The organism is Sphingobium sp. (assembly GCF_033795625.1).
Taxonomy (GTDB): domain Bacteria; phylum Pseudomonadota; class Alphaproteobacteria; order Sphingomonadales; family Sphingomonadaceae; genus Sphingobium.
Window position 1 is genome coordinate 1 of the sequence record NZ_JARYGI010000029.1, and the last position, 43,695, is coordinate 43,695.

General features: G+C 61.7%; 45 protein-coding genes, 2 tRNA genes and 1 pseudogene. 23 read left to right on the top strand and 25 right to left on the bottom strand.

The window, feature by feature from the left end; genetic code table 11:
- On the bottom strand, nt 1-548 hold a 548-nt coding region (locus QHC67_RS13635; RefSeq protein ID WP_319295251.1), incomplete at its 3' end, for an IS110 family transposase.
- Nucleotides 549-723: 175 nt separating this feature from the next.
- On the opposite strand from QHC67_RS13635, the gene QHC67_RS13640 reads away from it, so the two are divergent.
- The 6 genes from QHC67_RS13640 to QHC67_RS13665 all read left to right on the top strand — a co-directional run bounded on the left by QHC67_RS13640 (nt 724) and on the right by QHC67_RS13665 (nt 5,936).
- A complete protein-coding gene (locus tag QHC67_RS13640; RefSeq protein ID WP_319295196.1) occupies nt 724-1,023 on the top strand; it encodes a hypothetical protein in 300 nt (99 codons plus the stop codon).
- Nucleotides 1,024-1,271: 248 nt separating this feature from the next.
- Nucleotides 1,272-3,362 (top strand): TonB-dependent siderophore receptor, encoded by a 2,091-nt coding sequence (locus tag QHC67_RS13645; protein WP_319295198.1) that lies wholly within the window; start codon nt 1,272-1,274, stop codon nt 3,360-3,362.
- 104 nt (nt 3,363-3,466) lie between these two features.
- Nucleotides 3,467-3,769, top strand: a complete 303-nt coding sequence (locus QHC67_RS13650) for a hypothetical protein (RefSeq protein WP_319295199.1) — start codon at nt 3,467-3,469, stop codon at nt 3,767-3,769.
- Nucleotides 3,770-3,843: 74 nt separating this feature from the next.
- The gene (gene modA / locus QHC67_RS13655; RefSeq protein ID WP_319295201.1) at nt 3,844-4,608 is read left to right on the top strand and encodes a molybdate ABC transporter substrate-binding protein; all 765 of its coding nucleotides are present in this window, start codon (nt 3,844-3,846) and stop codon (nt 4,606-4,608) included.
- A 7-nt stretch (nt 4,609-4,615) separates the two neighbouring features.
- Complete coding sequence (gene modB, locus QHC67_RS13660) at nt 4,616-5,314, top strand: molybdate ABC transporter permease subunit (protein WP_319295203.1); 699 nt, start codon at nt 4,616-4,618, stop codon at nt 5,312-5,314.
- Entirely contained in the window at nt 5,304-5,936 is a 633-nt protein-coding gene (locus QHC67_RS13665) for an ATP-binding cassette domain-containing protein (RefSeq protein WP_319295205.1), read from the top strand. Before modB ends, QHC67_RS13665 begins: the two co-directional genes overlap by 11 nt.
- Here the strand turns inward: QHC67_RS13665 and QHC67_RS13670 are convergent.
- From QHC67_RS13670 to QHC67_RS13695, 7 genes and pseudogenes are all read right to left on the bottom strand, one after another.
- Nucleotides 5,920-6,321: a LysR family transcriptional regulator gene (locus tag QHC67_RS13670; RefSeq protein WP_319295207.1), complete on the bottom strand. Its 402-nt coding sequence runs from the start codon at nt 6,319-6,321 to the stop codon at nt 5,920-5,922. The two genes, QHC67_RS13665 and QHC67_RS13670, sit on opposite strands and share 17 nt — an antisense overlap.
- Before the next feature lie 354 nt (nt 6,322-6,675).
- Nucleotides 6,676-6,899, bottom strand: a pseudogene (locus tag QHC67_RS13675) (IS66 family transposase); the annotation flags it as partial.
- Between the two features lie 91 nt (nt 6,900-6,990).
- A complete protein-coding gene (locus QHC67_RS19230; protein ID WP_413818545.1) occupies nt 6,991-7,215 on the bottom strand; it encodes a transposase in 225 nt (74 codons plus the stop codon).
- 284 nt (nt 7,216-7,499) lie between these two features.
- Complete coding sequence (locus tag QHC67_RS13680) at nt 7,500-8,042, bottom strand: nuclear transport factor 2 family protein (RefSeq protein ID WP_319295209.1); 543 nt, start codon at nt 8,040-8,042, stop codon at nt 7,500-7,502.
- Nucleotides 8,043-8,227: 185 nt separating this feature from the next.
- The gene (locus QHC67_RS13685) at nt 8,228-8,833 is read right to left on the bottom strand and encodes a 3-phenylpropionate/cinnamic acid dioxygenase subunit beta (protein WP_319295211.1); all 606 of its coding nucleotides are present in this window, start codon (nt 8,831-8,833) and stop codon (nt 8,228-8,230) included.
- Nucleotides 8,778-10,010 carry an aromatic ring-hydroxylating oxygenase subunit alpha gene (locus tag QHC67_RS13690; protein ID WP_319295213.1) on the bottom strand — a complete coding sequence of 411 codons (1,233 nt, stop codon included), beginning with the start codon at nt 10,008-10,010 and terminating at the stop codon, nt 8,778-8,780. The genes QHC67_RS13685 and QHC67_RS13690 overlap by 56 nt, the downstream gene beginning before the upstream one ends.
- Before the next feature lie 179 nt (nt 10,011-10,189).
- A complete protein-coding gene (locus tag QHC67_RS13695; RefSeq protein WP_319295215.1) occupies nt 10,190-12,361 on the bottom strand; it encodes a TonB-dependent receptor in 2,172 nt (723 codons plus the stop codon).
- A gap of 406 nt (nt 12,362-12,767) precedes the next feature.
- Here QHC67_RS13695 and QHC67_RS13700 point away from each other — a divergent pair, with 406 nt between their 5' ends.
- Nucleotides 12,768-12,962: a hypothetical protein gene (locus tag QHC67_RS13700; RefSeq protein WP_319295217.1), complete on the top strand. Its 195-nt coding sequence runs from the start codon at nt 12,768-12,770 to the stop codon at nt 12,960-12,962.
- An 83-nt stretch (nt 12,963-13,045) separates the two neighbouring features.
- Here QHC67_RS13700 and QHC67_RS13705 read toward each other — a convergent pair whose 3' ends face one another.
- Nucleotides 13,046-13,672: a TetR/AcrR family transcriptional regulator gene (locus tag QHC67_RS13705; RefSeq protein WP_319295219.1), complete on the bottom strand. Its 627-nt coding sequence runs from the start codon at nt 13,670-13,672 to the stop codon at nt 13,046-13,048.
- Between the two features lie 384 nt (nt 13,673-14,056).
- Between QHC67_RS13705 and QHC67_RS13710 the strand changes: the two genes are divergently transcribed.
- Nucleotides 14,057-14,704, top strand: coding sequence for a hypothetical protein (locus QHC67_RS13710; protein WP_319295220.1), 648 nt, complete (start codon nt 14,057-14,059; stop codon nt 14,702-14,704).
- A gap of 356 nt (nt 14,705-15,060) precedes the next feature.
- Here the strand turns inward: QHC67_RS13710 and QHC67_RS13715 are convergent.
- Nucleotides 15,061-15,135 (bottom strand) — tRNA-Gly (locus QHC67_RS13715).
- Between the two features lie 205 nt (nt 15,136-15,340).
- On the opposite strand from QHC67_RS13715, the gene QHC67_RS13720 reads away from it, so the two are divergent.
- From QHC67_RS13720 to QHC67_RS13730, 3 genes are read left to right on the top strand one after another with little or no spacing between them, the layout of a single operon-like run.
- Nucleotides 15,341-16,252 (top strand): tetratricopeptide repeat protein, encoded by a 912-nt coding sequence (locus QHC67_RS13720; RefSeq protein ID WP_319295221.1) that lies wholly within the window; start codon nt 15,341-15,343, stop codon nt 16,250-16,252.
- Nucleotide 16,253: 1 nt separating this feature from the next.
- Nucleotides 16,254-16,880 carry an LON peptidase substrate-binding domain-containing protein gene (locus tag QHC67_RS13725; protein ID WP_319295223.1) on the top strand — a complete coding sequence of 209 codons (627 nt, stop codon included), beginning with the start codon at nt 16,254-16,256 and terminating at the stop codon, nt 16,878-16,880.
- Nucleotides 16,880-17,050 (top strand): Trm112 family protein, encoded by a 171-nt coding sequence (locus QHC67_RS13730; protein ID WP_319295253.1) that lies wholly within the window; start codon nt 16,880-16,882, stop codon nt 17,048-17,050. Before QHC67_RS13725 ends, QHC67_RS13730 begins: the two co-directional genes overlap by 1 nt.
- Here the strand turns inward: QHC67_RS13730 and QHC67_RS13735 are convergent.
- Both QHC67_RS13735 and QHC67_RS13740 read right to left on the bottom strand, forming a co-directional pair.
- Entirely contained in the window at nt 17,047-18,255 is a 1,209-nt protein-coding gene (locus QHC67_RS13735) for a UbiH/UbiF/VisC/COQ6 family ubiquinone biosynthesis hydroxylase (RefSeq protein WP_319295225.1), read from the bottom strand. The genes QHC67_RS13730 and QHC67_RS13735 overlap by 4 nt on opposite strands.
- A 61-nt stretch (nt 18,256-18,316) precedes the next feature.
- On the bottom strand, nt 18,317-19,903 hold the full coding sequence (locus QHC67_RS13740) for an MFS transporter (RefSeq protein WP_319295254.1): 1,587 nt from the start codon (nt 19,901-19,903) through the stop codon (nt 18,317-18,319).
- On the opposite strand from QHC67_RS13740, the gene QHC67_RS13745 reads away from it, so the two are divergent.
- On the top strand, nt 19,785-20,048 hold the full coding sequence (locus QHC67_RS13745) for a hypothetical protein (RefSeq protein ID WP_319295257.1): 264 nt from the start codon (nt 19,785-19,787) through the stop codon (nt 20,046-20,048). The genes QHC67_RS13740 and QHC67_RS13745 overlap by 119 nt on opposite strands.
- Nucleotides 20,049-20,330: 282 nt before the next feature.
- On the opposite strand, the gene QHC67_RS13750 is transcribed toward QHC67_RS13745, so the two are convergent.
- Nucleotides 20,331-20,405 (bottom strand) — tRNA-Thr (locus QHC67_RS13750).
- Nucleotides 20,406-20,549: 144 nt separating this feature from the next.
- On the opposite strand from QHC67_RS13750, the gene QHC67_RS13755 reads away from it, so the two are divergent.
- The gene (locus QHC67_RS13755) at nt 20,550-20,687 is read left to right on the top strand and encodes a hypothetical protein (protein ID WP_319295227.1); all 138 of its coding nucleotides are present in this window, start codon (nt 20,550-20,552) and stop codon (nt 20,685-20,687) included.
- On the opposite strand, the gene QHC67_RS13760 is transcribed toward QHC67_RS13755, so the two are convergent.
- Nucleotides 20,682-22,463: an aminopeptidase P family protein gene (locus tag QHC67_RS13760; RefSeq protein WP_319295228.1), complete on the bottom strand. Its 1,782-nt coding sequence runs from the start codon at nt 22,461-22,463 to the stop codon at nt 20,682-20,684. The genes QHC67_RS13755 and QHC67_RS13760 overlap by 6 nt on opposite strands.
- Before the next feature lie 100 nt (nt 22,464-22,563).
- Between QHC67_RS13760 and QHC67_RS13765 the strand changes: the two genes are divergently transcribed.
- Nucleotides 22,564-24,627, top strand: a complete 2,064-nt coding sequence (locus tag QHC67_RS13765) for a S9 family peptidase (RefSeq protein ID WP_319295230.1) — start codon at nt 22,564-22,566, stop codon at nt 24,625-24,627.
- Between the two features lie 4 nt (nt 24,628-24,631).
- On the top strand, nt 24,632-25,027 hold the full coding sequence (locus QHC67_RS13770) for an acyl-CoA thioesterase (protein WP_319295232.1): 396 nt from the start codon (nt 24,632-24,634) through the stop codon (nt 25,025-25,027).
- Here QHC67_RS13770 and QHC67_RS13775 read toward each other — a convergent pair whose 3' ends face one another.
- The 4 genes from QHC67_RS13775 to hemC form a co-directional block, all read right to left on the bottom strand.
- Nucleotides 25,028-25,738, bottom strand: coding sequence for an esterase/lipase family protein (locus tag QHC67_RS13775; RefSeq protein ID WP_319295234.1), 711 nt, complete (start codon nt 25,736-25,738; stop codon nt 25,028-25,030).
- A 103-nt stretch (nt 25,739-25,841) separates the two neighbouring features.
- Nucleotides 25,842-26,750, bottom strand: coding sequence for a hypothetical protein (locus QHC67_RS13780; protein ID WP_319295235.1), 909 nt, complete (start codon nt 26,748-26,750; stop codon nt 25,842-25,844).
- Nucleotides 26,751-26,790: 40 nt separating this feature from the next.
- On the bottom strand, nt 26,791-27,447 hold the full coding sequence (locus tag QHC67_RS13785; protein WP_319295236.1) for a uroporphyrinogen-III synthase: 657 nt from the start codon (nt 27,445-27,447) through the stop codon (nt 26,791-26,793).
- Nucleotides 27,448-27,467: 20 nt separating this feature from the next.
- On the bottom strand, nt 27,468-28,424 hold the full coding sequence (gene hemC / locus QHC67_RS13790) for a hydroxymethylbilane synthase (RefSeq protein ID WP_319295237.1): 957 nt from the start codon (nt 28,422-28,424) through the stop codon (nt 27,468-27,470).
- A 44-nt stretch (nt 28,425-28,468) separates the two neighbouring features.
- On the opposite strand from hemC, the gene tsaD reads away from it, so the two are divergent.
- The 3 genes from tsaD to QHC67_RS13805 all read left to right on the top strand — a co-directional run bounded on the left by tsaD (nt 28,469) and on the right by QHC67_RS13805 (nt 32,110).
- Nucleotides 28,469-29,503: a tRNA (adenosine(37)-N6)-threonylcarbamoyltransferase complex transferase subunit TsaD gene (tsaD, locus tag QHC67_RS13795; protein ID WP_319295238.1), complete on the top strand. Its 1,035-nt coding sequence runs from the start codon at nt 28,469-28,471 to the stop codon at nt 29,501-29,503.
- Nucleotides 29,500-30,486 (top strand): NAD(P)H-dependent glycerol-3-phosphate dehydrogenase, encoded by a 987-nt coding sequence (locus QHC67_RS13800; protein WP_319295239.1) that lies wholly within the window; start codon nt 29,500-29,502, stop codon nt 30,484-30,486. Before tsaD ends, QHC67_RS13800 begins: the two co-directional genes overlap by 4 nt.
- Nucleotides 30,487-30,592: 106 nt before the next feature.
- Nucleotides 30,593-32,110, top strand: a complete 1,518-nt coding sequence (locus QHC67_RS13805) for a lipopolysaccharide biosynthesis protein (RefSeq protein WP_319295255.1) — start codon at nt 30,593-30,595, stop codon at nt 32,108-32,110.
- Between the two features lie 104 nt (nt 32,111-32,214).
- On the opposite strand, the gene QHC67_RS13810 is transcribed toward QHC67_RS13805, so the two are convergent.
- Entirely contained in the window at nt 32,215-33,216 is a 1,002-nt protein-coding gene (locus QHC67_RS13810; RefSeq protein ID WP_319295240.1) for an adenosine kinase, read from the bottom strand.
- 102 nt (nt 33,217-33,318) lie between these two features.
- Between QHC67_RS13810 and QHC67_RS13815 the strand changes: the two genes are divergently transcribed.
- Both QHC67_RS13815 and QHC67_RS13820 read left to right on the top strand, forming a co-directional pair.
- Entirely contained in the window at nt 33,319-33,996 is a 678-nt protein-coding gene (locus QHC67_RS13815) for an EI24 domain-containing protein (protein ID WP_319295241.1), read from the top strand.
- On the top strand, nt 33,989-34,360 hold the full coding sequence (locus QHC67_RS13820) for a hypothetical protein (protein ID WP_319295242.1): 372 nt from the start codon (nt 33,989-33,991) through the stop codon (nt 34,358-34,360). Before QHC67_RS13815 ends, QHC67_RS13820 begins: the two co-directional genes overlap by 8 nt.
- Before the next feature lie 9 nt (nt 34,361-34,369).
- Here QHC67_RS13820 and QHC67_RS13825 read toward each other — a convergent pair whose 3' ends face one another.
- Complete coding sequence (locus tag QHC67_RS13825; protein WP_319295243.1) at nt 34,370-35,728, bottom strand: alginate export family protein; 1,359 nt, start codon at nt 35,726-35,728, stop codon at nt 34,370-34,372.
- A 99-nt stretch (nt 35,729-35,827) separates the two neighbouring features.
- Nucleotides 35,828-36,895, bottom strand: coding sequence for a tRNA epoxyqueuosine(34) reductase QueG (gene queG, locus QHC67_RS13830; protein ID WP_319295244.1), 1,068 nt, complete (start codon nt 36,893-36,895; stop codon nt 35,828-35,830).
- A 23-nt stretch (nt 36,896-36,918) separates the two neighbouring features.
- On the opposite strand from queG, the gene QHC67_RS13835 reads away from it, so the two are divergent.
- From QHC67_RS13835 to msrB, 3 genes are read left to right on the top strand one after another with little or no spacing between them, the layout of a single operon-like run.
- The gene (locus tag QHC67_RS13835; RefSeq protein WP_319295245.1) at nt 36,919-37,878 is read left to right on the top strand and encodes an ABC transporter ATP-binding protein; all 960 of its coding nucleotides are present in this window, start codon (nt 36,919-36,921) and stop codon (nt 37,876-37,878) included.
- Nucleotides 37,875-39,089, top strand: coding sequence for an ABC transporter permease (locus tag QHC67_RS13840; RefSeq protein WP_319295246.1), 1,215 nt, complete (start codon nt 37,875-37,877; stop codon nt 39,087-39,089). The genes QHC67_RS13835 and QHC67_RS13840 overlap by 4 nt, the downstream gene beginning before the upstream one ends.
- A 27-nt stretch (nt 39,090-39,116) precedes the next feature.
- The gene (gene msrB / locus QHC67_RS13845; RefSeq protein WP_413818544.1) at nt 39,117-39,623 is read left to right on the top strand and encodes a peptide-methionine (R)-S-oxide reductase MsrB; all 507 of its coding nucleotides are present in this window, start codon (nt 39,117-39,119) and stop codon (nt 39,621-39,623) included.
- Here the strand turns inward: msrB and QHC67_RS13850 are convergent.
- The 4 genes from QHC67_RS13850 to QHC67_RS13865 form a co-directional block, all read right to left on the bottom strand.
- A complete protein-coding gene (locus QHC67_RS13850; RefSeq protein ID WP_319295247.1) occupies nt 39,620-41,431 on the bottom strand; it encodes a hypothetical protein in 1,812 nt (603 codons plus the stop codon). The genes msrB and QHC67_RS13850 overlap by 4 nt on opposite strands.
- Nucleotides 41,431-41,829: a GtrA family protein gene (locus QHC67_RS13855; protein ID WP_319295248.1), complete on the bottom strand. Its 399-nt coding sequence runs from the start codon at nt 41,827-41,829 to the stop codon at nt 41,431-41,433. The genes QHC67_RS13850 and QHC67_RS13855 overlap by 1 nt, the downstream gene beginning before the upstream one ends.
- Nucleotides 41,830-41,832: 3 nt before the next feature.
- Nucleotides 41,833-43,356, bottom strand: coding sequence for an NAD(P)/FAD-dependent oxidoreductase (locus QHC67_RS13860; protein WP_319295249.1), 1,524 nt, complete (start codon nt 43,354-43,356; stop codon nt 41,833-41,835).
- Nucleotides 43,357-43,482: 126 nt separating this feature from the next.
- A partial coding sequence (locus tag QHC67_RS13865; protein ID WP_319295250.1) for a hypothetical protein occupies nt 43,483-43,695 on the bottom strand: 213 nt, incomplete at its 5' end.

Genomic DNA, 43,695 nt, shown 5'->3' on the forward strand with positions numbered 1-43,695 from the left:
ATCTGCTCCAGCAAATCGCGGCATTCAATCCGGGCAATCTCAGGCAGGTCGCTGTTGGGCTCGGTGATGATCGCGGCGATCTGGGGCACGTTATTGATGCCTTGCGGTACCACATGACCGAGCTCGTAAAGAAAAGCGCGCAGCATGTTGACCAGTTCTGTGCGCTGCTGGACTAGCCGGGTCCGCGCTCGGAACAGCATTGCTCGACCTTGCTGCTCGGCTGATTTTGGCTCGACGAAGCGCATTTCCGGTCTCTGGGCGGCGATCACGATCGCCTCGGCGTCTGCCGCATCATTCTTCTGCCGCTTCACAAACGGCTTCACGTATTGCGGCGCAATCAGCTTCACCTCGTGACCCAGGCTGGCCATCTCGCGGGCCCAGTAATGCGCGCTGCCACAGGCCTCCATCACGACCACCGCACGAGGCTGCTCGGCCATAAACTTGAGGAAGCTCTGCCGCGACAGCTTTTTACAAAACCGAAGCTGACCTGTCATCGACGCAGCATGCAGTTGAAAAACAGTTTTTGCCAAATCCACCCCGATCATCATATCCTTTGTCACGGTTGCCGTCCTTTCCGCTCAGTGGCCTTTCAACACCACTATCTTGGCACATTGCGATGCCGTCTGGGGAGGGCGGCAACCACCCCATCTGTGTCGACAGATCATCGAGGAGCATGGTGGCGAAATTCCGAGTGACCGTGAGAGCCTGTTGAAGCTACGAGGCGTGGGTCGCAAGGTAGCCGACCTGATGATGAATCACTTGTTCTCGGAAGACAGTATTGCTGTCGATACTCACGTTCTGCGCGTTCTACGCCGCCTGGAAATCGTCGATGACGCCACCGCCGAGCAAGCCGCGGACACGATCAACGCCATCACGCCTGCGGAATATAAGCGACATGCGCACGAATGGCTGATCCAACTCGGTATGCAAGTGTGCCACGCCAGAACGCCGGATTGCCAATCCTGTGTCGTGTTCAAGTTTTGCCCGAGCGGAGCGAAGTTCTCCAAGTCAAGGCCGCTGTAAGCCGCACTGCCGCGGCGCGCATAGTCACTGACATAGCTGCTTCTAACCTTATCCATCGCAACGCCAGTCTAGGTTTTGGTTGCCTGTGCCGAAATCCTGACGAGCTTCGATAGCCGCGTCTGACGATGCTAGCAGCCGGGATGGAGGATGCGGCCCCGAACGACATTACTGTGAACTATTGCTAATCAGTCTTAATAGCTATAATCGCCCCGCTCATTAGAAGTCGTTTAAACGGGGGAAACTCTCTTATGTCCGTCAGTCGCTCGATATCGCTGTGCAGCGTTGCGCTTATCGCCCTTTCTACCATGCCCGCCTACGCCGCCGACCGTGCGCCCGAAGCCGCGAACCAAACGGCTCCCGCAGAGGATGAAAACCAGATCGTGGTCACGGCCGCCAGCACGGGCACGAAGACCGAAACTGCGCTCATCGAGCTACCCCAGCCGATCAAGGTGATCACCGCCGAACAATATCTTTCGCAAGGCGCAATCAGCATCAGCGACACCGTGAAATATGCCGCAGGCGTCCTCGCCAACCCATATGGCCGAGACACGCGCGTGGATGGCTTCAACGTGCGCGGTCTCAACGCGCTCCAGTTCCGCGATGGCATGCGCGATGTCTTCTCCTATTATGCCAGCATCACTTCGGACCCGTACAACTTCTCCCGCGTGGAGATCGTGCGTGGCCCGGCCTCGGTGCTTTTTGGCCAAGGGTCCATCGGCGGCCTCGTCAACCTGGTGTCCAAGACCCCGGAATTCGAGACCCGCGGCGAAATCAGCCTGGTTTACGGCAGCTTCGATCGGAAGGAGGCACTGGGTGACGTCAACCTCGCGCTGGCCGACAATCTCGCGATCCGCGCCGTAGGCCGGGTTCGCGACGCCGACACCTATGTCGATCACGTCCCCGATGACCGGGTAATGTTCGCGCCATCGATCCGCTGGCAACCGACCCCCGACACCGACATTGTGCTGACCGGCCTCTATCAGGAAGACGACACCGGCTCGACCTCGCAGTTCCTGCCGATCGTTGGCACCTTCCTGCCGAACACTCGCAATCCGTCGGGCAGGCTGGACAAATATACGTTCGTCGGCAAGGCTGGCTGGGACCGCTATGCCGGGCGCTTGCTGCAGGGCGGCGGCTTCATCACCCACAGCTTCTCCGACCACATCAAGCTGAGCCTAAAGGCCCGGTATATCGACAGCGATCTCGAATATAACACGCACTATGCTGACAGCTACAGCAATCCGACCGATCCGTTCTCGGTATACGGAACCGACGGGCGCACGATAGGGCTCACCGCCGACACCAGTGACGCGCGGATGAATGTGTTTTCCACCGACAATAATCTTCAATTCAACTTCAACACCGGCTCGAATGTCGAACACAAGCTGCTGGTTGGAATCGATTACAGCTGGAACAAGGTGGCCAAGCGTTATGGCGCCGGACGCGAGATCGTGGATCTCTACGACATCGACTATGACGCGCTGCAGACCTACGAGCCTATCGGCCCCTTCATCCCGGAATCGCAGAAGCAGCTGGGCATCTATGTACAGGATCAGATCCGCTTCTATGACCGCGTTTCGGTCGTTCTGGGCGCGCGCCGCGACCGCGTCACCGGCTCCTCAGGGCAGAAGGACAACGCCACCACCTTTCGCGCCGGTATCATCGGCGAGGTTGGCGCCGGTTTCTCGCCTTTCTTCAGCTATACAGAAAGCTTCCTGCCGGTCGCCGGGTCAATCGATAACGGCGACAACACCTTCGGCGCGCCCTACCGCCCACAGACCGGTACGCAGTACGAGGCCGGCGTAAAGTGGCAGGCCGGCGTCAGCACGCTGGTCACGGCCACTGCCTTCAAGATCAAGGAGCGCAATCGCGTCCTCTATCTTGCCGGCGGCGGCACGACCCAGTCGGGTGAACTCAAAACGAAGGGTTTCGAGATCGAGGCCAGCCACACTCTTCCCGGCCACTTCGAACTGCTGGCCAATTATGGCTATTCCAAGCTCAAGTCCGAAACCAACACCAGCCTCGACTATATGCCCCGCCACACAGCCTCGCTCTGGTCGACCAAGACCTTCGGCCTGGCGGACGCCGCGCAGCTGCGGCTAGGCGGCGGCGTCGTCTACAGTGGCAAGAGCATCTCGACCAGCTCGATCTGGTCGATCGTTACGCCTTCGCGCACCACGGTCGACGCGCTGGCGGAAATCAACTGGAATAGCTGGCGCTTGGCTCTCAACGCCACCAACCTCCTCAACAAAAAACAGTTCGCCTCCTGCCTGGCGCGCGGCGACTGCTTCATCGGCGCACCTCGCAATGTCATGGCGACCGTGGGCGTACGCTTCTGATCTCGCGCCGCACTACATCCTTTCCACCTGCGAAAATACGGCGCTCACTCCATGTGTGTTTTAGATCTGTGATGAGGCGATCATAAACATTGCCGATTGGGCGCGTGGCGCAACCAGCTTTTTGGACGACGCAGGCTGCGCGGCTTGTCACAGCGGGCGTATCTTCACCGACGCAGGATGACAGCAAATTTCGCACGCCGCCGCTGCGGAATGTGGCCGTCACCGGACCCTGGCTGCACGATGGCAGCGCGATCACGTTGGAAGATGCCCTGGACCGACATCCGACGCCTGTCTCGCCCACGCAGGCGTCGGACCTGATCGCCTTTCTGGAGAGCCTGACTGACACGGGCTTTGTGTCGAACAAACGGCTGGGGTTTCCCAGTCACGTCTGTGGGCAGAAGATGTGAAGCCCGAAAAATTGAACGTCGCCAAATGCGCTTAGCTCTGTATACGGCTATATATCGCTTTGAGGGAGAGTCCGATGCGCCGCTGGTTTGCTGTCCTTTGTTTTATGCTGGCGACGTTGTTGCCCGCGCCTTTGGCCGCACAGGAAAAAGGGCCGCTCGTCCTCGCCGCGGCCAGCCTGCAAGAGTCGCTCACGGCAGCCGCTGACGCCTGGACCCGGCAACGCCATTTACGCCCAATCCTTTCGTTCGCCGCTTCTTCGGCATTGGCACGCCAGATCGAAGCGGGCGCACCGGCTGACCTGTTTCTATCGGCGGACGAGCCATGGATGGACGCCGTCGAAGGCAAAGGTCTGGTCAAGCGCGGCACTCGCACCTCGTTTCTCACCAACCGCCTCGTGCTGGTCGCTCCGGCTGGAAGGGGCCAGCGGCTGGCCATCCGGCAAGGCTTTCCACTTGCCCGTGCGCTGGGAAGCGGTCGGTTGGCGATGGCCAAACCTGACGCCGTTCCGGCAGGCAAATATGGAAAGGCAGCATTGACGGCGCTTGGTGTGTGGCCTTCGATTGCGAGCCGCGTCGCGATCGCCGAGAACGTGCGCGCCGCCCTCAGCATGGTCGAGCGTGGACAGGCCCCCTATGGCGTCGTCTACGAAACTGACGCGCGCGCATCGAAGACCGTGCAGATCGTTGGCACTTTTCCCGCCGCCACACATCCACCAATCACTTACCCTATCGCCGCCCTCAGCGTCTCCCGCCACAAGGATGCCGAAGCCTTTCGACGGTTTCTACTTTCTCCGCAGGGCAAGGCGATTTTCCGCAGATACGGCTTCGGGACGCGATGAGGGCGCTGTGGAGTTGAGTGCCGACGACTGGGAGATCGTCGCCCTGTCGCTTCGAGTGAGCCTGGTCGCCGTGTTCGTGACCTTGCCCGTGGCTTTCGGTATAGCCTGGCTCCTCGCGCGCATACGCTTTACCGGCAAGGTGCTGGTCGATGCGTTGGTCCACTTGCCGCTGGTCTTGCCGCCGGTGGTAATCGGGTGGCTGCTGCTGCTTGCCCTTGGCCCCGCCGGCCCGATCGGTGGGTGGCTGGAACGATGGTTCGGGATCACCGTCATGTTCCGCTGGACCGGCGCTGCCATAGCAGCGGGGATCATGGCGCTGCCGCTGATGGTGCGCGCCATCCGCTTGTCTATAGAAGCTGTAGATCGCCGGATAGAAGATGCCGCGCGCACCCTTGGAGCCAGTCCCTTGCATTGCTTCTTCACGATCGGGCTGCCGCTTTCGCTGCCCGGCATCATCACAGCCATCATCCTGGGGTTTGCCCGCTCGATCGGAGAATTTGGAGCGACGATCACGTTCGTTTCCAACATCGCCGGCGAAACCCGTACTCTACCGATCGCGATCTATAGCGCGCTGCAGGTACCCGGAAGCGATGCGACGGTCTGGAGGCTTGCGCTGATTTCGATCTTCCTGTCGCTCGGTGCACTCATCCTCTCCGAAAAGATAAGTCAGAAGGTGCGGGCGGGAAACAGCATTCATGTCCTTTAACGTCAATGTCAGTAAAAATTTGGGCGGCGCGCATGTTGGCGCAACGTTCCTGACCGATGGAGGTTTGACGGTGCTGTCTGGCACGTCAGGCGCAGGAAAGACATCAGTTCTGAACATGATTGCCGGGCTGCTGCGGCCCGACAGGGGCTATGTGCGTGTCGGCGACGTAACGCTCTTCGATGCAGCGGAAAATGTCGATATGCCTGTCCATCATCGGCGGCTTGGCTATGTGTTTCAGGACGGGCGATTGTTCCCCCATCGGCGCGTGCGTGCCAATTTGCTCTACGGTTATCGCTTGGCTCAACCTGAGCATCGCTGGATCGGCGTGGATGAAGTTGTCGGCTTCCTGGGTATCGGGGCGTTGATGGATCGCTGGCCGCGATCCTTGTCTGGCGGAGAGGCCCAGCGCGTCGCCATTGGTCGCGCTCTGCTTTCCGGTCCCCGAGCCTTGTTGATGGATGAACCGCTCGCTTCGCTTGATCCGGCGCGCCGTGGTGAGATTATGGATGTCATCCTGCGTATCCGGGACGAGCTGAAACTGCCGATCCTTTATGTCACTCATGACACGGTGGAAGCTATAAAGCTTGCAAGCCATCGGGTAGACATTATTCGGTTGAAATGACAGCCTTCGCACTCGCACTGGCGGGAAGAGGCTGGTCGCGCAGCAGATCGCGCATCTCCGCAAGTGCCTTTCCGTCCACAGATCGCAGCATCTTCGCTTCAATGTCACGATAAGCCTTAAGCACAGCCCTTCCGGTATCTGTCAGCCGCGCTCCACGCTCTTTCCCACCCCCGGCTAACGTCTCCACCAGCTTCTGCTTCCAGCACCGGTTCATGCTGTCGACCAACAGCCACGTGCGCCGGTAGCTCATGCCGAGACGACGACCCGCGCCGGAGATCGAGTGTTCCTGATCGATCGCATCGAGAAGGGCCGCCTTGCCTGGTCCCATAGCGAACTCGTCCCCGCACAGAACCTGAGTTTTCACCTTGAGAATGTCGATCTGCATTGGGCCATGCCTTCCAACCTGTCATATGTAACTAGGCTAGTGCCTCCTTCGAGAACAGATGCATTCGAACGCTGCGCATGCAACCGGCCTACTTGGTTCTAAGTGCGAACGGCAGGCCAGTATCAGCAATCGACGTGTCGACTGGCAAGAAATGCAGCCTTCCTTGCCTCGCCCAGCGATAGCGAGCCTAGTCGGGCTCTCGGCACTAAACACCCCCACCTTGAGGCATTAAGCGGCCTGATCAATGACGGCACTGGCGGCGGCGCGGCTATCTACCCAGTTGTAGGGGAGCAGATCATCCATGGGATCTGCGTCGCCGCGCAGGACGATAAGGGTGAGGACATCGGTGAGCTAGGCCTGAGGGTTGATGCCGCACAGTTTGCAGGTTTCTATGAGGCTGGCGAATGCCGCCCAGTTTTCGGTTCCCAGGTCATGACCTGTGACCAGGGCATTTTTCCGCTGGAGCATGATGGGCCTGATTGACCGCTCGACGGTGTTGTTCTCCAGCTCGATCCGCCCATCCTCAGGAAGCGGATTAGGCCTTTCCAGTGGTTGAGGGTGTATCTGATAACTTTGGCCGTATTGGAGCTTCGGGCAGCTTGGGCAGCATCTCCTCGAGCCAGGGCAGCATTTCCGCGATAACCGAAGCGGATTCAGCTTGGCGGACCGTCAACCTGTGTTCAAGGCGGGAACCTCGGATACGCGTCTCGATTCTGGTAGAGGCTGGCTATCCGCCTTAACGTGCCGCCAGGCATAGAGCTGCTGTGGCACCAGTCCATGCGTCCGCGCGGTTTCCGCGATGTTGGCTCCGGGTTCGAAACTTGACGCGATGATCCGTGCCTTGGCCTCTGCCGACCAACGGCGACGCGCCGGCCCTGCTGGAATGACGTCCATACGCAAGGGCCGCTGACCCTCCTGCCTTTCGACACCTGTTTCGAATGTTCTTACATCATCAGCCACTACGATACCCCTCGGATCAGGGGCAAACCAAAGACAGATCAGCGCCTACGAAATATGGAGAGGTTTCTGCGCTTACCAGTGCACGGTGATTTCAGAGAATGTAGGGCCCAGTCGTGGTTTAAACCGGCGCCGGTGATATAGCGCGAGCTGGTTTGCTGTCAGCCTCGTTGTTAATGATGGCATCGCTCACGCCGAGATTGCCTTGCCGCTAAGCCCTCTTAGGCTTCAGCTCCTCCATTTTTCAGCACAGCAGCGCGGTAGCTTTCCGGCGTCAGGTCTTTACCCGTAAATCCGAGTGCCATCTCGCACATTTCGTCGTAGTTCTTGCCAAGATGGAACACTTCAAATCGAGTGATTTTTCCTTCATCATTGATCGTCCAGAAATTGCACTCCCAAAACTCCAGCCAGCGGCCATCGGCGCGAGCATGCCCCCCCATCCTCACATGATATGCCACGCCCTCGTCAGTGGGGAAGGCCAAAAACTTGTCCATGCAGATGTCAGGAAAGGCCCTCCACCAGGCGCGTAGTTCCATCGTCGCAATTTCCGGCACCAGGCCTTCGGCGAAGTAACGACCGATCTGAACCTCCCCAAACTCGGGATGGTACAGGACCATGTCGTCCGCAATCGCGTCGCTCAGAATGGAGAGGTCAACGGTCATACCTTCGGTATATCCTGCCGCCCACGATTTGTGGACCGAGGTTGCGATCGCCAGATTTCGCTCCGCTCGGGCGCTTAACGCCGGACTCTGTTTTTCTGCCATGTTACGTGTCTCCATCGGGTTGTTTCGAAAAGTGCCCACGGTGCTTCGGCAACCGCAGGAGCTGCTTTGACTGTCTGTTTGTTCGTGCCCTGAAACGTGCGCAGTCGGCACCGTTCACCGAATTCATGCATCGCGATCCAACCAGCGTGATCCTGGCCAAAGGCCCGCCGGGTTGGACGGGTTCTTCAGAAAAACTGATTCATGTTCTTCGCGTAAATGATCGTCTGATCCAGGAACAGGCTACGCTTCACAATCTTGAAACTATCGCCCACACGACGAAGCACGTCCTCCCGGCGACCCACAAACCAATCGACATCGGCTTCAACCTGGGTCCGGTAGAATACGAACGCGCACTCAGTGGTCATCTCGTCGCCATCGACCGATAGCACCCTGATGTTGGAACACATATGCCTCGTGCGGGGACGTGGGCTTTCACCCCAGGCATATGGGCTTTCGATCTTTTTCACGCGATAGCCAAGGCTTGTCTTGTCTTCGTTGAAAAACGCGATCTCATCCGGTTTGGAGAACTCGTTCTCGCTCTGCTTGGCCAACGTCGCCTGACGAACCGGCATCCAGTATCTGCAGTCGTCTGTGAATAGATCCAACCATTCCTCGTGGCGATGGGCGTCGAGCAGCGCAGCTTCGGCATAAAAGAATTGCTCTATCTGATACTGCGTTTCAGCGTTTAAAAGCATCCTGGATTTCCGTTCAAAAAGGTGTCTGGCGTTTCGGCAATCACTTGGCGCCTGGCTTGGAGTGATGCGCTTGCAGGTCGGGCCAACTGTCTGCATCCATCCACTCCGCCCAGCATTTCAGGCGCCATCGAGCATATTCTTCCGTCGTCCTTGGACCCGTATACAAAGGATAGCCGACCTCGCCGCTATCGCCCGTAGTGCCAGCGCCCAATCCCATCTGGTAATTGAATGGGACATCTCGCATCGCGTGTGAATTGGCCCCGATCGTGCAGAACTCCCAGTTCTCGCCATCGTCCTGCTCGACCATCCCCGTAGGTCCGAGCCTGGAATTGTTGCGATCGATCGCCATCTTGCGATCTTCGGCAGACGCATTCTTGTCGACGAACGTGAAGTACCACATCTCCATCTCACGCGGCCCCTTGGGGTGCCGGACGATGACGACCTGCAACAGATCAGTGAGCATGCTCATATGCGGAAAGATGGTGGCGTGGTAATGGCCTGTCATCAGATCCGTTGTGTGGCCATATTCTCCCATGACCGAGGGGCCCTCGTTATTCTGCCAGTATCTCGTGTGAACCTCAGATCGAGACATCCCATAGGCGTCGAGAAGCGAGGCGTGTGAGATGCCGACGTGGTAATAGTCCTGATCGTTCTCGACGCCGATCTTCCAATTCGCTTTCAGGCGGTGACGGATGATCCCCGGCACCACTTCGACGTCCCCATAGTCGGCAAGCTTGTCGATCATCGCCTTTCCTGCCTCACCGAGAAATTCGTCCAGCGGCGGAGCCTCAGGATCGAGCGTCGCGAAGATGAACCCCCGATAGGACGATACCTGCGCCGCTTTGCGAAGGCCCCAGGCATCCCGATCGAGTGACTTTTCGTAGAGATCGGTGAGCCCGGGAACACCGATGAGGTTACCGGACAGATCGTAGGTCCACCCGTGATATGCGCAGGTGAAGGATGGCGCATTCCCCGCGTTCGCCCGGCACACGAGTGCGCCTCTGTGACGACAAGCGTTGAGCAGCACTTCGAATTCTCCGCTGCGGCTCCGCGTGACGATAACGCGCTCTTCCCCCATGAAGCTTTGGAAAAAGTCGCCTTTTTCGGGGAGCTGGCTCGCATGACACATGAATAGCCAAGCGCGCGCGAAAATCTTGTCAAGCTCTACGCGATAGACCTCGTCTTCACTAAATATGGCGCGATCAACGAGCCCTTCCTGAGTGTTGACGCGGTCGCGGAAACTCGTTGCTGCACACTTCGCCACTGAAGCCATGTCAAATCTCTCCTTACTTGTCGGCCGACCGGGGGCTCCCGTGAAAGCCATGTGCTTAAATATCGGCTGTCAATTTCATGCCCGGACCGGGAAAGGTCTGGTATGACTGACCAAACTCGATCGTTGGCTCATCCGACGGTTGGAAGAGCGTAAGACCCCCGCGCTCCCATCCGCCGCCATCAAAAGTTGAAGCCGACCACAATGCTTACTGTTCGAGGTTCCAGATAGGACCCGGTGTTGGTTCCATTGGTTTGCGAGCCTACATATTGCAGCGGGCGGATGTTCGTGAGGTTCCTGCCGACCAGCGATACAGAGTAGTTGTTGTCCGATGTCCACTTCACGGTTGCGCCAATTCGCGCATATCGATCGGAACGAAAGACGTTATCGGCGGCTGCTGCATAGCCGCTGTTATAGTAGATACTAGCCGAGCCCTGGAATTCGCCCCTGCTCGCACGCTTGGTATAAAGCGCCATCAAACTGCCCGAGAACTTGGCGGCAAATGGTAAGGCGTTGCCAGCGCAGGAGCCGATAGCCACCGGGACCGTGCCATCACGCGTGGAGATCGGACAACCTGGGAAGCTCTTGAACTTAGTATTTAGCCAGGCGGCGCCGCCTGACAAAGTGAACTCATTACTCAAAACTGCGGTCACGTCCGCATCGATGCCGTAAATTCGCGAAGATGCGCCATTGACGGTCTGCAGGGCGAAAGTGCCGACCCGCTGAACCTGAATGTTCTTGTAGTCATAGTGAAAGCCGGCAATGTTCAATCGCAGGCGCCGGTCGAGGACGTCCGCCTTGGCCCCAATCTCGTAAGCGGTCAGTTCTTCTGGCTTGAAAGAAGGGTCGCCGGGTGCGTTGGTGTTGTACCCGCCGCTCTTGAACCCGGTCGTTGTCGAAGTGTAGACCATTAGCGCCTCTGAAAGACGGTGGTCCAGGCTGGCGCGATACGTGAACTTGTTGGCGGTTACTGACCGATCGGGGTAAGCTATTGGAATGACCGGACCATTCACGATCCTGATCTCCTGGCTCGAATTGACTTCGCTGCGTCGCTCGGTCGTGTATCGGCCACCCAGCGTCAAGTTGGTGCCTTCGGCAAGCTCATAGGTTCCTTGTGCATAGCCTGCCCACGACTTCGCGCGCTGCGTAGCGTTGATCGCGATGGCGGCGGCGTTTACGCTGCCGGAGAGATCGACCAGAATGGCAGGATAGGCGCTCTTGAGGTTGAAATAAAAGACGCCGGCGACCCATTTAAAGGGTGAATTTCCGATCGAACTCAGCTGAAGTTCCTGACTGAAATGTTTGTCAGTCTGAAGCAGCGCCAATGAGGCTACACTTTGCGGCGAGTAGTCGAGATCACGGGTAATCTCGAAATTTACTTTCCGAAAAGCAGAGAGTGACATTAACCGCACACCGCCCATATCGTGTTCGATTTTTAGCGAGCCGCCTGCCGTCCAACCATTTAGGGCTTCGTCGATGTTGGCGCTATAGTCGTTTTTGCCGTAATCAGGCGCTTGCTGGCCGGTCCAGGCATTGAACGTGCCCGGCAAGACAACGCCAGTCCCCAGGTGATTTCGGCCATCCCAGTAGTTTCCGACTGCGGTCACGGTCGTGTTGTCGCCAGGCTCCCAGAACAACTTCGAACGTGCGACGAAGTCATGGTGAATACCGTTCGCCTCGGATCCTGTCGTCAAATTCTTCCCGAAGCCGTCGCGTCGTTCGGCGCGTACCGACAAGTCCATGGCAAGGTTCTCGGCAATACCGCCCGTGACATAGGCCGCCCCCACAACGTCATTATAACTTCCGTACTCGAGTGAGAAACGACCTTCCGGCGATTGCTTGGGCGTCGCCGTCGTGACCTGTATCAACCCGCCTGTAGAGTTGCGGCCGAACAGGGTTCCTTGAGGCCCCTTCAGCACTTCGACCGAGGCGACGTTCGCCAACGCCAACTCGCTTGCCAGAGGGGTAGCGATATAGGCGCCGTCGATATAAAGCGCGATTTCAGACTCGATACCGGGCGAGAACCCGAAAGAACCAATACCGCGGATCGAGCTGCCAAAAATGCCGCTTGCCGCCGCCGTGTTGAGCGAGGGTGCCGAGATCTTGAGGTCCAGCACTGTGTCGATACCGGTCGCCTCCAGTTGCTTGCCGCTGAGAGCGGTCACGGCGACGGGCACGTCCTGAAGGTTCTCGGATCTGCGCTGTGCGGTGACCACGATATCCCCCACTTGCGACGCTTTGCTCTCTTCAGACTGGATCGCAGCAGGCGAGGTCGTTTGCGCTTGGGCAGCCGCCATCGGAGAAACCAGAATTGACGCGCTCGTCAACAATGCAGTCGCGAAGAGTTTCTTCATTTTTCCCCTCCCAGGAATTTACGCGGCGCTTACGGCCGTTTGACGAACAAGGTTTAGTGCCTGGCATACGCTAGGGACGTATTGAAGGTTTTCGCTTCGCTATTGGGCAGTCACGATAATATTCTCGAGGCTGAAGGCTTCGGAACGTGCTTTACCTGTGTGACCCCGCCAGATTGAGCCAACGCCGGTTGCGTCACCCTTTCGCCAACCAAAGCGACGATACAGAGCGATGCTTTCCAGATGACCTTTGCACGACCCTTCCCCCCTCCTTCTTGCTTCCACCCGAGGCCAGTGCTGAATCAACCATGCGTGGGATCGGCGGCTACCCCGTTGTTAGAGTGAAGCTTCGAGAACCCTGCCTATGCCAAACTGGACACGGTGTCAACGAGTGAATTGAGAAAGTAAGATGATAATTGACACCTTATTGAATTTTGGAACAGGCAAGGACGGCAATTGCACTGGAGACTCAGCTTTCCCGCTCTTTAGCGAAGTACTCGAAGGGGCTATTCTCATGGCGCAGCAGCCGTTGCGGCGCGCCATCATTGGCGCGCGGAACATTGTAAAATCGGCCTCGACCAGCTTGAAAGCAGTGACCAGTTGAAGCAACCGTCCGGTACTGCAGTCCTCAAGTCCTGAAATCCGAAGATGCCGTAAGACGAAATGATCTTAATCAGTGGGTGCCAATTACGTGAATATGGAGCCATCGAGGACATTATCAGCCGTTCCCAGCCCGTGCACTGCCGAATATTCGAAAGGATCGGGTAGGTCTGTCGAGATCGACTTCCGGATCAAGGTCTCGCTGACGCCCAAGCCTTGAAACAGCTGAGCCACTACGAGTTCCGGATAATTCTCGGGCTGAGGCTTTCTCAGTAAAGTGACCATGCTGGCGAGTGCCGTTCCCGTCACCAGATCGAACGCAACAGAAAGGTTGGGCGCGCGAAACTGTTCGCTCATGATGCCTTCCTCGAGGGTTTCCATACAGAACCGAGCAGCCTCGTCACCGAAGATCGGGCCACCCACGCTGAGGTTTATCAACGCCCAGCCCCAAGGGGGATCTCGTCTTCCTTGATGAAGGTTATAGCGGAGAGCGAAGGCCAGGCGAATAGCGCCGCCGGGAACTCGCCGAAGCACCGCCCTGACAGCATCGTTGAAATCATGACTTATGTCGAATGCGGTCGCCTGGAAAAGCTCCTCGACACTGGAGAAATAGTTATAGAAGGTGGCTCTCGAAACGCCCGCGCCATTACAGATTTCCTCGATGCGGCTCGAGCGCCCTTCAGGCCGACCCAGCAATTCGAATGACGACCGCAAGATCATTGCTCGAGTGCGAGCGCGGCGGTCTTCCCCATTTTGCGTTCTGTATCCGCCGGTTCCTTTTGGTGCTGCCACGCTCGCCATTATAAAACCCGATGAACGAAATTACTAGCCGTGTCGGGCTCATGAGCATCGCACCTGCCTGATGCGGCTGCGACCTACCATACTGGACGATAGGTCAACGCTGGACGCTGGAACCGCCGGTCTACCCGATCTGCCCGGCCAAAAGCTGTGAATGGCCATCAAACCGTTCATGACTCCAGCAAAGTTCGGCGTTTGCCGTAACTCTCCCTTACCGCGCAAACAACGTTCAGAGATAGAACGGGCATCGCGGCTTCGCGTGGCGGCATCTATAGCAGAGAGATGTTTTCTTGGAGCGCGGTGGCACCCAGTTGTTGGCCCATGCCTTGTGGCGTCATCTGGCCGAATTGGGAATGCCGTACGCTCGATGGTCACCTGATCGCGATCGATGCGAGGTTCGGAAGGCAAGTCTGGTCGCCTGTAACCGTCGAACAGACCAAGAATTATACGATCACGGGAGCCCCTCATATCGCCAAAGGCAAGGTGATGATCGGCAATGGCGGTGCCGAGTATGGTGCGCGCGGCTATGTTTCCGCCTATGACGCGGAGACAGGTACGATGGCGCTGGCGGTTCTACACCGTGCCCGGCAAGCCTGGCACTGCCGATGGTGCGGCCTCCGACAAGGCGCTCGCGAAGCTTGCCCGGTTTCCGGTGGGAGCGGGGGAGGAACCGTCTGGCATTCGATCGCCTATGATCCCGAAACCGACCTTCTTTTCGTTGGTGTAGGCAACACAAGCTATTGGCCCGCCAAATACCACAGTCCCGCCACCACAGGCGGCGGCAACAACGACAATCTGTTCATACCGTCCATCATCGCGCTGCGCCGGGAAACGGAGAGCACGTGTGGCACTATCAGACCACGCCGGGCGACCAATGGGACTATACTGCAACGCAGCACAGGATCGTCGCCGATCTCACGATCAACGGAAGAGAGCGCAAGGTGTTAATGCAGGCGCCAAAGAACGGGTTTTCCTACGTGCCAGACTGCGAGACAGGAAAGCTTGTTTCGGCTGCACCCTATGGAAAGGTGACATGGGCTTCGCGAATAGACCTGACGACGGATCGCCCGGTCACCGACCCTAACCCGCCTTCGATAATGAAATATGCCGCGCTTATGACAAAGGCCGATGGGGCGATTGTGTAGACGTCTTGTGTAGACGCCATGACGCTTATTTCCCGAGCATTTTCGATGGTTTGATCCACTGTTAGGGGGATCATTGTGTAGACGATCTGTGGAGACAATGTGGGGACGCGACCGTCTGGGCGACGATTTGTCGCAGAAATCTGGGATTTCTCGGAAAAATGGAGCGGGCGAAGGGATTCGAACCCTCGACCCCAACCTTGGCAAGGTTGTGCTCTACCCCTGAGCTACGCCCGCTCTGGCGGCCGGAGACGAATGCTTCCGGCGGGTGAGGCGCGGCAACTAGCATCGGTTTCGCAAAGCGGCAAGCGGGTTTTTGATAGTTTGAGGAATCCGCAGGAAAAAGACTGGCGCAGCGACGGTAAACCCTCTTACCGGCTTGCGCCTGCGCGGCGATGCCCCACATTAGAGCATCGGGATTGCAGGATGCAGGAGACTATCATTGGCAACGCTTGGGATGAGCGAGAGCGACAAACTGGCGGTTGAGGCATTTCGCCGCGACGTAGTGGACCCCTCGCGTACATCGCTGGTCATCGTCGACTTCTGGGCGGAATGGTGCGGCCCCTGCAAGCAGCTGACACCTGTGATCGAGAAAGTATGTGCGGAGTACGCCACCAAAGGCGTGAAGCTGGTCAAGATCAACGTCGATGAGAATGGGTTCATCGCATCGCAGTTCCGGGTGCAGTCGATCCCCACGGTCTATGCGATCTTCCAGGGGCAACCCGTTGCCGACCTGACGCAAGCGCGGACCGAGAGCCAGTTCCGGCAGATGTTCGACCAATTGCTCGCGCAACTCCCGATCGAATCCGAAGATAAGGCGCAGGCGCAGGAAATCGCGCCCCTGATTGCAATGGGCGAAGAGGCGTTGGCCGAGGGTGACGCCGAACGCGCTTTGACGATTTTCCGGCAAATCGGCGACATGGTGCCCGACAATGCCGAAGTGCTGTCGGGCCAGATCCGGGCACTGGTTGCGCTTGGCGAACTGGAGCAGGCGCAGGTCGTTCTAGACGCCGTGCCTGTCGAACTCGCCAAGGAGCAGCCGTTGGAACGTGCGCGTGCGGCCGTATCGCTCGCGCTGGACGCCAAGCCGGTTGAGGATCTATCCGGCCTGGAAGCGAAACTCGCCGCCGATCCGGACGATCACGAGGCCCGTTTCGCGCTGGCCGGTGGACATATGGCCAATGGTAATCGCGATGCTGCGGCCGACGCGCTGCTCGACATAGTGGCGCGGGATCGTGACTGGAACGAAGGCGCGGCCCGCCAGCAGCTGTTGAAGTTGTTCGAAGCTGTCGGACTAGAGGATCCGTGGGTGTCTGCCCAACGGCGGCGCCTTTCGGCGATCCTGTTCGGCTGACATGCCTACTCAGCGCATCTCGCTTTTCCCGCTTAGCGGGGCGCTGCTGTTTCCCGGAATGCAGCTGCCGCTCCACATTTTCGAGCCCCGCTATCGGGCGCTGATCAGCGACGCGATGGCGCGGGACCGGCGGATCGGCATGATCCAGCCGCGCGGCGAGCAGAGCAAGAGCGTCAATCCGGACCTGTATGGCATCGGTTGCCTCGGCCACATTGGCGAATTCGAGGCGCTGGAGGACGGCCGTTACAACATCATCCTGACGGGCGTCGCGCGTTTCCGGGTGGTGCGGGAGCTCACTGTGACGACGCCCTTCCGGCAAGTTGAGGCGGAAGTCGAGAGCCTGGCCGTGCATGATGACGATGTCCTTGCCTCGGCTGAGCGAGCCGCACTCGAACAGGAGTCGCAACGGTTCGCAAAAGCGCAGGGCTATGTTGTCGATTGGGACGCGGTTTCCCGGCTGGACGATGCCTCTCTGGTGAATGGCATCGCGCAGATCGCGCCCTTCGATGCTGCGTCCAAACAGGTGCTGCTGGAAGCGGCTTCATTGCGCGAGCGCGCTGACAGGACGATCCAGCTTATGCAGTTTTTTGGCCGTACCGACGGCGGCGGACAGGCAACTTTGCAGTGATATTGACGGCGGAGCTGCTCGCCAGGCTCGTTTGTCCGGTCACACGCACTCCCCTGCGGCTGGATGAAGAGCGCCAGGAGTTGATATCGGAAGCCGCTGGACTGGCTTACCCGATCAAGAATGGGGTTCCGGTGCTGCTTGCGCGCGAAGCCCGGCGGATTTCACCTTAGACGGTCTCGCCTAGCAGCAATCTTGGCAGGGCGCCTGACTGGCCTCGCGCTTCCGCCATGAAGCGGTTCTTCAGCGGCGTGATCTTCTGCACCGTGCTCAGCCCGAACCGGCGGATGGCGGAAGGCAGCTTTCCGGGCAAGTCGAACAGACGAACCAGCCCGTCCGTTGCGACAGCTACGCTCAATGTGTCGATGCTTCGCCAGCGTTCATACCGGCTCAACACTTGAGCGTCCCCGGCATCCAGTCCTAGTCGCATGGCTTCCACCAATACCTGTGTCAGGGCCGCCACGTCCCGCAGGCCCAGATTCAGCCCCTGCCCAGCAATCGGATGGATACCGTGCGCTGCGTCACCCACCAACGCGAGCCGCGTGTCGGTGATCCGCGCTGCATGGTGAAAGCCGAGCGGATAGCTCGAACGCGGAGAGATCATCGAAATCTCTCCCAAGAACCCTCCGATCCGCTTTTGCGCCTCCGCCAGCCAGGCCCGCTCGCTGAGCGCCAGCATGGCGGGCGCATGCTTGGCAGGCACGGTCCATACGATCGCCGAGCGATTGCCGGGCTGCATCGGCAGCAATGCAAAAGGACCGCCGGGATAAAAGATCTCATAGGCCGTATTGGCATGGGGCACCTCATGCTCGATGGCCGTCACCATCCCGACATGCGGATAGGACCAGCGGGCCACGCGCAGTCCTGCTGCATCGCGCGTAGGACTGTTGCGTCCTTCCGCGGCAACAAGCAGTGCAGCCGAAAGCTCAGCCCCGCTGCTCAATGTCATGCGCACGCCGTCTGTGTCACGCTCCACAGCGAGAGCCCGGTCTGGCTGAAAGATCGTCAGGTTCGCAGCCTCCCTTGCCGCATCGCGTAAGGCTATGCGGATGTCACGGTTCTCGAACATCGTGCCCATCGCGCCTTCATCCTCGGGAGCGACGAAGTCCAGAGCGCCCGGTTCCAGACCGTCGCTCACCCAGATGCGCTCTATCGGACAGCCTTTGCCTCTTAGATGCCGGTCGATGCCGATTGCCGACAGCATGTTCCACGTGGCGCTGGCAATGGCGGAAACGCGACCATCGAAACCCGGCGCTATGGCCGCATTGGGATCAGCAGGATCGATGACTGCGCAGGACACTCCATGAGCGCTCAGCGCTATGCCCTGGGTCAAGCCTACCAGACCACCGCCCAGAATGATGACGTCGAACCGCTGCATCGCTTTTTCCTTATGACCGTGGTCCGATCTAGAAGTCTGGCAGGCATAAAGAAAGAGCCGTTTAGCTCGACCGCGTGGGATCCGTGAGGGGGTCGGCCCCGGTGGAAAGCGGATCTTCACGATGGGGCAGGAACAGGCTTGTTTGCCGCTCGATCATGCGATGGACGCGGGGCCCCTCCGGTCCCTGATGCAGTGCCCGGATGCGATCCGAATTCTCGGCATCGGCATTTGTGCGACGTTGATTGTGCCTGATATAATCGAGCCAGGTGGAGACATTATAACGCTCGATCCAGAGGTTTTCGTCGCCCAGATCGCGTAGCAACGTCCAGTGGCGCGCGCCGTCCCGCACGCGAATGCGGCGCCGCTCGCTCATGACCGTCAGGAAACGCCCGATGTCCGAAGGGAGGATGCGATATTCGACGGTCACCACCACCGGGCCGCTCCGGGGCTCGATCTGTACTGCCGTTTGCGGCTCCTGCCAGCGATTCTGGGGATCGAGATTGAGTGCCTCGGCCTGCGGAAGCGGGAGCAGCACGCCGAGCGGTACGCTCAGCGCCTGCACTGCGGCGGCAACGGCCAAGGCCACTGAAACGCCGTGACCGTCCGCCAGTTCTCCAAACAGCCAACTGCCCAGAGCCATGCCGCCGAATGCGCCCATCTGATACAATGCTATGGCTCGACCGACGACCCAACGCGGCGCGGCCATCTGCACGGTTACGTTGAACGTGGACAAGGCCAACACCCATCCCGCCCCGGCAAGAACCAGCGCCACGACGGTCACGGGCATGATCGTGCTGACGGCACTTACCGCCGCTCCCATGGTGATTGCCGTCGCGGCTAATCGGACGATCCATTCCGTCGAAAATCGGGCCCGCAGCCGACCGCTGGAGAGTGCGCCGAGCACGGCGCCGACGCCGAACGCGCCAAGCAGAAGCCCATAGGTTAGCGGGCCGCCCGCGACCTGATCCTTCGCTATGATCGGCATCAAGGCGGGAATGGCGCTTGCCGCGAAGCCGAATACCGTCGCTCGTACCAGCACTACTCTCAAATTGGGTGACATCGCCACGTAACGAACACCTGCGCCCATTGCCGTGCCGATCGGTTCGGGAGGGAGTGTTCGCGCAGGCCGCTCCGGCCGCCATCTCAGTAGGACACCGATAAGGGCGAGGTAACTTGCCGCGTTGATCGCAAACGCCGCCGCTGCGCCTGCCGCTGCAACGATCGCCCCGCCCAGTGCAGGCCCGATGCTGCGGGCGATATTGAAGCCCATGCTGTTGAGCGCTACCGCGGCAGGCAAGGCTGTCCGGGGCACCATCTCGCCGACCGACGATTGCCATGCCGGGCCATTGAAGGCAGTGCCGCAGCCGATTAGGAAGGTGAAGCCCAGCAACAGGGTTGGCGTAAGCACGCCCGTCCAGGCGCAGAACGACAGCGCAAGCGAAACCGAAAGCATGAACGCCTGCGACCAGAGCATCACGATGCGCCGGTCCAGATTGTCTGCAATCGCTCCCGCGAGCAAGGAGAGGAGCATGATCGGCAATGTCGTCGACGACTGCACCAACGCCACCAACGCCGGCGATTTGGTAAGCGATGTCATCATCCAGGATGCACCGACGGATTGGATGAGTCCCCCGAAATTCGATGCCATGCTCGCCAGCCACACCGCGCGAAAAATCGGGATGCGGAGAGGCGAAGCGGGTGCGGCGAGGACAGGTTGGGAGGTCATCAACGGCAATGCCCATGAAATAAAAGCTCAACTACCCTGCCGGCAGGGAGAGCATCATCAAAGGTAATCATTTTCCGCTGGTTTCGTTGCTGGCCAAGCTGTCGCCAGTGATCATATAAGTCGCTCCATCCCAGACGCATCACCGACATCGCAGGGAACTTAACGATGCCCAGCCCATCAACGCGGTAGGACAGACAAAGCCCCCGCGCAAAGCCCTATGTAAGCGGCTAGTGATCGATCCGCGCCCTTATGAGGGCCGTCGCCTGCCAAAAAGGCACAGGCATCCGCCAGCTCAAGACGCGACTGCTCGGGATTCTTCGACTCCTGGATTCACAAGTCTCAGACGAAATGGTGCTGCCGGTGAGGATTGAACTCACGACCTCAGCCTTACCAAGGATGCGCTCTACCACTGAGCTACGGCAGCATACCATTACGCACGCGCGACGTGTGGACCTGTCAGCCCACCGCGCGGGAAGCGGGCCTATGGCCTTCTCTGCACCCGCTTGTCAAGCACCGCTTTGCCGCAAAGGGTTGTCCGACAGGGGCAGTTTTCCCTATGATCCGCGCGATGAAGAACGAGGACGAACGGAAGGCGCGGCTGGCGCAGGCGCTGCGGGAGAACCTGCGACGGCGCAAGGGTCAGGCGCGGGAACAGGCCGCCACGGAAGCCACGAAAGCCGCCCCGGAAAAGGAAGGCGATCTATAGCGGCGCGCACGCACTTTCGAGCCACGCGCCTGCTTCGCCCTGCAATTGCGAACCCACGATTTCCAGTACACGAGCATGATAGCCGTTCATCCATTCCCGCTCCTCGATTGAGAGGAGGTCCAGCGCGATCAGGCTGCGATCGATCGGCGCAAAGGTGAGCGTTTCGAAACCGAGCATGGACTGCTCTGCGCCTGGTACTTCCCGCTGCTCGACCAGCACGAGATTCTCGACGCGGATGCCATATTCCCCCGCCTTGTAATATCCCGGCTCATTGGAGAGGATCATGCCCGCACGCAGCGGTTCGTCGCCGCCGCTGAAGGTCGCGATACGCTGGGGGCCTTCGTGCACGGACAGGAAGCTGCCGACGCCATGACCCGTGCCATGAGCATAGTCCAAGCCCTGCGCCCACAGATACTGGCGTGCGAGAACGTCCAACTGCCCGCCACGCGTTCCTTCGGGGAACACGGTCCGCGCCAGGGCGATGTGCCCCTTCAGCACGAGCGTGAACCGCGTGCGCATCTCTTCGGAAGGCGTGCCCACAGCTATCGTCCGGGTAACGTCGGTGGTGCCATCCAGATACTGGCCGCCCGAGTCGACCAGATACAGCGACCCCGTTTCGATGGGCAGGCTGGAGTTTTGATCCACGCGATAATGCGGACTGGCGCCGTTCGGCCCGAAAGCGGAAATCGTGTCGAAGGACAGGTCCTTCAACTTGCCGGTCTCCTCCCGGAACGCGCGCAACTTGGCTGCCGCGCCGAGTTCAGTGAGGCCGCCCTTGGGCGCTTCGATCGAGAGCCAGTGAAGATACCGGCTCAGTGCCGCGCCATCGCGGGCCTGCGCCGCACGGTGACCGGAAATCTCGGCTTCGTTCTTGATGGCCTTGGGCAGTACGGCCGGGTCGCGCAAAGCCAGCACCTTCGCCCCGCCCCGTTCCAGGGCATCGAAGATTGCTGCCACCGCGCGCTCAGGATCGGCGGCTACGGTTTTGCCCGACAACGCCGCCAGCGCATCGGCAAAGTCGGCGCGGTCGTGGACGCGCACGGAATTGCCAAGATGCTGGATCACGTCTTCGCCGATCTTCTCCGGGGCGACATACAGGTCCGCTGTCGCATCGGCGTGGACAATGGCATAGGCCAGAGCGACCGGTGTCCGCTCCACATCCGCACCGCGGATATTGAACGTCCACGCGATGGAATCGAGCGCCGAAAGCACCACGGCATCGGCTTTGCGCGTGCCGAGCCAGTCGGCCATGTCCTGCCGCTTGTCGCGCGCGCTGCGCCCCGCATACACGTCATCGTGCGTGACCAGCCGCGCCTTGCTCGGCTCGGGCCGATCGGGCCAGATCACGTCCACAGGGTTGGTGTCGACGGGCACCAGGCTTGCGCCTTTTCCCGCCAGCGCCTCCGATGCCTGTTTGACCCACGCGCTGGTGTGTAGCCAGGGATCGTAGCCGATCCGCCCGCCGTCGGTCGTGTGTTCGCCCAGCCAGCCCGCCACGCTGGTCTGCGGCACGCTCTGATACTGCCAAAGGTTGCCGTCCACCTGCTCGCGGACCTGCAGCGTATAGCGTCCATCGACGAAGATCGCGGCGGCTTCGGGCAATATGACAGCGCTTCCCGCTGATCCCTGAAAGCCGGTCAGCCACGCAAGACGCTGCGCATAAGCACCCACATATTCGCTCATATGCTCATCGGTCAGCGGTACGACGAAGCCGTCGAGCCGGTCCTTCTTGAGCTGTTCGCGCAAGGCGGAAAGGCGGGCTTCATATGTAGACATCGGAATTTCCAGTGCGTGCGACTTGTATCAATGGTTATCGGTCCAACATAGACACGCATCCATGGTTGCGCCAGCACCCGTGTCAGGACAAAAGGCCTGCATGACAAAAACCCTGACGTCGCCCCCCAAGGCGCCTGCCCGCCCGCACATCTTCACCACGCACGGCATTACTCTGGACGATCCATGGGCGTGGCTCCGCGATCCGGGCCATCCGAGAGTGACGGACAAGGACGTCCTTGGCTATCTGGCCGAGGAGAATAAGTGGTTCGAAGCGGCCATGGCGCCGCACAAGCCCTTGGTCGAGACGCTGTTCCAGGAAATGAAGGGCCGTATCAAGGAAGACGACAAGTCGGTGCCGCAGAAGGACGGCGATTATGTCTACTGGCGGGCCTTCGAGACGGGCGCGCAGTACCGCAAGTGGTTCCGCCGCCCGGTGGCAGGCGGCGAGGACCAGTTGATCCTCGACGAGCCGGCACTGGCGGAGGGGCACGAATATTTCCGCCTTGGCTCCATGTCGGTCAGCCATTGTGGCCGCTATCTCGCTTTTGCGACGGACACCGATGGGTCCGAACGGTTCGAGGCGCGTATCAAGGACCTCACGACCGGAGAAATGCTGCCGGACGTGATCCCCGGCACCCTCTCCTCGCTGGTCTGGACAAGCGACAGCAAGGGGCTGCTCTACAGCCTCGCCAATGAGAACTGGCGGACCGACAATGCGCGGCTGCACTGGCTCGGTTCTCCCATCGAGAGCGACGTCGAGTTGTTCCACGAGGACGACGACGGTTTCCGCGTCAGCCTCGGCCTCACATCATCGGAAAAATGGATCGTCATCGCGACCGGCGATCATGTGACCAGCGAAGCATGGCTGGTGCCCGCCAACGATCCCCTGGCCAAGCCGCTGCTGGTATCCGCGCGCAAGCCGGGCCGGGAATATGATGTCGATGAGCGTGACGGCGCACTCTACATCCGGACCAACGACATGCATCCCAACTTTCGGCTGGTGCAAGCGACTTTGGAAACGCCGGACCAGTGGAATGAGGTTATTGCGCCGTCCGATCGCTTTTACCTGACCGATTTCACGCTGTTCAAGACGTTCTACGTCACCGAGGGGCGCGACGACGGGCTCGATCAGGTCGAGATCCGCGACTACGAAACGCACACCGCCAAACGCATCTCCTTCCCTGAGGCGAGTTACTCCGCAAGCCTGGACGACAATCCGGAATATGACGTGACGAAGCTGCGTATCGGCTATGAATCGATGGTCACGCCGGACACGATCTACGACTATCATCTGGCCGAGGACCGGCTCGAAGTCCTGAAGATCCAGGAGATTCCCTCAGGATACGATGCGTCGCTCTATGCGACCGAGCGGCTGATGATCCCGGCGCGCGACGGCACGCAGATCCCGGTGTCGATCGTCTACCCCAAGGACTTCAAGAAGGACGGTAGCGGCCCGCTCCATCTCTACGGCTATGGTGCCTACGGGATCGCGATGGAGCCGGGCTTCTCGGCGGGACGGCTATCGCTGCTCGACCGTGGTTTCGCGTTCGCTCTCGCGCACATCCGCGGTGGCGACGATCTAGGCCAGCAATGGTATCTCGACGGCAAGCTCGACAAGCGCACCAACACCTTCAACGACTTCGTAGATGTCGCCAAGGGCCTGATCGAGCGCAACTACACGGCCAAGGGCCACATCAGCATATCGGGCGGTTCCGCTGGCGGCGAATTGATGGGCGCCGTCATCAACAGCGATCCGGACCTGTGGGGCGCAGTCGTCGCGCATGTGCCGTTCGTCGATGTGCTGAATACGATGCTGGACGAAAGCCTGCCGCTGACGCCCGGCGAATGGCCCGAATGGGGCAATCCGATACAGGACAAGGCAGCGTTCGAGACGATCCTGTCCTACTGCCCCTATAACAACGTCAAGGCGCAGGACTATCCGCCGCTGCTGGTGACGGCCGGCCTCAACGATCCGCGCGTGACCTATTGGGAGCCTGCGAAATGGGTCGCGCGCCTTCGCGCCACCAAGACCGACGACAATGTCCTGCTGCTCAAGACCAATATGGGCGCGGGCCATGGCGGCAAGTCGGGACGCTTCGAAAGCCTGCATGAGGCGGCCGAGGAATTCGCCTTCATCCTCTGGCAAATGGGCTTGACGGACTGAGGCCATGCCTACGCCCTTCGTCGCGACGATCACCGCTCTGCCCGAGCATATCGACGAAATGGGCCATGTGAACAACGCGGTGTGGGTGCAGTGGCTGCAGGAAGTCGCGACCCGGCACTGGGAGGCAGTTGCCGACCCTGCGCATATCGCCGCCTTTGTCTGGGTCGTGAACCGGCACGAAATCGACTATCGCGGCAATGTACAAGAAGGCGACATCGTGACAGCCAGGACCTGGGTCGGCGAAAGCCCCCGCGGCGCGCGCTTCGACCGTTTCGTGGAATTTACCGGACCCGATGGCAAGGTGAAAGTCAGCGCCAAATCGACTTGGGTGATCGTGGATCGCGCCAGCGGCCGCATCCTGCGCATCCCGCCGGAAGTAGCCGCGCCGTTCCTCGCCTGATCAGTCGACGATCAAGCGGGCCACGGTACGGATCGCCTTCGGGTCCGCGATAAATGCCATATGCGTGCAGTCGAATTCCAGCGCCAGGTCGCGCTCTCCCTCCTGCCCCCGCGCAGAGGCAGGCGCTACGACGCCATCCCTCGCAGACCAGCAGGCGATCGTCGGCACGGCAGGCTTTTCGGACAAGGTGCATTGCACTGGCGGACAATCGACAGGATGACCCGCCACCCGTTCGTAGATGCGCCACGCATTGTTCGCGCGCGGATCACCCGAAAAAGGGCTGCCCATGGTGATGACACGGCTCACGCGTTCGGGCGCACATTTGGCATATTCGCGCGCGATCAGCCCGCCCAGGCTCCAGCCGATCAGCGTCACCGGGCGATCCGAAGCGATTTCGGCAACGCGCCGGTCGATCGCCTCCAGCATATTGGCGCTGACGCCAAGATTGCGGCCAAGTCCCCAGCCATGGACGGCAAAGCCTGCGCCCGCGAGCGAACGTCTCAGCCGCGCCGTCGTGTTGTCGGACGCCATGAAACCCGGCAGGACAAGCACCGGACGGCCTTCGCCCTGAACCGGCAATGGCACGGCACGGCCAAAAGCGGCGGCCCACCGCATGTGCAGAAAAGCGCCCACTTCGCCCGCCAGCAACGCCTTTGAAGGCGCGACGGCGCCACGGGCGAGAGAATCGGAAAGGGCGGCGGCGCGGGACATGCAATCGATATAAGCACGCCGCAGATTTATGAAAGATTTATGACGTCTAGATTGCGTGGCCGTTACGCACTTTGCGGCCTCGCTATGAAGGCCCTGCGATTATCTAGGTGATGCCACGTGCAGGGGGCGTCTCAAGGATCGCCGCTGTTTCGACCAAGTCCAGCGCGCGGCGTGCCTCCCGATAGCGCCGGGCGATCTGCAGCCAGCGTTCCGCACTGGCTTTGCCGGGCAGGCGCTGTACTTCTTCCATGGCAGACGCGACCCTACCTGCCGCCAGCAGGCGTTGGATGCGCGGGATCGCCTTTTCGGGCAGCGGCGAAGGGGTCGAGGACTTGCGGATGATGACGAGATTGCGCGCCTCGCTCTGCAACGCAGTCCACCAGCCCGTCCCCGGCGGACTGGTGCGCAGCGATGGGGCAATGTCGTCGAATGCGCCCTGCAAATCGGTGAGCGTGACAGGTTCGCGCGCGGCGTTGATGATCGTCGCGACTGCACGCGGCTGCGCCTGCCCGAAGCGCAGCCTCAGCTGGCCCTCCAGATAGCCGAGCGGCGCACCGCTATCCAGCGCGCGCCGCGCCGCGAAAGCGACGAGCATCCCCTCCGATCGCGTGGCATTGCCCGATGCGGCCTGCGCCGCGACGGATACGCGCGCCAGCCGATCCTCCAGCTCCGTCATCCGTAGCGCCAGCAGATCCTGCCGCGCCGCGTCGGCCGGTACGGGGGCCGCAGCCGCGCGAGCGGACGGATCGGCGACAGGCAGAACGCTGGCGGCGGGCGCTGCATTGCCACCCCACCACCCATTGAGCCTTGGATATGCCACCACCGTCGCCGCCATTCCGCCGATGAAAGCGAGCGCCACCAGCAAGATCACCCATGGCGCATTGCTCCTCCGCCGCTCGCGAAAGGCGCGGGGGGCAGGCGCAGCCGTGCCGATCGCGGGATCGGGTGCCGAAACTTCGGCGGATGGTTCGACCGTACCGAGCGGCAGCGGGCTTTGGGCGTCTTGGCTCATGCCTTTTCCTTGTCGACCCGATCAATCAGGAGCGGCACCGTCATTCGCATAATCCGGCGGCGAGAGCCAGCATCGCGTCATCGCGCGGCTTTTCGGCTGCACACGCTGTGGCCCAGCCGGAGCCGCAGACCGCCAGAGCGGCGGAACTGATGGCCACGAGATGAAGATGCCCGCGGTGCTCCGGCAGCACCAATTCGGCCAAACGCGCGCCTGCTCGGGGCGAGTGGACGAGGAGGATCATGCCGGGCGGCAGCACGCCTGATAGCCCTTCAGCGTCGCCCTGCTCCAAGGCTGCATAAGCGCAAGCGGAAATGATGTTCAGTCCCTCGGGGTCAAAAGCGCGGACGTCGCGTCCAGCGATATGGAGGACGTTCCTGTAACCGTCCGCCGCAATCCTATGCACCAAGGATTGAACGTCCGTCTCGCCAATCTGCGGGGATGCAAACCCCGCCTCCCGCACCGCCTCTGCCGTTGCCTCGCCGACTGCAAAAGAAGGCAGATGCGTGTACTGGCCAAGCTGTGCTCCCCCCAGCCTGGCGCCATTGGCGCTGGTGAACATGACAGCGTCCACCAGATGCGGCTCCGGCCCCGCCCATGGCAGCGCCACGGCCTCGAACAACGGATAGGCGCGCGCCTCGAAGCCCGCGGCCAGCGCCTTTGCCACTGTTGCCCCGGCACCGGGGTTGGGGCGCAGCACCAGCAGAGGACGCCGCAGTCCTATGCCGATGCCTCCACGGCCCCTTCGAACAAAGCCCGGATCGCAGGTGTCGCCTGTTCAAGCAGGCTGCGGCCCAGCGCCTCCGCCGCTTTCAGGTCGCCGCGCGGCATCAACGCCGTATCCGACACACGTTCGCTGCCATCACTCGTCAGGATTTCCGCGATCAGATAGATGGCGTCGCCTTCCACGCGCGCCAGCGCCCCTATCGGCGAATGGCAACTTCCGCCCAACGCCAGCAGCAGCGCCCGCTCCGCCAGCACGCAATCCATGGTGTCCGCGTCCGAGATTGCCGCGAGCAACGCCTTCATTTCGTCGTTCGCCGCCAGCGTTTCGATGCCCACAGCCCCCTGCGCCGGGGCAGGCATCATAACGTCCACCGGAATGAAAGCGCCGATGTCGGGCTGGCCCAAACGGTCGAGCCCCGCCGCCGCCAGCAGCGACGCATCGACTTCGCGCGCCGTCACCTTTGCCAGCCGGGTCGCGACATTGCCGCGAAAAAGCGTGATCGTGATATCAGGCCGCAGCCGCCGCACCTGCGCCGCCCGCCGCGGTGAACTGGTCCCCAGCACGGCGCCCTCGCGCAATTCCGCCAGGCTCTCCGCACCGATCAGCTTGTCGCGAACATCGGCGCGCGGCAACATCGCCGCAATCGCGATCTGCGCGGGACGGATCGTCTCCACATCCTTCATGGAATGCACCGCGAAGTCGATTTCCGCGTCGATCAGTGCCCGGTCGAGTTCCTTGGTCCACAGCGCCTTGCCGCCTATGTCGGCCAATGCCCGGTCCTGAATGCGGTCGCCGCTCGTCTTGACGGGGACGATCTGCACCGCATCGCTCTCCCACCCATGCGTAGCGCACAATGCGGAGGCCACCATATTGGCCTGCACGAGCGCCAGAGGCGATCCGCGGGTGCCAAGACGCAAGGGAAGTGTGGGCGTGGGAGAAGCTGCAACCATATCGCGCTTCCTTCTATCCAGAGGTCGGACTAGAGGGAAGCCCCATGACGATCATCCTCGGCCTCGAATCCAGTTGCGATGAAACCGCGGCAGCGCTGGTGACGCATGACGGGCGCATACTGGCGCATCGACTGGCCACCCAGGAAGCGGCGCATCGCCCCTTTGGCGGCGTCGTGCCGGAAATCGCCGCCCGTGCCCATGTCGAGGTGCTGACGCCGCTCGTGCAAGCGGCGTTTGCCGATGCCGGGCTGAAGCTTGCCGATGTCGATGCCGTCGCCGCCACGGCAGGGCCGGGGCTGATCGGCGGCGTGATGGTGGGGCTGGTCACGGGCAAGGCGCTGGCCCACGCCGCGGGCAAGCCTCTGGTCGCCGTCAACCATCTGGAGGGCCACGCTTTGTCGCCACGCCTCGCCGACCCGACGTTGAAGTTCCCCTATATGCTGCTCCTCGTTTCGGGCGGGCATTGTCAGTTGCTGCTCGTGAGAGGCGTCGGCGATTATGCGCGGCTTGCGACCACGATCGACGATGCCGCAGGCGAAGCCTTCGACAAGACCGCAAAGCTGCTCGGCCTGGGCTATCCGGGCGGCCCCGCCGTCGAGGAAGCGGCATCGCGCGGCAACCCCAGGGCCGTGCCTCTCCCGCGTCCGCTGGTCGGAACGGCGGAACCGCATTTCTCCTTCGCGGGCCTCAAGAGCGCGGTCATGCGCGCCGCGCAGTCCGGCAATCACAGCGTCGAGGATATCGCCGCCAGTTTCCAGCAAGCCGTCATCGACTGCCTGCTGGATCGCAGCCGTCGGCAACTGGAAGCGCATCGAGAAGTCACCGCGTTCGTCGTCGCAGGCGGCGTTGCGGCCAATCAGGCGATCCGCGCCGCTCTCGAAGCACTTGCGACGTCGCAGGACCTGCGGTTCGTCGCACCACCGATGTGGCTCTGCACGGATAATGCCGCCATGATCGCCTGGGCGGGGGCGGAGCGGTTCGCGCTCGGCCTGACCGATGGCCTCGATTTCGCCGCCCGGCCTCGCTGGCCGCTCGATCCCGACGCACAGGCCGCGCGCGGCGCAGGAGTCAAAGCATGAAGATCGGCGTCATTGGCGCAGGCGCGTGGGGCACTGCCCTGGCCCAGGTGGCTGCGTCTGGCGGCGAACCGGTCAAGCTGTGGGCGCTCGAACCCGAAGTTGTCCGCGACGTCAACGAACGCCACCAGAATACGCTTTATTTGCCGAACGTCCGCTTGAACGCCCGAGTGCAGGCGACCGGCGACATCTCCGACCTCGCCGACTGCGAAGCCTTGCTGGTCGTTACACCGGCACAGCACCTGCGCGCCGTGCTGAGGCAGGCCAATGTCGGCACGAAAGCACTGGTGCTCTGTTGCAAGGGGATCGAGGCGGGCACCGGCCTGCTGATGTCGGAAGCGGCGCACGCCACATGCCCGGAGGCATCGATCGCCGTGCTTTCGGGGCCGACCTTCGCGCATGAAGTGGGCAACGGCCTGCCAACCGCCGTGACGCTCGCCTGCGAAGACAATGCTCTTGGCGAACGGATAGCGGCGCGGATGAAGCGCCCATCCTTCCGCCCCTATTTCTCGGACGACGTGATCGGCGCGGAAATCGGCGGTGCGGTCAAGAACGTGCTCGCCATCGGCTGCGGCGTCGCGGAGGGAGCGGGCCTGGGTCTCAATGCGCGGGCCGCTCTCATAAGTCGCGGCTTTGCCGAAATGACGCGCTTCGGCCTTGCCCGCGGCGCACGGGCCGAAACGCTGGCGGGCCTCTCCGGTCTCGGCGATCTCGTCCTCACCTGTTCGTCCACCGACTCCCGCAACTTCTCGCTCGGCAAGGCGCTGGGCGAAGGCAGGCCCGCCTCCGAATTGCTGGCCAACCGCCGGACCGTCGCGGAAGGCGCTTTCACAGCCCCTGTCCTCCGCGAGGTCGCCCGCGCGGCTGGGGTCGACATGCCCATAGTCGAGGCGGTTTGCGCCCTGCTGGAGGGCAGCCAGCCAGTCGCGCGTGTCGTGGAAGCGTTGCTCGCACGCCCCATCCGCTCAGAATCGTCGGGGCGATAGCACTTTGGACCGGATTTTCCTTTCACGACCTCGCAATTCCAATACAGTCCCCCGCTGAGCGAGAGAGGGGCACTGATTTTTGGCCGGTAAGGCAACTTCCGACGCGATGAACGGCGGGCGGCCACTCGCCGACACCGACCATGGGCGCAGCGATGACGAGGATATCGCCGCTCTTGCCAAGGGTGGCCGGACCAACATCATCGGCTTCCTGCTGCGCCTCGCCGCGCGCCTGCCGTTCCTGTTCATAGCCGGTCGCCTGTACGGTGCGGACGTGCTCGGGCGCTTTGCCTATGCCATTCTGGTGGTGGAGTTCGCGGCGCAACTTGCCACGCTCGGCCTGAAGCGCGGTCTCGCGGGAGAACTCAGCCAAACCGAGCGGCCGCACGCGCAGATCGTTGCCGAAGCGATGCTCGTGGCGCTGCTTGCCTCCATGGCTGCGGCTGGCCTGCTGATCCTGTTTCCCCAGGCCATGTTCCCCAACAGCGGCATCAATGGCCTCGACAGGCTGCTGCCGCTCATCATCATCGCCATTGCCTGCTCCGATGTAGCGCTTGCCGCCTGCGCCTATCGCTTCGACATCGCCGCCACGGTGCGGGCCCGCTCGATCATCGAGCCATGGGCGATCAGTTTCGGCGCGCTCGGCTTCTACTTCTATTCCGTCCGCGACGGGCTCATCCTCTCTTATGTCGTCTCGATGGTGCTGGCGCTGATTGCGTCGCTGATACCGATGATCCGCCATTACGGCTTCCCGCGGGGCTGGACACCCCAGTGGCGCAGCATAGCGAAGCTTACGCGGCACAATCTTCCGCTCGCGGCCGCAGATGCCGTGGAGTGGGGCTCACGCCGTCTCGACCTCGCCATTCTCGGCCTCTTTGCGACGCCCTATGTCGTGGGGATCTATTATGTCGCACAGCAGGTCGCTTCGCTGCCGCAGAAGCTCAAGACCAGCTTCGATCCGATCCTGGGGCCGGTCATCACGCGCAATCTTGCCGAAAACAACCTGCACGGCATCGCGCGGCAAGTCAGTCAGGTCGGCTTCTGGATCATCGCCGCGCAAGCCGGAATCGCGCTTGCTCTCGGGATTCCCGGCGAGGCAGTGATGGGCCTCGTCGGACCCACCTTCGTCGGTGGCACGGGTGCGCTCGCTTTTCTGCTGGTTGCCGAAGTCGTCGCCGCGACGGCCGTGGTCAGTGAATCGGCGCTCGTCTACATGGCTCGCCATCGCAATCTCGCGATCTCGCTGGTGATGATCGCGGTACAGGCGGGCCTCAGCTTCGCATTGATCATCGCCGCCCGCCGCAATGGCCTCAGCCCGCTGGTGATAGCCGCCGCGCCTGCCCTCGCTCTCACCATCGCACTGGCGCTGAGTTCGCTGGTCAAGGCGAAGCTGCTGGCGCGGCTGCTCGACGCGCCGGTGAATGCCTGGCGCTGGGCCCTGCTGTGGGCCGCAGCCGCGGCGACGCTGGCGGGCAGCGCCTTCGTCGCCCTGCCCCGGCATCTCGAATGGGTCGAGCTGGTGTTCGGCGTGCCCGTGGTGATGGGCGTCTATGCGCTGGTCATCTGGCGGAAGGGCTTCGGCCCTGAGGACCGCGCCCTGTTCCGCAAGACGCCCGCCGCCGCCTAGAACATTTTCGAAGCAGATGGCATCATCTGCTGGCTCGGAAAATGCGGAAAACAAAAGACAATCAGAGCGTAACCCGATCCTGTATGATCGGATTACGCTCTAGTTCAGCCCAGTTTCTTCACGCGAAGCAGCTTGAGGTCCTCTTCCGGACGCGCGCCATAGTGCGAAATCACTTCCGCGGCGGCGATCGCGCCCAGCTTCAGGCTATCCTCCACGGACAGTCCATCGACATAGCCCGTCAGGAAACCGGCAGCGAACAGGTCGCCCGCGCCCGTCGTGTCCACGATCCGCTCGACGACTGCAGCAGGGGTTTCGGAACGCACTCCATCGACGATCGCGATCGCGCCGTTCTCGCCACAGGTGCACACCAGCACCGGCACCTTGGGCGCGATAGCCGCAACAGCCGCTTCGAAGTCATCCAGTTCGGTGAGCGCCCGGATCTCGTCATCGTTGGAGAACAGGATGTCGATCAGCCCTTCTTCGATCATCGCGAGGAAGTCGGCGCGATGCCGGGCGATCACGAAATCGGCGGACAAGGTGAAGGCGACCTTCCGTCCCGCTTCCTTCGCGTAGGCGATGGCGGTGCGCATCGCTGCGCGAGGTTCTTCCGGGTCCCAGAGATAGCCTTCGAGATACAGGATCTGCGCCGCCTGGATCATATCCTTGTCCAGCGCCTGCGCGGGCAGGAACTGCGACGCCCCAAGGAACGTGTTCATCGTCCGCTGCGCATCGGGCGTCACCATGATCAGGCAGCGCGCCGTCGGCGGCTCTGCCGTGCGCACCGGCGTGTCGAAGTCGATGCCTAACGCCCGGATGTCATGGGCGAACACCTGCCCCAGCTGATCGTCGCGCACTTGGCCGATGAATGCGCAGGACTTCCCGAACGCCGCCAGCCCGGCCAGCGTATTCGCCGCCGACCCGCCGCTGATCTCCACCGCCGCGCCCATTTCGCTGTAGAGCAACTCGGCCATCTCCGCATCGACCAGCTGCATGCCGCCCTTGGTCAGCGCGTGCGTGGCGAGGAACGCGTCGTCGGCACGGGCAATCACGTCGACGATGGCGTTGCCGATGGCGATCACATCATATTTTGCGGGGCTCTGGGTCACACACGGTCCTGATCTTGAAGGGAGATGTCGAGACGCGTCCTAGATAAACGCCGGCCCAAGCGCAACGTTGACGCTCCCCGTCGGGCCGCCGATAGTCGCCAGATGATCCTGTCCGCCGCCCTGCGCGCCTTTCCCCAGATTTTCCGCCCGGCAGCCCGCGCCGTGCTTATCAAGTCGCTGGCGCTGACGCTGTTGATCTTTGCGGGACTCGGCGTCGGGCTCTGGTTCGGGTTGCGGGCGGTCTTCGACTGGATGGGCTGGACAGGCACGACCGGCGGTCTGGCGGAAGCCGCCGCCGCGACGATCCTGACCATCGGCGCAGCATGGCTCCTGTTCCGCGCCGTGGCCATTGCGGTGCTCGGCCTGTTCGGCGATGCCATAGTCGAGGCTGTGGAGCGGGAGAGCTACCCGGACGCGGCCATGCGGGCGAAACCCGTGTCGCTCGTCCGCGGCCTGCGCCTGGCATTGCGGTCGGTGCTGCGGACGATCGGATGGAATCTCGTGGCCCTGCCCTTCTACATCGCCCTGCTGGTGACGGGCGTCGGCACGCTCGTGCTGCTGCTGGCCGTGAACGGCTATCTGCTCGGGCGCGATCTTTCCGAAATGGTGCAGCCGCGGCATCCCGACCTACCTGCGATCCCATCCTCTACCCGGATGGCCATGGGCCTCGCCTCGGCGCTTATGTTCCTGATACCCGTCGCGAACCTTCTTGCGCCGATCTGGAGCGCGGCTATGGCCGTCCACGTCCTGCACGGCCGCAAGGGGAAGAGCGATGGCTGAACGCATTTATCTGGCGAGTGCCCTGGCACTGGCGCTGTCCGCCTGCACCACCGTCCCAACCAGCGGGCCGCTGACCGCGCCTCCTCCAAGCGCCGGACCGATGGCCAGCGCCTACGGCAAGCCCCATTCGGTCATCGGCGCCGACGCAAAGAGGCTCACCCAGATGTTCGGCCAGCCTCGCCTGGACATCCGCGACCGCAGCGTACGGAAGCTGCAATTCACCAACGGACGCTGTATTCTGGACGCCTATCTGTACAGCACCGAAAAGACCAAGGAGCCAGTCGTCACCTATGCCGACAGCCGCCTGCCCAATGGCAACGATATCGACCCGACCGCATGTGCGACGATGCTGAGTGCGAAGTAGACGGTAAGATCAGAAACTCACCGAGAGATTGACCGAACCATAGCGCGTCGTCCGCCCGGCCGGCGCATTGGGCGCGTCGCGCAGGAACCGCCCTTTCATCAGCAGCACCGCATCCGCCTCGAACCGCAGCCGGTCGGGGATGAGCCAGTAGCGCAGGCGCGCATCGAATTGCTGCCCGGCGAAGCTGCCCGACTGCCCCGACGCATCGCGGACCCCGGTGGAGGAAAAGGCATCCCGCCGGTCGGCCAGCCACAATCCGCGATACGTCACGAACGCATCCAGCCGCTTGCTCGGCGTTACCTCAAGCCGGACACCCGGCGTGACGACATTGGTCCGGGCAATGGCATTATACAGCCCGGCAGGCGCCAGGTCGGCACGCCGCATACCGAACAGCGTATCGAAGCGGCCAAAGCTGCGCCCCCGCCCGTCCCCGCTCGCGCGGTCGAACTCGACTGACAGGCGCGGCTTCCAGCCTCCGCCGAAGCTGTAACCGGCGTCCGCATGGAAGAAGGTCGCGCTCACCGGCAGGCGCGCGGCATTGGCCAGCAGCGAACTGCTCACATCGCCCCACTGGTAGATGGCCTCCACTTCATAATCGAACTGGCCGGGCTTCGGCTCTGCGATGATCCTGCCGCTGATTGTGTCCAGTGAGCGGTCGCGAGTGGGCCTGCCCGGAGCATCCCGCTCACCAAGATGGAAGAACCCGACTTCCGCCATGACCGGAGAGGCAGCGCCCTTTGCCGCCCAGCTCTTGCTGACATAGCCGCCCCACAGCACAAGATCGAAGCTTTCACGGTCCAGTTCCACCTCCGCATCGCGAAGCGACGCCGGATCGTCCGGCAAGCGGACCTGGGGCAGAGTATAGACAAAGGTGCCTTTCATGCCGCCCGGCACGGCCACATCGGCCCGCAGCCCCGTATAGCCATTGGTTGTATTACGATAGTCGTCCGCAGCCACCAGCCGCCGCGATCCGAGGTTCAGCATGAATCGCCCCGCCTGCAGCGAAGCCTTGCTGCCTTTGCCGAAGATCGCGCCGAGGTCGGCGGCAACGAACGCCTGCACTGGCTCCAGCGCGTTGACTTCGCCGGTTGTGACGGGCGTACCCGGATCGTCTCCCCATACCCGGCTGTCGAAGACTTCCACGACGAAGCGGAACGGCTTGGCATTATATTCCGCCATCACCTGCGTACGCAGGTTCACAAGATCGTCTTTGCGGTCAAAACCCGTCCGCGCCTGCCCCGATATGGCCTCGTAGCGCAGCCTCATGCTACCCGAGACCTTGAGGCCCTCTGCCTCCTGCGCTGCGGCGGGGCAGGCAATCGCAGCGACAGCGGTCAGGGCACAGAAACAGGAAAGTCTTACAGGCATGCGGCGTCCTTCTCAAAACTGGACGCGATTCTTGGGCAAATGCCTGAAGGGGGGATCGCGGCCCCCATGAGAGCCTAAAGCCAAAGCAGCCGGAAAAAGTCAACTGCCTCCATGAAGGATTGCGGGCTTCAGACGTTCCATCGCCCACGTAGCAGCCTCCGCCACCACCGGATCGTCGTCCTCTCGCAGTCCGGTGAGCAATGGAAGCAGTGTTGCGTCACCGCTGTTACCCGCAGCGATGGCGGCGTTACGCACCATCCGGTTCCGCCCGATCCGCTTGATCGGAGACCCGGAGAACACCTCGCGGAACCCCGCATCGTCCAGCGCCAGCAACTCCCGCAATTCCGGCGCTGCCAGTTCGGCACGGCCGACGAATGCGCGGTGCGTCGAGGCTGTCTGCGCGAACTTGTTCCACGGGCACACTGCCAGACAGTCGTCGCAGCCGTATATGCGATTGCCCATAGGGGCCCGGAACTCCTCGGGAATAGGGCCTTTATGCTCGATGGTGAGATAGGAAATGCAGCGCCGCGCATCGACGCGATAGGGTGCGGGAAAGGCATCGGTCGGGCAGGCCGCCTGGCAGGCGGTACAGGACCCGCAATGATCCTTCCCCGGCGCATCGGGCGTCAACTCCAGCGTGGTGTAGATCGCGCCCAGGAACAGCCAGCTGCCATGCGCCTGACTTACGAGATTGCTGTGCTTCCCCTGCCAGCCCAGCCCCGCTGCCTCCGCCAGCGGCTTTTCCATTACCGGCGCTGTGTCGACGAACACCTTCAACTGGCAGTCTGCCGCTTCCACCAGCCAGCGCGCCAGCGCCTTCAGCGCCTTCTTGACGACATCGTGATAATCCTGCCCCTGCGCATAGACGGAAATCCGCCCCCGGTCGCCCACCCCCTCCAGCGCCAGCGGATCGCGCGCCGGGGCATAGCTCATCCCCAGCATGATGACGGATCGTACCTCCGGCCACAGACCCTGCGGCGATCCGCGCTGCGCCGCGCGCTCCTCCATCCAGAGCATGTCGCCATGCTGCCCGTCCGCGATCCATGCGCGCAGCCGTTCGGCCGCCAGCGGCGCGGCATCGGCGCGCGCGATCGCACAGGCGGCGAAGCCCAGATCGGCGGCGGCGTCCTTGAGCCGCTCTTCGAGAGGAATAAGTTGTGTTGTCATGGAGCGCGGCTATCGTCGGTTGGATGAACGGCCCTTCCGATCCTGCCCCCTATGCCGTCGAGGGGCATGGACTTGTCAAGCGTTTCGGCGATTTTCGCGCCGTCGACGGCATCGACATCGCGGTCCCGGCGGGCAGCATCTATGGCGTGCTGGGTCCTAATGGCGCGGGCAAGACGACGCTGCTGCGGATGCTGCTCGGCATCATCGATCCCGATGAAGGGCATCGCAGCCTGCTCGGCGCCAGCGAGCCGCTGAAGCAGGCGCGGGCGATCGGCTATCTGCCCGAAGAGCGCGGTCTCTATCCTGCGATGAAGGCGCTGGAAGCCATCGCGTTCATGGGCGCGTTGCGCGGTCTGCCTTTGAAGGAAGGGCGACGGCGCGGACGGGATTTGATGGAAGGCCACGGCCTCGGCGATGCCATCGCCAAGCCAGTGCGCGCGCTTTCCAAAGGCATGGCGCAGACCGTGCAGCTGCTCGGCACCATCGTCCATGGCCCGCGCCTGATCGTGCTGGACGAGCCATTTTCCGGCCTCGATGCGATCAATCAGGGCAAGCTGGAGGCGCTGATCCGGCGGCAGGCGGCACAGGGCGTCACGATCCTCTTCTCCACGCACGTCATCGCCCATGCCGAGCGCCTGTGCGAACGCATCGCCATCGTTGCGGGCGGCCGCATCCGCTTCGAGGGGTCGGTCAGCGCCGCGCGCGACCGCCTCCGCCCGCAGGTTCGGCTCGAAACCCGGCGCAGCGACGGCCCATGGCGCGCCGCCTTGCCTTCCGATGCTCTGGTACACGACAATATCTGGACGTTTCCTCTGCCAGATAGCGGCGTCGAACCCTTGTTGAAGGCTTTGGTGGATGGCGAAGCAGGTATAGAAAGCCTGTCCATCGAACGCCCCGGCCTGCATGACGCGTTCGTCGTCATTGCGGGACCCGATGCCATGCGCGACATGGGCGCACTTGAGCCTGCGGAGGAAGCGGCATGAGGGAGATCCTGCGCGCCGCCTTCGTGATTGCCCGCCGCGACTTCACGGCGATCATCTTCTCGAAATCCTTCATTCTTTTCCTTATTGGCCCCTTGCTTCCCGTGGTGTTCGGCGTGGTCGCAGGGAGCCTTGGCGATCGCATGGCCAATGACAGCATGCGGCCGGTAGTGGGCGTCGCTTTGTCCCCCGGCGAGGGCAAGGCACTGGCCGCCGCGCGCGAACGGCTCGTCCAGCACAAGGGCGAACGCGGCGTGACGGCTTTGAAAAGCTATGCCGAGGCCAGCAATCCGCAAGCGCTGTTGGCGCGAAAGGGACAGGGGATCATTGCCGTCCTTTCCGGATCGCTGGAGCGCCCGGTCCTGACCGGCAAAGGCGGCGATGTCGATCAACTTGAGGGCGACGTTTCGCTGCTCGTCAGCATCGCCCGCGCCGGAACCGCCCTGCCCGACACGCAGATCAGAACGCAGATCGTTGCGGAAAGCAGCGGATCGGAACAGCAGTCCCGTCTGCTCACCGGGCGCGCTGCGCAGGTGGTGCTGTTCATGCTCACGATGCTGCTGGCGGGGATGGTGCTTTCCAACATGGTTGAGGAAAAGACTAACAAGATCATAGAGGTATTGGCAGCCGCCGTACCTGTCGACGCCATCTTCCTCGGCAAGTTGATGGCGATGCTGGCGATGTCCTTCGTCGGCATCGCGGTTTGGTCCACGACGGCCCTGGTCGGCTATCAAATGCTGTCCGATAGTCCACTTCCTATTCCGGAACCCGCCGTCGGCTGGCCGCTGTTCGTGATGCTGGGCGTGCTCTATTTCGCCACCGCCTACACGCTGCTCGGCTCGCTGTTCATCGGCATCGGCGCGCAGGCGTCTACCGTGCGGGAGGTGCAGACCATCTCCATGCCGATCACGATGAGCCAGGTGATGATCTTCTTCTTCGCCAGCTACAGCGTCGATCGCATGGGCCAGACGCCCGAACTTGTCGCCGCGGCTTTCCCGTTCAGCTCGCCCTTCGCCATGATCGCCCGCGCCGCGCAATCGGACGCCTTGATGCCGCACGTGATGGCGGTGGCGTGGCAGTTGCTGTGGGTCGCGATCATCATCCGCATCGGTGTCCGCCTGTTCCGGCGCAACGTCCTCAAATCCGGCCCCGGCGAAAAGCGCCCGGGACTTTTTTCACGCGCTTTGGTATCCTTGCGCCAAATCCGAACGTAGCTGCTGCAAGACCATCAGGAGCAAGCGATGCACATTTCCTCAACTCTTACGCGCCGCGCTTTGCTGGGCACGGCCGGCGTAGCCGTCGTCGCCATTGCCGCGACGATGATTCCGGGTGGCGAGGATCGTGCAGGCGCTGCGAAATATCCGCTGACGCTGACCCCAGCCCAATGGAAAGCGAAGCTGACGCCGCAGCAATATGCGATCCTGCGCGAAGCCTCGACCGAGCGGCCCTTTACGAGCCCGCTGAACAAGGAGCACCGCACCGGGACCTTCCTGTGCGCCGGATGCGATCGGAAGCTGTTCTCGTCGAAGACGAAGTTCGACAGCGGCACCGGCTGGCCCAGCTTCTGGAAACCGCTGCCCCGCGCCATCGGGACGGATAAAGACACCATGCTTGGCTACAGCCGTACCGAAGTCCACTGCGCGCAATGCGGCGGGCATCTGGGCCACGTCTTCGATGACGGCCCGCCGCCCACCGGCCTGCGCTACTGCATGAACGGCGCGGCGATGAAGTTCGTTGCAGGCGCCTAGCGCATCCCGGCGTAGCTGACGCGATACACGCGGATCGCCTCACCCGGCCGCATCGGGACAGGCGTCAACCAGGACGGCAGCGGCCCATTTTCGAGGCGATGCGCAAATCCTCGGGGGCGCAATTCCGTGTACGTCTCGACTTCGTTCCGATGCGGGCAGAAGGCGACATAGGATATGCCATGCCGCTTCATCAGCGTCCGAGCCTGCTCTGCCGATCCCATGAACGACAGGATCACGTCGCGCATTCCCGCGCTGTTGCGATGATGCGCGGTGCCGATCACGCTGTGCAGCGTGAAGGCCAGTATTGCCGGGCCTATATCGAGCGGAGCCATGACTGTGCCCTTCGGCAAAGCCGCAAAGCCTGAGAGCTTTTCCTTGGCGGCGCAGAGTTGTTCTGACGCGGCTGTGGACGAACTGGTTTTCGGGCTCAGTGAACTATCCGTCTCAGCCGGCAAAAGGGCCGCAGCTATCGCGCTGATGCCTATAGGGGTAAGTCCGCAAAGACATGCGGTCGCGAAGATCCGGGCGGGTGCGGTCGCCAGTCCCTGAGCCTTGGGCAACAGGATCAGGATGATTATCGCCACACCGGGCAGCGCCATCAGATAAGATGTCGAAACCGCCCGCATGACGAGGAGCGACACGGCATAGGCCCCGCCGGAAAGAAGCAGCATCTGAAACCATCGGAACCTATGCTCCGGGTCGCGCGCGGCCTTCAGCGCCATCAGCATACCTAGGGCGCCGACGAGCGGCGGCACGATGATGATCGCGGCCATGAGCGGGCTTTGCTCCCACACGGGACGGCCCTCGCTCACATTGAGATACCAGTATTTATAGACTATCGGATCGAGCGTCCCGAACGGCCCGGCGCGACATTTGCCCCCTATGAGGATATATAGTGCGGCACCGACGGCACCCGCCACGAAAGGTATGATCGCGCGTCGCGTCCAGTTGTTGGTGCCCAGGAATCGGTGCGCGACGGGCAGAGAGAGTGCGACCGCCAGCATCGGGAACAGGTACACGGGCGAAATTGCATCGCAATAAGGCAAGGCTGCTTCAGGCCAACCACGCGTGACCAACAGTAATGCCGCAGACCCCGTCGCAAGCGCCCCGGCATATAGGCTGAGCTTGGCCCAGACCTGCTTGTCCCGGATGAACGCGACTGCGATCACGCCGCCGAATAGCGCCGCATAAGGCAAGCCTTCGCTCGACACGTGCATCCAGAATGCGACGGCGAGCCCCGCTACGATCCCGCCCCGGCGCATGTCCGAGTCGTAAAGGCCCCAGAGGGCAATGGCCGCCATCAGTATCTGCCAGCCATGATGGTCAATTCGCATCGGCTGGAACTGGATCAGGATCGGAATGGACAGGCTGATCAGTATCGTGGCCGTGATAGCCGTAAGGGTCCCGCCGAGACGCCGCACCGCCAGGGCGAACATGATGCACAGCGCCCATGTGAGCAACATCGGCACGGCGGTGAGAGTGATACGGTCCGCAGTCGCCACACCGAACAGCGGACGAAGCAGCAGCATGAGCGCGGCAATCGGAAGATCGACCAGCCGCGACCAGTGCATCGGCCCGCCGACCGGAGGATTGATCCGGTGCTGCGACACGTCGAACCAGCTCTGTCCGCCCAGGAAATCCCGCACTTCGACATAGCGCAGCGCGTCATCGGGATCATGGAAGCCGAACGACGTAATCGCGTGCCAGCTGATGCACAGCATCGCAAGGCACAGCAGAAATGCGAAGGCAGCGACCGAGGGAAGCAGCGGCCAGCGATCAGGCTGCGCCAGTCGCGATGATCCCGTCATCACGCGAATACGATTGTCTTGCGCAACAGGTAAGTGACATGGAAGCTGACGACGATCGCCGCAATCTTGGCGAGGCGGGGATCGATACCGACGCTATCCCCAAGACCGACGATTCCGGCCGTTAGCCCTAAGCCGATAAAAGCCGACCCCAGGAACAATAACCGCTGCCTGTGGCGTGCCGTCGCATATCCGTGCGTCATGAAAACAGCGCGGCTGGAGAGCATCCAATGGACGACGATGCCGCACAGATAGCCGATGGCCGATGCCGCCGCAGCGGCCATGCCCCCGGCGAGCAATATCATGAATATGGCTACGTCCGCGCCAAGCGCCGCACCGCTCGCGACCAGATAGCGCGTATAGGTCAACTGCACGAACGCAGCGAGCCAGCGCCCCAGCATGGCTCAGGCCGCCTTGCTGCTGGCGAGGCGGGCGGGCACGAATCGCTCGCTGGCAAGGGCCGCGCACTCACCTTCATCGCCCGCTTCGTGATATTCGGCGTCTTCGTTGACCGCCCATATGTCGTAGACCCGCGCGCCTGCCTCGATATTGCGGACCGTCAGCATCGCAGTCATCATCGCATGATCCTGATTGTTATAGCGGTGCATGCCATTACGGCCGACCAGGTGCAGCGTCGGATATCTTGCCTCAAGCTCCGTCCGCATCGCCAGCACGTTGGCGGCATAGGCATCGTCATAGACCGGATAGGCCTTTTCCTGACGGACGACCGCACCACCGACGACATCCTCCGCCTTGCACAAGCCAAGAATCGCCATCTCCGTCTTGGCGAGTTCGACAAGTTCGGCATCGGTCGATGACCAGAGACCGTCGCCTTCGAAGCAGAAATATTCGAGGCCGACGCAGGCAATGCCTTCATCCGGCACCATTTCGGGCGACCAGCTACGGAAGTTCTGGACTCGGCCGACCTTTACCTTGCTGTCGTGGATGTAGATCCAGTTGTCGGGGAACAGATCCTCCGACCTGATCATCAGCGCGACGGTCAGGAAGTCGCGATATTTGAGATCCACCGCTTCGCCGATTGTTGCCGGAATGGGATGGATGCGGCTTGCCAGTTCCCGCATCGGCGCCGAACTGATGACGTGCGCGGCGTTGATCGTGACGATATCGCCAGCCTCGGTCGTTGTCGCCACGCGCCAGAGGCCCGTTACCTGATCCTGCGTGATCTGCTTGAGTGCGTGGCCCATCAGCACCTGATTGCCGCCCTTGACGATCCGGTCGCGTGCGGCTTCCCACATCATGCCGGGGCCAAGCCGCGGATAGCGGAAGGTCTCCAGCAGCGTCTTGGTCGCCATGCCGTCATTCGGGCGCTTGTTGAGGCCAAGGCTGCGCTTCAACCCGTCGAGCACCGCAGCGCCGAGGCTCAATCCCTTGATGCGTTGCGCTGCCCAGTCCGCGGACATTTCGTTGCACGGCATGCCCCACACCTTTTCGGTATAGGTCTTGAAGAAAATGGAGAAAAGCTTGTGGCCGAACTGATTGACGGTCCAGTCCTGGAAGGAGCGGACATCGCGGTTGGGGAACATCTGCGCCTTGGCGAAACTTGCCATGCACAAAGCCGAGCGGAGCAGCCCCAGGTTCCATAGCGCTTCGAAGGCTCGCAGTGGATAGCTGTAGAATTTGCCTTCATAATAGATGCGGCTCATGCGCGGCCGCTGAATGAAATCGTCCGGCAGAATCTCGTTCCAGAGGTCCACGACTTCCTTCGACTTGGAGAAGAAGCGGTGGCCGCCAATGTCGAAGCGGAAACCTTCATGTTCCACGGTACGGCTGATGCCGCCCACATAATGCGGATCTTTTTCGATGACGGTGACGCTATAGCCCTTCTTGGTGAGAAGGTAGGCTGCCGTCAGGCCTGCGGGTCCGGCCCCGATGATGGCTACATCGACACTCTTGTCCGTACGCAGCATATGAGTTCGTCCCCCGGCAGTGGTTCCTGCCCGGAGTGAACGAAATCCTCTAAGAATTGGTTAACAAGATATTTCCGATTGGCACCGTCGCCCATCAGCGGCGACGGTGCCAATCGACGCAAGGGGTCAGCTGGCGCGCACCGCGGCAGCCAAAGCATCGAGGTCGGTCCGTGCGTCGGCCATCGCCGGTTCATAGCAACGCAGATAGCTGCGCTTCTCGTAAAGCTTGCGTGCGCTGTCCTTGTCGCACACGCGCTCAGCGGGGCTCTGTTGCAAAAATCGTGAAGCTTGAGCATGCTTGGCGGAGATTGGACGGACGGAACGATGACGGATTTCAAG

What these genes read in the sequence shown, in the direction of transcription:
- QHC67_RS13645 (WP_319295198.1), top strand. Translation starts at nt 1,272, where the DNA reads ATGTCCGTCAGTCGCTCGATATCGCTGTGCAGCGTTGCGCTTATCGCC.
- modA (WP_319295201.1), top strand. Translation starts at nt 3,844, where the DNA reads ATGCGCCGCTGGTTTGCTGTCCTTTGTTTTATGCTGGCGACGTTGTTG.
- QHC67_RS13665 (WP_319295205.1), top strand. Translation starts at nt 5,304, where the DNA reads ATGTCCTTTAACGTCAATGTCAGTAAAAATTTGGGCGGCGCGCATGTT.
- QHC67_RS13670 (WP_319295207.1), bottom strand. Translation starts at nt 6,321, where the DNA reads ATGCAGATCGACATTCTCAAGGTGAAAACTCAGGTTCTGTGCGGGGAC.
- QHC67_RS19230 (WP_413818545.1), bottom strand. Translation starts at nt 7,215, where the DNA reads ATGGACGTCATTCCAGCAGGGCCGGCGCGTCGCCGTTGGTCGGCAGAG.
- QHC67_RS13680 (WP_319295209.1), bottom strand. Translation starts at nt 8,042, where the DNA reads ATGGCAGAAAAACAGAGTCCGGCGTTAAGCGCCCGAGCGGAGCGAAAT.
- QHC67_RS13685 (WP_319295211.1), bottom strand. Translation starts at nt 8,833, where the DNA reads ATGCAGACAGTTGGCCCGACCTGCAAGCGCATCACTCCAAGCCAGGCG.
- QHC67_RS13690 (WP_319295213.1), bottom strand. Translation starts at nt 10,010, where the DNA reads ATGGCTTCAGTGGCGAAGTGTGCAGCAACGAGTTTCCGCGACCGCGTC.
- QHC67_RS13695 (WP_319295215.1), bottom strand. Translation starts at nt 12,361, where the DNA reads ATGAAGAAACTCTTCGCGACTGCATTGTTGACGAGCGCGTCAATTCTG.
- QHC67_RS13700 (WP_319295217.1), top strand. Translation starts at nt 12,768, where the DNA reads ATGATAATTGACACCTTATTGAATTTTGGAACAGGCAAGGACGGCAAT.
- QHC67_RS13725 (WP_319295223.1), top strand. Translation starts at nt 16,254, where the DNA reads ATGCCTACTCAGCGCATCTCGCTTTTCCCGCTTAGCGGGGCGCTGCTG.
- QHC67_RS13735 (WP_319295225.1), bottom strand. Translation starts at nt 18,255, where the DNA reads ATGCAGCGGTTCGACGTCATCATTCTGGGCGGTGGTCTGGTAGGCTTG.
- QHC67_RS13745 (WP_319295257.1), top strand. Translation starts at nt 19,785, where the DNA reads ATGATCGGCAATGTCGTCGACGACTGCACCAACGCCACCAACGCCGGC.
- QHC67_RS13740 (WP_319295254.1), bottom strand. Translation starts at nt 19,903, where the DNA reads ATGGCATCGAATTTCGGGGGACTCATCCAATCCGTCGGTGCATCCTGG.
- QHC67_RS13755 (WP_319295227.1), top strand. Translation starts at nt 20,550, where the DNA reads ATGAAGAACGAGGACGAACGGAAGGCGCGGCTGGCGCAGGCGCTGCGG.
- QHC67_RS13760 (WP_319295228.1), bottom strand. Translation starts at nt 22,463, where the DNA reads ATGTCTACATATGAAGCCCGCCTTTCCGCCTTGCGCGAACAGCTCAAG.
- QHC67_RS13765 (WP_319295230.1), top strand. Translation starts at nt 22,564, where the DNA reads ATGACAAAAACCCTGACGTCGCCCCCCAAGGCGCCTGCCCGCCCGCAC.
- QHC67_RS13770 (WP_319295232.1), top strand. Translation starts at nt 24,632, where the DNA reads ATGCCTACGCCCTTCGTCGCGACGATCACCGCTCTGCCCGAGCATATC.
- QHC67_RS13775 (WP_319295234.1), bottom strand. Translation starts at nt 25,738, where the DNA reads ATGTCCCGCGCCGCCGCCCTTTCCGATTCTCTCGCCCGTGGCGCCGTC.
- QHC67_RS13780 (WP_319295235.1), bottom strand. Translation starts at nt 26,750, where the DNA reads ATGAGCCAAGACGCCCAAAGCCCGCTGCCGCTCGGTACGGTCGAACCA.
- hemC (WP_319295237.1), bottom strand. Translation starts at nt 28,424, where the DNA reads ATGGTTGCAGCTTCTCCCACGCCCACACTTCCCTTGCGTCTTGGCACC.
- tsaD (WP_319295238.1), top strand. Translation starts at nt 28,469, where the DNA reads ATGACGATCATCCTCGGCCTCGAATCCAGTTGCGATGAAACCGCGGCA.
- QHC67_RS13800 (WP_319295239.1), top strand. Translation starts at nt 29,500, where the DNA reads ATGAAGATCGGCGTCATTGGCGCAGGCGCGTGGGGCACTGCCCTGGCC.
- QHC67_RS13805 (WP_319295255.1), top strand. Translation starts at nt 30,593, where the DNA reads ATGAACGGCGGGCGGCCACTCGCCGACACCGACCATGGGCGCAGCGAT.
- QHC67_RS13815 (WP_319295241.1), top strand. Translation starts at nt 33,319, where the DNA reads ATGATCCTGTCCGCCGCCCTGCGCGCCTTTCCCCAGATTTTCCGCCCG.
- QHC67_RS13820 (WP_319295242.1), top strand. Translation starts at nt 33,989, where the DNA reads ATGGCTGAACGCATTTATCTGGCGAGTGCCCTGGCACTGGCGCTGTCC.
- QHC67_RS13825 (WP_319295243.1), bottom strand. Translation starts at nt 35,728, where the DNA reads ATGCCTGTAAGACTTTCCTGTTTCTGTGCCCTGACCGCTGTCGCTGCG.
- queG (WP_319295244.1), bottom strand. Translation starts at nt 36,895, where the DNA reads ATGACAACACAACTTATTCCTCTCGAAGAGCGGCTCAAGGACGCCGCC.
- QHC67_RS13835 (WP_319295245.1), top strand. Translation starts at nt 36,919, where the DNA reads ATGAACGGCCCTTCCGATCCTGCCCCCTATGCCGTCGAGGGGCATGGA.
- QHC67_RS13840 (WP_319295246.1), top strand. Translation starts at nt 37,875, where the DNA reads ATGAGGGAGATCCTGCGCGCCGCCTTCGTGATTGCCCGCCGCGACTTC.
- msrB (WP_413818544.1), top strand. Translation starts at nt 39,117, where the DNA reads ATGCACATTTCCTCAACTCTTACGCGCCGCGCTTTGCTGGGCACGGCC.
- QHC67_RS13850 (WP_319295247.1), bottom strand. Translation starts at nt 41,431, where the DNA reads ATGACGGGATCATCGCGACTGGCGCAGCCTGATCGCTGGCCGCTGCTT.
- QHC67_RS13855 (WP_319295248.1), bottom strand. Translation starts at nt 41,829, where the DNA reads ATGCTGGGGCGCTGGCTCGCTGCGTTCGTGCAGTTGACCTATACGCGC.
- QHC67_RS13860 (WP_319295249.1), bottom strand. Translation starts at nt 43,356, where the DNA reads ATGCTGCGTACGGACAAGAGTGTCGATGTAGCCATCATCGGGGCCGGA.